The organism is Marinobacter persicus, from assembly GCF_002934325.1.
GTDB lineage: Bacteria > Pseudomonadota > Gammaproteobacteria > Pseudomonadales > Oleiphilaceae > Marinobacter > Marinobacter persicus_A.
Genome location: NZ_PTIV01000009.1, coordinates 1 through 57,671, shown reverse-complemented (window position 1 = coordinate 57,671; position 57,671 = coordinate 1). Strand labels below are relative to the sequence as shown.

Here is a 57,671-nt window from a genome sequence, read left to right as displayed (position 1 = left end):
ACATCACTGACCGCAAGGAGCTGGAGCAGCGCCTGCAGCAAGCTGCTACCCACGACCCACTGACCGGGGCGCTCAACCGCGCGGGTATAGAGCCCCACCTGGAAAGCAGCCTGGCCGGAGCCCAGCGCCGGAGTCAGCCCATGTCCATTGTCTTGCTGGACATCGATTACTTTAAAAACGTGAACGACAGCTTTGGCCATGCCTTGGGCGACAGTGTCCTGGTTCAACTGGTGAACACACTCAAGCGAAGGTTGCGCAAGGCAGACAGTCTGGCTCGATGGGGGGGTGAGGAATTCCTTGTTCTGCTGCCTGATACGGACCCCAAAGGTGCCTTTCAGCTTGCTGATGCGTTGCGGCAGGCGGTCGAGCAGGCAACGTTCGAGCACCGGCAGTCGCTGACCATCAGCCTGGGTACTGCCACGGCCAACGCCGGCGATTCGTTGAAAAGCCTGGTTCGCAGGGCCGATGACAATCTTTATGCAGCCAAGCATGCAGGCAGAAATCAGGTGATGGGGCTGATTGAAAAGCCGGAAAGCATGGAATCCTGATTCGTAAGATCGCGCCATCGTTTTATTGTTGGCAGGGCGCGGTTTGGGTCAGCAGAGAGGTTACCGCCAGTGCCTCCAGCGGGCGAGACAGCAAAAAGCCCTGAACGCTGTCGCATCCCAGCTTACGCAATTCAGTCAGCTGGGCGTCGGTTTCTATGCCTTCGGCCACCACCGACAAGCGCAGGCTCTTGGCCAGGCTGATGATGGCGTTGGTGACCAGCTCCCCGGAGCTGTTGGTGCCGATTTCGTTAACGAAACTGCGATCCACTTTCAGGGCGTCCAGGGGTAGGCGGTGTAGCTGGCTGAGAGAAGAGTAGCCGGTACCGAAATCATCAATGTGTACGGACAGCCCCAGTGCCTTGGCCTCGCGAATATGCTCGGCGGCCAGTTCAACATTGTCCACCAGACTGCCTTCGGTGATTTCCAGCACCAGGGCGCTGGCGGGGGTGCCGGTGTGATCCAGCAATGCTCTCAGCCATTGCAGAAAGTTCGGGCGCAGCAAGTCCTCGGCGCTCAGGTTCACGGCAATGGTGATGCCCCGGTCCATGCCCTGGGCGGTCCATTGGGCGTATTGGTGGCAAACCGCAGCGAGCACCCAGTCGGTCAGGTCCCGGATGATGTCGGAGCGCTCGGCAATGGGAACAAAGTCGGCGGGAGAAATTTCGCCCAGGTCCGGGTCGTGCCAGCGCACCAGAGCCTCCAGACCGGACACTTTGCCTGAGGCCAGATCGAACTTGGGTTGGTAGTTCATCCGTAACCGGTTTTCGGCAATGGCTTGGCGCAGGCGGGTTTCGATCAGCACCGAGCGTTGCAGCTGCGCTTCTTTGTCAAAACTGTAAAAACCGATGGCGCGGATGGCGCTGGTCATCTTCCCGGGGCGGGCCAGCTCCGCTTGAACCAGAAGCTGGTCGACGGATTGGGCGTTGTCAGGGAACAGGCTCACTCCAACGGTTGGATAAACGCGCCGGTTGGCCACCTGGATCGGCCGTGCAAACTCCGCCTGCAGGGCCTTTGCGGCCAAGTAACGCCGATGACGGTTGCTGGCGGACTTTAGCAAGAGGTTGTGGTCGAGGACGAAAAGCGCCGCATAGCGCCCGTTGCCCAGGGTGCCAATGTGATCGGCCAGACGAAACACCGAGGCGACCCGTTCGGCCAGTTCCCGGTTCAGCAATGCCTGTTGTTCGCTGGACAGCTCCAGGATCGACAGGGCGTATTCATTCACACCCAGTACCACCATGGCCGCTTCCGAGCTCCGGGTCAGCGTCTGCTGGCTCTGCTCGCTAAACAGCTTTTCGCCAGGCAGGCCGTCGGCCTGGTAGAGGGTTCGGTGCACCAGAGTCTGGCGCCAGAGGTCCAGACGATGGCCCTCGTTGAGTTCCCGTTCAACCATCGCCCCCAAATCCCGCAGCAACGCCAGCTGGTTGTTGTCCAAGGCCGAGCGGGGCTCGTTATCCATGATGCAAAGGGTGCCCACCGGGCGCCCCTCGACGCTTTTAAGGACCACCCCGGCGTAGAAGCGGAAATGGGGCGGCTCGGTGACCAGCGGGTTGTGAGCAAAGCGCGGGTCCCGGGTCAGGTCGGGCACCATCAAGTGAGAGGTCTCCCGAATGGCATGATCGCAGATGGCGATATTGCGGGGCGTTTGTGTGATTTCGAGCCCCTGGCGCGATTTGAACCATTGCCGGTCCCGGTCAACCAGGCTAACCAGGGCGTAGGGTACGTCAAAAATCCGCCGGGCGAGCCGAGTAATGCGATCAAAACGCTCCTCGGGGGGCGTATCCAGAACATCCAGTGCGTAGAGGTCCTCAAGGCGCCGAACTTCCCTTTCTGCTGGCATAACCGTGCTCTCTGTCAAAAGTGTCGTCTCTGTGGTCATACAAGTGGCTGTTATTACGCCGTAATCAACCAGCAGGATTACTTCCGGTCACGAAAAACCCGCATTCCGTTTTCCGGTTTCAAGGTCGACATCTTAATTTCTCAATGGTTCTAACACCTTATGGCATGAAAACTGCTCAACAATTGATCTGGCTCACTTTAAAACTGGGCAACACGTCGGTAGGGTGCGGCAGGTTTAATCTGTACAGGATGGCCACACGTAAAACGATCGTCGATTCTTTCCATAGGCCTGTTCCGAGGAACGCTTGATGCGCATAAACGAACCAGTTACCCATCGCGAGGTTACCGTAGGTAACGGCGCAAACATTCTTTCCACCACCAATCCGAAAGGGCAAATCACACACATCAATAATGAGTTTGTGAAGATTAGTGGTTATTCCAGGGAAGAGTTGTTGGGCCAACCCCATAACATCATCCGTCACCCGGACATGCCCCGGGCAGCGTTTGAAGAAATGTGGCAGCGCCTGAAAAAAGGCGAGCCCTGGCTGGGTGCGGTAAAGAACCGGTGTAAGAATGGGGATCATTACTGGGTTCGCGCTTACGCCATTCCCATTACTGATAAAAACGGCAATCTGGTGGAGCTGCAGTCGGTGCGTACCCGCCTGGAGCCTGAAGCCAAGGCTCGAGCGGAAAAGCTCTATGCCCAAGTAAGTGGCAAGCAGCCCAAAAAGGGGCCGGTGGAGCCAGCCAGGCTGTCCCGAGGCCTGCCGTTGCATTTGAAACTGGTGCTGACCATGGCGCTGGTTCTGGCCGCCAGTACTGCTGCACAGTGGTTCATGGGCTCCGTCCTGGCGTCTGCGTTTGTCTGGCTGTTGTCGGTGGCTGTGGCCGCTGGTGCCATCATGGGTCTGACGGCTTCGTTCCGAAAGTGTGTGGCGCGCGCCCGGGCCGTCATTGACGATACCGTGACGGAACGGATTTTTGCGGGCGGCAACGACGAGATCGCCAGCGTTAACCTGGCAATGACTGCCCGGGAAGCGGAACTGGATGCGGTGGTCAAGCGCATGGACGACCTGATTCGCGACCTGAAAGCGGATATGAAAGCCACCATCGCCCGCAGTTCCGAAGCCAGTGCCGCGGTACGGGAACAGTCCGATGCTACCGATACCATTGCCTCGGCCAGTGAGGAAATGTCTGCCACTTCCCAGGAAGTGTCCAGCAATGCCGCTGACATGCTGGAGCAGGTGCGGCTGGCCCACGACGGGGTCTCCAATGGCCAGGCCATTACCCGGGAAACACGGCATAGCATGGGCGCTCTTTCCCACGAATTGGCAGAAGCATCTGATCGCGTGGGCGAGCTGACGGAAGCGAGCAAGGGCGTGACCGATGCCCTTAATACCATTGGCGAGATCACCGAACAGACCAACCTGCTGGCACTGAACGCGTCCATCGAGGCGGCCAGGGCGGGTGAGGCCGGCCGGGGCTTTGCGGTGGTGGCCGATGAGGTGCGCAGCCTGGCGTTGAGAACGCGGAGTACCACTGAACAGATCAACGAGACCCTGGGCCGGTTCCGTGATGTGGTAAGCAGTGCCACTGACTCCATGGCCCAGTGCGACACCTATGCCCGGAAAACCGAAGAGGATGCGAGTAATTCCGAGGCCACCCTGAACGAGCTGGTGACCTATATCGAGAGAATTTCACACGCATGTGACAGCACCTCTTCGGCTGCTGAACAGCAGCACCAGGCGGCCGCCGAGATTTCCCGTCGCATTGTCAGTATCAATGACCTGGGCGACAGCGCCACAGGTTTGATGGCAGAGGCGCAGGGGTCGATTGATGTCCTGGAAGGGGAACTGAACGAAGTGGCCAAGCTGATTACCCGCTTGAAGCGGCGTGGCGAGGAGTAAATCCACACTCAATGCAGGGAATTTGATTCAGGTCTTCAAGGATAGGGTAGGGGTGCCGTTATCATAGACATATATCAAGAACCGTCTGTGATAACGAAACCCGCGTTTGACGCGGTAATGAGTGACCCTTATGTTCCTGTCTGAAAATAAAGCCAAACAGATGATCCAGGATGTCCTGGATGGCAAGCGCCGGAAGAATACCCCGGACTGGCTGGCGCCCCTGGCCCAATACCTCGACGATTGGGCAGACGAAGAGCTGGCCATCGCCAATGGTGCGGTGGATGTGTCCCGCCATATTTCCGATCTGGGGCAGAACGCCCTGGAATTTGATGAGCGCATCCACCACCTGGTGGCCAATATTCAGACCCTGTCTGCCGCCATTGAGGAGATGTCGGCCAGCGCCTCGGAAGTAGGCGGTCTGGGCCAGGACGTGTTGCGCCAGGCTTCCAACGTCAACGATTACACCCACGAATCCAGCACGGCCCTGGATGAGATGGAAGCGCGACTGGCCGAGGTGGACATCGCGCTCACCCAGGCCAACGAGGAAATGCGTTCACTGGCGGAACAGACCAAACGCATTGAATCGCTCACCAATACCGTCAATGAAATCTCGGACCAGACCAACCTGCTGGCTTTGAACGCCGCCATTGAAGCGGCCCGGGCGGGTGAGGCCGGTCGTGGCTTTGCTGTGGTGGCCGACGAGGTGCGCCAGTTGGCCGCCCGCAGCGCCGGTGCCGCCCAGGAAATCAATGGCATCGTGACCGAGATTATTGGTGGTTCGGAAAGCGTGCAGCAGCGGCTGGGCAGATCCGTGGCTGCCGTCCAGGCCTCCGGTGAGAGCCGGGAGCGGGTAGCGGATGTCATCCACAAATCCCGGGATTCGGCCAACCAGAACTTTGATCAGGCCACCTCCATTGCTTCAGCTGCGGAGCAGCAAAGCCAGGTGTCCCACGACATGGCGCAACAAGTGAACTCCAACTCTGAGGATTCAAACGCCCTGGCTGAAATCTTCAAGGGCCTGATGAACGCCCTGGCACCCCTGCGCGAAGACACCAACAACATCTTCTCCAATGTGCGGGTGATCTCCCCCTGTCTGGCCCTGGCCAGTGCCAAGCGTGACCACGTGGTGTGGGTGGACAAGCTGATTCGATTTGCCATCTTCAATGAAGATTCGATCACCGAAGAGGAAGTGAAGGACCACACCCAGTGCCGGCTGGGCAAATTCCTGGCCAGTGACAAGGCCCGGGGGCTGGATCAGCTGAAAAACTCTGATCGCCTGATTAACCAGGTACACCCGAGGGTGCACCAGGCAGGCAAGGAGCTGTTCAAGCTGGCGCAGGATTATCACCACAAGCGCATCGACCCCGAGCGCTATAATGCCCGCTCCCAGGAGCTGGTGGATACGCTTAAGTCATCCTCGGCGGAAGTGATCGACCTGCTGGACGCACTGATTGCCGAGGTGGAAGCCCACCCCGACATGACCTGTTAGGCAGCTTCCTCCTGCCAGCGGTTCTTGATATCCAGGATTGCGGGCAGGCACTGGAAGAACGCCTCGACCAGATCCGGATCGAAGTGCTTGCCACTTTGCTCCCGGATCAGGTTGGTGGCCTGTTCCACCGGCCAGGCCTTCTTGTAGGGGCGTTCGCTGGTCAGCGCATCGAACACATCCGCCAGTGCCACAATGCGGGCTGCCAGCGGAATCTCCCTGCCTTTCAGGCCGCGCGGGTAACCGCTGCCATCCCACTTTTCATGATGGCTGCGGGCCACTTCCCGGGCCATGTCCAGAAGCTCGGAACCATCTTCGCCAATGATTTCCGCGCCAATTTCCGTATGGCTTTGCATAATGGCCCATTCCTCGGCATCCAGTTTGCCCGGCTTTTGTAGCACGGCGTCCGGGATGCCGATCTTGCCCACATCGTGCATCGGGGCCGCGTGCAGAAGTGTTTCACACCAGTCTGCACTGAGCCCGGCCTTCAGGGCGATCAACTGGGAGTAATGGCTCATTCGAATAACGTGCAGGCCGGTTTCATTGTCTTTGTACTCGGCTGCCCGCCCCAACCGTTGAACCACCGCCAGACGGGTGGCCGCCAGTTCATCCACCCTTACCAGAGAAAGATGATTGCGCACACGGGCCCGCACGATTGCGGCGCTGACCGGTTTGGTCAAATAGTCCACCGCTCCCAGCTCAAAGCCCCGGGCTTCATCCTCCACGTCGGAGAGGGCCGTGACAAAAATGACCGGGATGGCCGAAGTGCTGATGTTGCGTTTTAGTGCTTCACACACCTGGTAACCGGATTTGCCGGGCATCATCACATCCAGCAGAATCAGATCCGGCTTTTCGGCCTCGGCCAGCTCCAGGGCCCGGTCACCGTCACGGGCGAAGAGTAATCGGTATTGCTCACTCAGGATATTGCGCAGAACCTGAAGATTCGCCGGTTCGTCGTCTACCAACAGCAGGGTTTTCGGTGCAGTCAGCATGATGCCTCCTTGATAGTGTCCCGATGGGCCTTCAGCAGTTGAGCGGCGCGCTGCGGGTCAAAGTTGTCCAGGGCCTCGGCGGCGGCTTCGGCACAGTCGGTGGGTAACGACGGACGAATTCGGTTGAAGATGTCTTCTGGTACTTCGCCGTGTTGCAATCTTTCGAGCAGGTCATCCAGTGCTGAAAGATCGAGCGGTTTGAAGGATTGGGGCGTCTCATGTAGCGGCGCAGTCTCGTTATGCTGGCGGTCATGCCAGTCCTTCGCTGCCTGGAATTGCTCATCGAGCTGATGCCACAGTCCCTCGCTGACGGTGAGTTGCTTTTTGAGCGTTACCTCAATTTCAGCCAGTGTGGCCGCGAGTGGCGCAAATCCCAGGTTGCCTGCCACACCCCGTAACCGGTGGGCAATGGGTGCGACATCAGTTTGATGCCTGAGCGTTTCCGGTTGATTCTGGGATGCTTGCAGAAACTGCCTTGCTGCCTTGAGGTGTGCCTGGGAGTCGGGCCAGAGCTGCTTGATCAGTGATGTGTTAACCGCCTCTGCTGATGATCTGGCCTTGTGCCGCATTTTCTGCGCCTTGTTAAGATGCAGCAGCCCCAGAACACGGCTGATTTCTGTCGTCAGCTCTGCCAGATCGATGGGTTTTATGGCAAAACCATCCATGCCGGCCGCACTGGCTTCCCTTCGGTCCTGTTCGAGCACACTGGCGGTCAGGGCGATCACCGGCGTCGGCGGTTGTTGGCGTTCAGTTTCCAGCTGCCGGATGCGACGGGTCGCCTCATGGCCGTTCATCTCCGGCATCTGCACATCCATCAGCACGACATCAAAGGGCTGGGCGGCAAAAATGTTGAGAGCTTGTTCGCCATTTTGAGCCGTTTCGACCTTGTGGCCCCGCTCCTTCAGCAGAATGCTTAACAATTCGAGATTCTGCTTTACGTCATCAGCCACCAGGAATGAAAGGCGTGGCAGTGTGACTTCCTGTTCTGTTTTAGGGTTGCTATCCACCGCCGTTCCGGGAGGCAGCGGCAAGCTCACGCGGAAAGTGCTGCCCTGTCCCGGCTTGCTGCTGACACGGATCTCACCGCCCATGAGTTCGGTTAACTGGCGGGCAATGGTGGTGCCGAGGCCGGTTCCGCCAAATCGGCGGGTCATGCTGGAGTCGGCTTGGGTGAAGGGCTCGAAAATGTGGTCGATCCGGTCGGCAGGAATGCCAATGCCGGTATCCTCGACCAGGATCAGTAGCTTGCCTGATTTTCCCTGTTGTACCTGAAGTTTGACGCCGCCTTCATGGGTGAACTTCACCGCATTGGTCACCAGGTTCAGCAGTATTTGCTGGACCCGTAACGGGTCGCCCCGGAAATGGTCTTCGGCCCGGTAGTCCAGTGTGAGGTAGAGGTTCTTTCGTCCCGCTTGAAGCGACTGGCTGGCAACAATCTGCTCGCAGACCGCACGCAGGGAGAAGTCACGACATTCCAGTTCGGTATGCCCGCCATCCAGTTTGGCCGTGTCCAGAATATCGTTCAGTAGCGCCAGCAGTGAACGGGCGGAAGTTTTCACCACACTCAGGTGCTTGGTCTGGGTATCGGTCAAGGGCGAACCCAGCACCAGATCGGTAAAGCCAATGATGCTGTTCATGGGGGTGCGAATTTCATGGCTCATGTTCGCCAGAAAGGCACTCTTGGCTTCCGCAGCCTGTTCCGCTTCCTCCTTGGCGCGGAGCAAATCGGTTTCCATCTGGTGGCGCAGGGATATGTCGGTAATGAAGCCGACAAACGTACTGCTGCCATTTAGCCGTGCTTCACCAATTGCCAGACGGATTGGGAACTCATGCCCATCTTTATGCAGTGCCCAGACCTCCCGGCCGGTGCCGATGATTTTTTGTTCGCCGGTGCGCAGGTAATTGTCCAGATAGCCGTCGTGAGCTGATTGGTGGGGCTCTGGCATCAGCATCTTGACGTTTTTGCCCAGGACTTCTTCGGCCTCATAACCAAAGATACGCTCTGCCGAGTCATTGAATGACAGGATCGTGCCTGTTTCCGAGATTTTGATAATGCCGTCAACCGCAGCATCCACAACGGTTTTCAACTCGCCGGCGGTCTGCTGACTTCGTTGCATCAACGCCCGGTAGCGGGCAACGGCATTGACGCCTGCGGCCATCAGACTCAGGGAGACAGTGACAAAGGCGATGGACAAAGCCAGTAGTAAGTGGCGATTACTTCCGGGCAGAAAATCGGGACTGGGTTCGCCAATGAATCGAGCGGCTTCCATCGCCGTGTAATGCATGGCGGCAATCGCCAAGCCCATCACCGTGCCGGCCAGTAAGCGCCGTTTGTAACCGGTCAGCAGCTGGCGGCGACGCAGGCCAAAACTGATCCACAGCGCCACAGTGCCTAGCAACACTGCCACCAGAATGGAAACGGCAAACAAAGCCGGGTCGTAGCGGAGGGTCGGGCCCATTTGCATAGCCGCCATGCCGAGATAATGCATGGCTCCAATGCCAGCCCCCACCGTTATTCCACCCAGTGCCAGCCGGGTCGGGGTTATGTCATTGTGGGCCAGCAGACTCAGGGCGACCCAGGATGCTAGCAGGCTGGGTGCCACGGAAAACAAGGTAATGGTGGGGTCGTAGTCCACCGGAATAGGCATTTCAAAGGCCAGCATGCCGATAAAATGCATGGACCAGATGCCAAACCCCAGAGAGGCCGAGCCGCTGACCAGGTGCAACCTCTCCATCAGGCGGGATGTGCTTCGCCGGGCGGCGGCTGCGAGCACCAATGCCATATACGAGGCACCCACCGCGATGATCAGGGACAGGACAACCAGCGAGGGTGTGTATTGACCACTCACCAGTTTTGCCGGCGAAGGGCCAATCACGAAGAAATCATTCAGCGATAACAATTGGGCGGGCCTCAGTCGATAACGACGCGGTTTTTACCGGATTTTTTGGCGGCATAAAGGCGCTGGTCCACCCGGCCAAGAATACTGGCGGGGTTGTCATTGTCGATGAATTCGGTAACCCCGACCGATAGGGTGACCTGGCCGATGCCGTCGAAGTTGTTCTCCGCCATCATGGCGCGAATTTTCTCGGCAATGGCTGAGGCCTTGTCCTGGTCACAGCCAGGCAGGATGACAATAAATTCTTCCCCGCCCCAGCGAATGCACTTGTCGGTTTTCCGGGTCTGCTCCATCAGGGTTTCTGCGACTTTTTTGATGACATCGTCGCCCCGGGGGTGGCCATGGCTGTCGTTGATGCTCTTGAAGTCATCAATGTCCAGCATCAGCAGGCTGAAAGAGGCATCCTGCTCCTGGGCCTGAATCAGGACCACATCCAGTTCAATTTCCCCGGCACGGCGGTTCAGCAGGCCCGTCAACGAATCATGGGAGGCCTGCTCACGGAGTTTGAGTTCGGCAAACACCCGGTCGGTCAGATCCTTGATGATGCTGATGAAGTGCGAGATCTCGCCATTGGCGTTCTTGACCGGCGTGATGGTCTGTTGGCAATGGATCTCATGGCCGTGTTTGTGTCGATTGATCACCATGGCGCGGAAGGGTAGGCCTTCGTTGAGGTGGCGCCAGAGCCCTTTGTAGAAGGTCTTGTCGTGCCGGCCGGATTTGAGAATTGATGGATCACGTCCGATGACTTCGGTGGGAGTATAGCCGGTAATGATCTCAAAGCCCTGGTTGGCAAACTCGATCGTACCCTCGGCGTTGGTGATGAAAATACCGTCGTAGGCCGCATCGATGGCTTTGGCAAACAGATTGCCGGTGGATTCAGCAGCGTGCAGCTGGGTGATGTCTTTCTGGATGGAAACGTAGAACCGTGGGTTACCGGCCTCGTCGTTGATCGGAGTGATGTTCCATTCCACCAGGTAAGGCTTGCCATTCTTCCGGTAATTGATGGTTGAGCCGGAGAAATAGCCGTCGTTGTTCAGGTCCCGCCTTAACTGATCAATAACCACAGCCTCGGTCATTGGCCCTTGCAGGATCTTTGGGTTTTGCCCGACCAGCTCGTCTGAGGAATAACCGGTCATGCTGCAGAATGCGGGATTGGCATAGACAATGGCCTGCTTGGCGTCCGTGACGACGATAGAGTTGAACGACAGCTCGGCACTCACGCGAAACAGGGTCAGGGAGTCATCTTTCGGAAGATTTTGCAGCGTTTCGGAGAATGCCTGGGTCAAAGTCTGGCCTGCGGATTTGTGCGGTTCAAAAAGTGTGTCAACTTTAAAGACACGAGTGAGTGTGTCAACGAGGAATTGTCCTTACCCCTGAGTTATCGGCTATTCATGATACGAATAGAGGGCATAAATGGTTTGGAGTTGAAGTCTGGCTATTCGATGCAATAGTTAAAGGAGGTTTCACCATCAGAGGAGGCACCGCATGTCGAGTACCCCATTGAGTAAAGACAGCCTGAGTACCCTCTCCACCCTGGAAGCCGCCGGCAAGACCTATCACTATTACAGCTTGCCGAAAGCTTCAGACACTCTGGGCGACCTGGATCGCCTGCCATATTCCCTGAAAGTTCTGACTGAAAACCTGCTGCGCAACGAAGACGACAGCACGGTGGACCGCTCCCACATTGATGCCATGGCCCAGTGGCTGAAAGACCGCCGTTCCGATACCGAGATCCAGTATCGCCCGGCCCGGGTGCTGATGCAGGACTTCACCGGGGTGCCGGGCGTGGTCGATCTGGCCGCCATGCGGGAGGCTGTTAAGGCCGCCGGAAAGGACCCGGCCATGATCAACCCGCTGTCACCGGTAGACCTGATCATCGACCACTCGGTGATGGTGGATGAATATGGCACACCCAAGTCCTTCAAGGACAACGTGGCCATCGAGATGGAGCGCAATGAAGAGCGCTATGAGTTCCTGCGTTGGGGCCAGCAGGCCTTCGACAACTTCCGCGTGGTGCCGCCTGGTACCGGTATCTGCCACCAGGTCAACCTGGAGTATCTGGGCCAGACTGTGTGGCAGAAAGAGGTGGATGGCAAGACCATCGCCTACCCGGACACGCTGGTGGGTACCGATTCCCACACCACCATGATCAACGGGTTGGGCATCCTCGGCTGGGGCGTGGGTGGCATCGAAGCGGAAGCCGCCATGCTGGGCCAGCCGGTGTCCATGCTGATTCCCGAGGTCATCGGCTTCAAGATCACCGGTAAACTGCGTGAAGGCATCACCGCCACCGACCTGGTGCTGACCGTTACCGAAATGCTGCGCAAGAAAGGCGTGGTGGGTAAGTTTGTGGAGTTCTACGGCGACGGCCTCAAAGACATGCCGGTGGCCGACCGGGCCACCATTTCCAACATGTCGCCGGAGTTTGGTGCGACCTGCGCGTTCTTCCCGGTGGATGAGCAGACCATCACCTACATGCGCCTGACCGGCCGCGAGGAAGAGCAGCTGGAACTGGTGGAAGCCTATGCCAAGGCTCAGGGTCTGTGGCGCGAACCGGGTCATGAGCCGGTTTACAGCGACACCCTGGAGCTGGACATGGGCGATGTGGAAGCCAGTCTTGCGGGCCCCAAACGTCCGCAGGACCGTGTTGCCCTGAAAAACATGAAGCGCTCGTTTGAGTTGTTGATGGAAACCGCCGAAGGCTCGCCATCCAACGGAACCGAGAAGCTGGAATCGGAAGGTGGTGGCACGGCCGTTGGTGCCGAAGATGCGTATTTCGAGCATCCGGCCAGCCAGCCATTGCACATGAAAGGGGAGCAGACCCGTCTGGACCCCGGCGCTGTGGTGATTGCCGCTATTACCTCCTGTACCAACACCTCCAACCCAAGTGTGATGATGGCCGCCGGCCTGATGGCCAAGAAAGCGGTGGAAAAAGGCCTGGGCACCAAACCCTGGGTGAAAACCTCCCTGGCGCCGGGCTCCAAGGTGGTCACCGACTACCTGAAAGTTGCCGGTTTGCAGGAGGACCTGGACAAGCTCGGTTTCAATCTCGTGGGTTACGGCTGCACTACCTGCATTGGTAACTCTGGCCCTTTGCCGGATGCGGTGGAAAAGGCCATCAACGACGGTGACCTGACCGTGGCCTCGGTGCTGTCCGGCAACCGCAACTTTGAGGGCCGTGTGCATCCGCTGGTGAAAACCAACTGGCTGGCGTCCCCGCCCCTGGTAGTGGCTTACGCGCTGGCTGGCAACGTTCGGGTGGACCTGACCCAGGACTCCCTGGGCGAAGACAAGGACGGCAACCCGGTCTACCTGAGCGACATCTGGCCCAGCCAGGCGGAAATTGCCGAGGCGGTGGAGCAGGTGAAAACCGACATGTTCCGTAAGGAATACGCCGAAGTGTTCGAAGGCGATGACACCTGGAAGTCCCTCAAGGTGCCGGAGAGCAAGGTATACGAGTGGAGCGACAAATCCACCTACATCCAGCATCCGCCGTTTTTCGAGGGCCTGAAGGAAGAGCCTGAACCGCTGGAAGACATCAAGGATGCCCATATCCTGGCCATGCTGGGGGATTCGGTGACCACCGACCACATTTCCCCGGCCGGCTCGTTCAAGCCCGACACCCCGGCGGGTAAGTACCTGCAGGCGCAGGGCGTGGAGCCCAAAGACTTCAACTCCTACGGCTCGCGCCGGGGTAACCACGAAGTGATGATGCGCGGCACCTTCGCCAACGTACGCATCAAGAACGAGATGCTGGACGATGTGGAAGGTGGCTTCACCAAGTACGTGCCCGACGGTGAGCAAATGCCCATCTACGACGCCGCCATGAAGTATCAGGAGCAGGGCACGCCGCTGGTGGTCATTGCCGGCAAGGAATACGGCACCGGCTCCAGCAGGGACTGGGCCGCCAAGGGCACCCGCCTATTGGGCGTGAAAGCCGTGGTGGCGGAATCCTACGAGCGGATTCACCGCTCCAACCTGATCGGCATGGGCGTGATGCCCCTGCAGTTCCCGGAAGGCACGGACCGCAAGAGCCTGAAGCTGACCGGTGAAGAAACCATCAGCATCGAGGGGCTGTCTGGCGAGATCACGCCGGGCCAGACCCTGACCATGACCGTGACCTACAAGGATGGGTCCACCGAAAGCTGCGAGCTGAAATCACGGATCGATACGGCGAATGAGGCTACTTACTTCAAGCATGGCGGTATCCTGCACTATGTGGTGCGGGAAATGCTGAAAAAGGCCTGATTGTTAACTTGCTGCAGCGAACCAACAAAGCCGGCGTTTTCGCCGGCTTTGTTGTGTCTGCCCGAGCGCTTTAGTCATCTTTTACGCAGGGCAGTGCCACCCAGAAATGGGCACCGTTGCGGTAGTAATACCCCACCTCGCCACCCATCAGGTGGGCGAGCTCCTGGCAAATGGCCAGCCCCAATCCGGTGCCGGACTTGGCCCGGCTGGAATGCGACTCCGCCTGGGCGAAGCGCTGGAACAATCGGGCGAGGAAGTGCTCGGGCACGCCTGCTCCCTGATCGGCCACGATCAGGCGGATCCGCTCGTTCTCTTCCCGTTCGGCTGAAAGGGTAACGGTCGTTCCCGCAGGAGCGAATTTGCAGGCGTTACTGATGAAATTATCCAGTATCTGTCGAACCCGGTGAGGGTCGGCCAGAACCTGGCCCTCCGGTATTGAGCCCATCTCAATGCGGACGCTGTGGGCCTCGGCGTAGGAAGCCGTGGCGCTGCCCGCTTCCTTGAGCACGTCCGCTACTGTCAGTGGTTCGGGATGCACGGTCAGTTCTCCGGCCACCACCTTGTTGAAATCCAGTAGATCGGAGATCAGGCGTTGCAGCTGCTCACTGTTGCGCAGCGCCACATGAACCATATTGTTGGCTTTATCCGTCAGGTCGCCGGTCTTGCCCGAGGCCAACAATTTCAAGGAGCCATTTATGGAGGTCAGTGGCGTTCTCAGTTCGTGGCTGACATTCGAGACAAAGTGGCTTTTCAGCTTATCCAGAGCCTCCCGCTCGTCCATCAGTTGATTGAAGGCCCGGGCCACACTGCGGATTTCCGGGGCGCCCTGTTCTCTCAGGCGGCCGGGTTTATCCATGTGGTCGGTCATGCGTCGCATTTTGGCCGCCATCTGCTCCAGCGGTTTTGAGACAGTGCGTGACAGGCCCAGAACCAGCATTGCCATGGCCAGCAGTACAATCACACTGATGGTCACGAACTGGGTGAACGAGGCCCGGGCAGGTGCCAGCGCCTGATCGTAGGGCACGGCGCGCAGGAACAGCCAGCCGACCCGTTCCAGGTGTCGGGTCGCGTAGATCCAGCGTTGGCCGGATTGATCTTTCACGACACCGGTGGTTATGCCGGAGAGAGCAGCATCGACCAGGGCGGAGTCCCCGGGCGGCGGCAGCTCGGGGGTCAGGTTGTCGTGGGAAACCGAATCGACCCGGGTAAAGTGCTTGGTATCCAGTACCTGGAAGACCGCATGCTCAAGCAGATCGCCGGGCTCGGGTAGTAGCTGGGTGTGGTTCAGGTCAATGATCCCGCCAGCAAAACCCAGAAGCTCGCCCTCATTGCTGTGAATGGGGTAAAGGAAGGATATCAGCAGTGTGTCGGTGGTACGGCCGACGATCGGGCGGCTGATGTAGGGGATCTCATCCTTCAGCGCTGCCTTGAAGTGTGGGCGGTCGGCGTAGGAGGTGCCCAGCCGGTTTTCCACATAGCGGTCTTCGGCAATCGCCACGGCGTTTTTATCGAACACCATCAGCCCCAGGTCAAAATAGTCCTTGAGTACGGTCTGGCGGTCGAGCAACTTTTCCAGGGTGTCGATGGGCAGCAGTTGTTTGCCATCGGTCATCTGCGAGGCCAGCGCGCCCAGGGCGCTCAGCCGAACCTGCAGCCGCTGGTTGACGCGCCGGGCGTAAGTTTCTGTTTCCAGTTGCTGGCGCTGGGTCAGCACCGCTTCAAAATCGGCCACCAATTGTTGGTAGGCGGTGGTGGCCAGCAGGGCCACGGTAAGTATCGTGCTGCAGACAGCAATAAGCGCAAAGCGACTGCCGAAAGACAGGTTTTTCAATCGTACCCCCAAGTGGTAATGGCACCAGCGGTTCAAACATGTTTTTATGAATCGCAGAGTAGAGGATTTTTCAACCAACCTGAATCGATATTGGGTAGAAAAGTTACGATGGTATCAGCAGCCTCCGGTGATGTGTCATCGCGACTGGCGGAATTGCGCAAGCGCTTCGCAGAGCGCGCCACCGACGATCTGAAAGCCCTGGAGCAACGGGCACAACTGCTTGAAGGCGAAGGGGCGGACGGCGCCGTGCTGGCCGATGTCTGTTCCCGCCTGCACCGGTTGGCCGGCTCGGCGGGCACCTTTGGTTTTCCGGAGTTGGGGCAGGCGGCCCGGAGCCTGGAAAACATGCTGGAAGCAAGGGCCGATGATGGAAGCCTTCAGGAGGCCTCCAGTCTGGCGGTGGAGAGGATTCTGGCCCTCCGAACCATGCTGGAAAGCCCACCATTACCAGCGCAAGTTACGAACGATGAGAGCGCGCAAGGAGCCGTCGAACGGCCGGAAGGCAGTCATGGGGTGCGGGTCCGAGTGCTGATCGTGCCTGCGGGGAAGACCGATCCCCAATGGCTTGACAAGGCTCTGGCTGCTTACGGCTTTGATTGTCAGGTTCGTCATGAAACAGACCCGGAACTCATTGCCGTCCTGGCTGGGGAGCTCCAGACCGCCACCGTCATTTTATGCGCGTCCGTACGAATTGAAGGCGTTATTCGTGCCCGTGACGCCAGCCCTTCGGATCAGGTACGTCGCCTGCCTGTCGTGTGCCTTAGTGAAGACCTTTCTTTTGGCAGTCGTTACAGGGTAGCCGCCTTGGGAGCGGATGGTTTCTTTGGTCGGTCACCTGATCTCTCGGAATTGGCCGAGCGTATTGAGTACCTGGCGCTTGAGCGGAGCACCCGTGTGCACGGGCGAGTCGTTCTTGTCGAGGATGATCTCGAGCTGGCCGAACATTATGCCCTGGTTTTACGTGCAGCTGGCGTTGATGTGCTGTGGGTAAATGATCCGATGCAACTAATGTCAGAGTTGTCATCGTTCCAGCCGGATATCCTGCTGATGGACGTGCAGTTGGGGCAGTATTCCGGTGTGACCCTGGCAAGAATGGTACGTTTCGATCCTCAATGGCTGAGCTTGCCGATCATCTATCTGTCATCGGAAGATGATCCCGATAGCCAATTGGAGGCCTTGTCTCGGGGAGCCGATGAATTTCTGATGAAACCGGTGTCGGACAGCTACCTGGTACGGGCGGTGTTGATCCGGTGTTTCCGGGCCCGGCAGCTGTCCCGGCTGATGAACCGGGACAGCCTGACCGGCCTGCTGAAACACTCACTGATCAAGCAGGAAGTGGAAAAGGAGCTGGCCCGTTGTCGCCGGGATGGTCACGCCGCCAGCGCGGTGATGGTGGATCTGGACCACTTCAAGAAGATTAACGATACCTATGGTCACCGGTGTGGTGATGTGGTGATCAAGGCCCTGGCCAATACCCTGCGTAACCGCCTGCGTGAAACCGATATGATTGGCCGATACGGTGGCGAGGAATTTCTCGTGGTGCTACCGCACTGTGATACCGAAGCCGCCCGCCGCCTGTTCACCGAGATTGCCGAGGCGTTTGGGCAACTGACGTTCAACTGCAATCAGGAAACGTTTGGTGTCACCCTGTCGGCCGGGGTGGCGGCCATTAACGATCACAGTGTGGGAGATGATGCCGTCGATGCGGCTGACCAGGCACTGTATCAACGTAAACGTGCCGGGCGTAATGGCGTCACCGTGGCTGGTGATGAGTGACGTATTTCTGCTGGACCCCCATGTATGAACGTATTGGTACTTGAAGACGATGAGCTGGTAGCGGAGTTGCTGGAGACTGTGATCGCCAGTGCCTATCCCGGTGCACTGGTGAAAAAGTTTCTCCTTCTGGAAGAGGCCATCGCGGAAACAGGCCGACAGCACCTGGACCTGGTGATTACCGACTGGAATCTGCCTGACGGCTCGGGCCTGGAGCTGGTTCGCCATCTGCGGGAGCGTGACAGTGAACTGCCGATTGTCATGGTGTCGGGCCGGTCAGACCGGGATTCGGTATTGAAAGCGGCCCATTACGGCATCAATGGCTACATCACCAAGCCGTTCAGTGTCGAAATGGTTCATGAGCGCCTGGCGGCGCTGATCGAACCGGGTCCGGTGTCGGCAGAGGATTTGGACCTGCAGGCGATGCTCACGGAATCGCTGGAGCACGTCATCCAGCTGCCGGGGGAACAGGACCCGGCCGAGATCCTGGCCCTGATCGAGCGTGCCAATGAGCTGTCGCCGGCCCAGTTGTCCGAGCGCTGGCGCGAGCAACCGGCGCTGGTGACACGACTGCTGGATGTGGCGAACGGCAGCTCGTTTCGACGCACCGGCAAACCCGTGGAAACCCTGAAAGACGCCATCAACCTGATGGGTGTTTCCATGGCCCTGAATCAGGCTCTGGCGCTGTCGCTGGATGTGGGGCGTCAACTGAAGTCGCCGGAGTTGGTTGAGCTGGCGGCAAAGTATCAGGAGCAGGCGCTGAAAGTCGGGCGTGAGGCCCAGCGGATTGCCATTTCCATGAAAAAGCCGCCGGTGATGTTCCAGAAAGCCGGACTGTTGAGCCGGGTGGGGGAGCTGGCGGTCATTTCCGTGATCAACCAGTACATTGCCAAAGGTGGTCAGCTGGAAGAAGGCCTAGCTGATCAGTGTCTTAGAGACTGGGCTCAGCCTTATGGTAACCGCCTGAAAGTCCAGTGGCGGCTGTCTCTGGATTTGCGGGAGCTGATTGGCTCCGTGCATTTCCTGCAAAAAGACGCGGTTCGTAATGATCGGCTGATCATGCGGGCGGCTGCCCTGATTGCCGAAGGCCGTCAGGAAGAGGAAGCCTGCCAGATCCTGTTGGATCGATTGGGCGTTCATGTCGCCACCAAGGCCGAGGAGTGAAGGGAATGCCCCGTCAATCGGTTGATCGTGTGTTGTATGTCGAAGATGACCCGGATATCCGGGCGGTGGCGGAACTGGCCCTGGTGGATGTTGCCGGGTTCGAGGCGCGCCTGTGCGAGTCCGGTCAGCAGGCGCTGGAACAGGTGGATGATTTTCATCCGGACCTGGTACTGCTGGATGTCATGATGCCAGGCATGGACGGTCCGGAGACTTTGCGTGCCTTGCAGGAACGCCCGGGTGGTCTGCCGGTACCGGCGGTGTTCATGACCGCTCGCCTGCAGCCGGAGGAAATTGAGGAATATCGGGCGATGGGCGCGATTGGGGTGATACCCAAACCCTTTGACCCCATGACCCTGGGTGACCAGATCCGGGAGTTGTTGGCCGGTCGTGAGGGTGCGTAACGAGGCGATTTCGGTTAGTCTGGCGCGCTTCCAATACTGGTTACTGTTAACCCTGGTTTATCGAGGTCGTCATGTCATCCCCCGAGTCCCCGGAAGAACTCAAAGCCAAACTTAATCTGGAAACCTCCCGTATCCACTGGCACGAGCTGCAGACCTACTACGCCCGTGGCCAGGTGGTACGGGTGGCGCCGGAGCTGGATCTGCTGAACGTGGCCACGCAACTGTCGGCTGACAACAAAGCTCAGTTTGAACACTGGCTGGGCAATGGCCAGGTGGGCGAGGTGTCGCCGGACCTGGCCCGTGCCTGGTATGAGCGCAACGCCGAACTCTGGGCCGTGGTGATCGCGCCCTGGGTGCTGGTACAGGATCGCTCCAGCCAGAATCTGCACTGATCCGGCAACTCCCCCCCACCCGCTGCGGACACCGTTATGTTGACTGGTGCATTGCTGATCCTGGCGCCCTTGTTTCTTGGCTTTGCCTTCGCCCTGTCCAATCGCCGGTTGATGACGGTGATTCATTACACCGTTGAAGGTCTGGTGTATTTCATTCTGGCTCTACTGGGCCTCGGGCTGGGGCAAATGGACGGCCTTCTGGATCAGCTAACCGCCATGGCCGGTCAGGTTCTGGGGCTTGTCTTTGTTCTTTTGCTGGCCAATGTCGCTGGCTTGTGGCTGTTTCACCGCTGGCAACCCATGACGCTGCCACCGTCCGAGTCCGACGTTCGTCCGGGTTATCGCCGGCTGTTCCTGGCCGGGCTCAAGCCATTGCTGGCGGTGTTGGCAGGTGCCCTGCTGGGCTATTTCCTGTTTGCAAAACTCCCCATGGTGGATGATGTCGCCACCGGGGCACTGATGCTGTTGCTGTTCCTGATCGGCCTGCAACTGCGCAACGCCGGTTTGTCATTGCGCAAGCTTTTGATGAACCGCCAGGGGCTGGGGATTGCCTTGGTATTGATGTTCAGTTCCCTGCTGGCGGGGCTGGTGCTCATTCCCTGGCTGGAGGTGCCCTGGTACCAGGCGCTGGCCCTGGCTTCCGGTTTTGGCTGGTATTCGTTGTCCGGTATTGTGATTGGGGATGCGCTGGGCCCGGCCTGGGGCGGGGTGGCGTTTCTTAACGATGTGATCCGCGAGATCATTGCCCTGGCCCTGATCCCGCTGGTCATCACTGCCCGCCCTGCGGTTGCCATTGGCTACGGTGGGGCCACGGCGATGGATTTCACCCTGCCGGTAATACGCAGCTCTGGCGGCCTGGCCTGTGTGCCGGTGGCCATTGCGTCGGGTTTCCTGCTGTCATTTTTGTCGCCGGTATTAATGGGTGTATTTCTGTCCCTGGGTTGATCGTGGGGAAACCTCGGATTAATTGACTCAATGCACCGCCCCGACCCCATAGTGCGGTATAGTGGCAAGGCGCTGTTATCTTCACGATTGCCTTTGTCACGCCGCCGGGAGCAAATGAATGCACCGCCGTCACTTTCTGCAGCTGTCGCTTGCTGTCGCCGCATCGGCCAGCCTGACTGGTTGTTTTAAAAAACCGCCACTGCGCACAGGTGTTCATCCATGGATTGGGTATGAAACGCTGTATCTGGCCAACGAATTCGATTGGCTGCCTGCCAACGTACAACTGGTTAAAGGCCAGAGTTCCCGGGATTCCCTGAATGGTATGCTGGCCGGAGAGCTGGATGCCGCCGCCCTGACACTCGACGAAGCCCTGAGGCTCCAGGCCGGTGGCATGCCGGTTCGGGCGGTGGCTGTTGCGGATGTGTCGGTGGGAGCAGACGTGGTCATGGCCCGCCCTGAAATCAACAACCTGTCGGATCTGGCTGGTCGGTCCATTGCCGTCGAGCTGAGCAGTGTCTCTGGCGTCATGCTGTTTGCCATGCTTGAAGAGGCCGGATTACGCAGCGATCAGGTGTCGGTGATCGACCTGCCGGCCAACCAGCACCTGGAGGCCTGGAACCAAGGCAAAATCGATGCCTCGGTGTGTTATCAGCCGGTGGCTTCCCGCCTCGCCCAGGCCGGTGCCGTGGCTCTGTTCGACAGCAGCGAAATACCGGACACCATTTTCGATCTGCTGGTGGTGACGCGTAAGGCCGAAGAGCAGCAACCGGAGGCTGTTGCCGCCCTGGTGAAGGCGCATTTCCGTGGACTCCAGCACCTGGTGCGCAACCGTCACGATGCGGTGTACCGGATTGCCACCCGCCACGATGTCCCCCCCGAATCGGTCCGTCAGGCTATGGCTACTGTCATGCTGCCCGAAGTGTCTGCAAACCGTCGTTACCTTGCACCGGGAGGTCGGGTGGAAACCATTGCCCGGCGCCTTGGCAAGATCCTGGCCCGGGAGGGGCTGATTCAGCGAATGCCTGACCTGGAAAACCTGCCCAGCCGTGACTACCTGCCGGAGGACTTCTCATGAAAGCCGGTCGATGCCTTCAGCGTCTTGCGATATCCCTCCTGAGTCTGACGCTGACACTCGGGGCGGCCGGTGTGCAGGCCCAGACCCAGTCGCAGGAAGATGCCATTGTTCTCTCGGTACTGGCGTACCGGCCACAGTCGGCTATGCAACAGCAATACCGGCCGCTCACGGAATACTTGAGTGACAGGACGGGCCTTCGGTTCAGACTGGTTGTCCAGGACCAGGAGTCCATGAGCCGTGCGATTGCGGCCAACCAGGTTGATTTTTTCCTGACCAATCCCAGCCATTTCCTGTTGATTCGCAGTGAGCGCAGTTTGACCGGCGTGCTGGCCACGCTCCTTCGGGACTGGCATGGCCAGACGACAGGTAGCATCGGTGGTGTCATCATCACCCGTGCGGATCGGGCCGATATCAACCGCCTGGAGGATCTGAAAAATGCCACCATTGCCGCTCCAGGTACGCATTTTCTGGGCGGCTACCAGGCGCCGGCCCTGGAACTGGAATCGGCGGGTGTCAAAGTGCGCCGTAGCAGCAAGGTTATTTACCTCGGTAATCATGACCGGGTCATTCGCGCGGTGGTCAGTGGCGACACCGATGTGGGATTCATCCGTACCGGGGTTCTCGAGGACCGTCTTGTGGACAACCCGGATCTGGCGGAGATCCTGAAAGTGATCAATCCCCAGGACCTTCGAGGTTATCCGTTCCAGGTCTCAACCCGGCTGTATCCCGAATGGCCGTTGGTGGCCCTGCCCCATGTGGATTCCCGTGTGGTTCGGCGGGTGGCATCTGCGCTGTATGCGTTGGAGCCTGGCGATCCCGCCGCCAGGGCGGCCGGATTGGCGGGTTTTGCGCCACCGGCGGACTACCAGTCCGTGGAGGATCTGGCCCGGGCCCTGCGCGTGGCGCCCTATGACCAGAGCCCGCGGGTAACCTGGCTGGATGTACTGAATCAGTACCGAGGCTGGGTTCTGACGGTCGGCATCTTGCTGGCATTGCTGGTGTTTACCACTGTGTGGTTGGGGCGGCAGCGTCGCCAACTGGCGCAGGAAGAGCGACGCCAGCGGGAGCTGATTGCCGGCTGGCCGCAGCCCATGCTGATGCTGGATGGCTCGGAGCTGGTCGACTGTAACCGGGCCGCCGTGGACCTGCTGCGTTATACCTCGGAAGCCTCGTTTCTGGGCAAGGGCCTGGCGGCATTCTCCCAGTCCATCCAGCCGGATGGCGAGATCGCCTCCCAGAAGCTTGATGCGTTGTTACGACGGGTTCAGTTGGGAGACATGGTGACCACCGAATGGGTCTACCTTCGCTCGGACAACTCGGAGGTCTGGGTGGATATGACCCTGGCGCCGGTCTACGTCCATGGCTTCGATACCCCCGCCGTGCTGTGCTCCTGGTACGACATTACCCGCCGCAAGGAAGCCGAGGAGCGCATGCGTCTGGCCGTTCGGGTGTTTGAGAATGCCCGGGAGGCCATTTTCATCACCGACAGTCATGGTGTGGTGATTGATGTTAACGATGCCTACCAGCAGATCACGGGACGGGACCGCCAGGAATGTATTGGCAGCTTGCCGCCAATGCCCATCGACGAGGGCAGCGCCATATTGATTGCCGCGCGCAAGCACGGTGTCTGGACCGGTGAGTTCCGTAGCCGTAGCCGGGAAGGGCGCCGCCTGATACTGAACCTGACATTGAGCAGTGTCTTCGACGAGCACAAAGACCTGACTCATTTTGTGGGGGTCTTCAGCGATATCACCCGTCTCAAGGAGTCGGAAAAGAAACTGCGCACCATGGCTCACTATGACGCCCTCACCGGGTTGCCCAATCGCGTACTCTTTGCCGAGCGTTTGCATCAGTCGATGGCCCAGGCCCGTCGCCACGGCTACCAGTTGGGCGTGATCTACATCGATCTTGATGAATTCAAGCCGGTTAATGATGCCTTTGGCCACGATGCGGGTGATGAGCTTCTGATCGAAATGGGGCGTCGTATGCGCACGGTACTGCGTGAGGAGGATACCCTGGCGCGCCTGGGTGGTGATGAATTCGCCGCCATTGCCGTCAATGTGGATGGTGATGAAGCTCTGGAGGCCCTACTGGACCGCCTGCTGGCCGTCGTGGTGGAGCCAGTCTGGGTGGCCGACCACAGCGTGGCGGTGTCGGTCAGTGTCGGCTACACCCTGTATCCGCAACTGGAGGAGCTGGATGCGGACCAGCTGCTCCGTCAGGCCGACCAGGCCATGTATCAGGCCAAGCGGGAAGGGCGTAACCGCTACTGTGGGTTCTCCGAGAACCTGTCGTGATCGTGGTCGTGCCCGTGCTCTTTGTTCAGGTAATCGGTGGCTGAACGCCAGTGCAGAGACTTACCCCATTGGTCGCTCATTCGGCGAATGCCACTCAGGGCATCAAGCATTTCCCCGCCCGGGCCGGCGGCACTGGTATGACGCACCATCAGTTGCAGGGTCTGTGCTTTCAGATCCTGGTAGGCCTGTTCGGCCCGCCCCACCAGCTCCGGTGACGGTTCTTCCGCGACCACCAACTCCCGCAGAATATCCAGGTACTGGTGATGCAGCGATGCCAGGCCGGCGAACTCGGTCCGGTCGCAAAGCCGTCGCATCGCCAGTAGCTGGGGAGCGAGCATGGTGGCTTCTGAGAGGTAGCGACAGGTGCGCAGGCTGATGGCCAGGGCTTCAACAATCGATATCTGCATTTTCTCGGCATTCAAGCGCCCGATGTAATCCGTGATCGCGCTGTTGAGGCTGCGAATAGCGTCCGCCTTCGGGCCGATCTGCGCCTCGTTGAGCCCCTCCCGGTCCAGGCAGACCCGCAGCAGCCCCCGGGTGTGGCGAATCAGCCGTTTCATTTCCTGATCCACCGCGCCGATGGCCAGTTCCGGCGTGGTGATGAGTGTGTCGTCCAGATATCGGGGTTCGGCGTTGTCTTCTTCCTTGCTTCGGAACAGGCGTCCGAGAAAGCGCGCAAAGGGCGCGGTGAAGGGCAGCATGACAGCCGCGCCCAACACGTTGAACAGGGTGTGGAAGATAGCCAGTGAGACTGCCGGGTTGGAGGCCAGGTCCAGCAGGTCAGTGACTTGGGCCACCGTCCACAACATCAGCGGCATGATCAGCAGCGCGATGGCGCCGGTGACCAGATTAAACAGGATGTGGCCCACCGCCAGGCGGCGCGCGTTGGCTGTTGCTTTAATGGCGGAGAGAGCCGCGGTGGACGTGGAGCCCAGATTGGCGCCGATCACGGCGGCGGCGGCATCGTGCAGTGAAATCAGACCACCGGCGGCGGCGGTCAGCACAATCGCCAGGGAGGCGCTGGAAGACTGTGTCAGGATGGTGGCGACCAGGCCAATCAGCAGGAACATAGGCAGCCCGTAGTCGCTGCTGATCATGCCGCCACCGGTAAACCCGCCGGCAGCAGCCTCCAGGGCGGTCTTGAGAATCGAGAGGCCCAGGAAGAACAGGGCAAAACCCGCCAGAGCTTCCCCCAGGAACTGGTTGCGGGGAACCCGGCTGATCATGCGAAGGCCCACGCCAGCGGCCAGCAACGGCAGCGCCATGGCTTCGATCTTGAAGCCGAACCCCACCAGGCTTACCAGCCAACCGGTCATGGTAGTGCCGATATTCGAGCCAAAAATCACGCCCAGGGAATGTTTGAGGGTCAGTAGCCCGGCGTTCACAAAGCCAATGGTGGCGACGGTCACGGCACCAGAATGTTGCACGATGCCGGTGATGATGGCCCCGGCCGCCAGTCCCCGCAGCGGGGTTTTGGTCCAGTGGCCCAGCAGGTGACGCAACTGGGAGCCGGCGGCGTTCTTCAGGCCGTTGGTCATCATTTCCATGGCCAGCATGAACAGCGCCAGGCCGCCGAGGATCTGGAAAATCGATGAAATCATCTGTTGTTACCTGTTACCGGGTTGCTCGTCCGTAAGCCTGACAGGAAACAGTGCCTTGTGGGGTCAGGCCAGGAATTTTCGGATGTCCAGCTTGTAGTCTGCCGGATCAACCGCCTTTACGATTCGATCCTGATTACCGGGCCGCGAGAGGTCAAGGGTTTGCACGGTAATGGGCTGGCGGAACCGGGTGTGGTACATCACCCGGACCACCGGCAGGCGTTGATCGTCTTCATTGGTTTCGACCACCACGCCCAGTCGGCCGCTTTCCAGCAGCACCAGTGAGCCGATCGGGTAAAGGCCAATGCAGCGAATGAACTCCTTGACCAGCATGGGGTCCAGGTGATCGCCGCTCCATTCCAGCAGCTTCTTCAGGCCCTGTACCGGGGTTATCCCCTTATGGTAGACGCGGTCGGCCGTGATGGCGTCGTAGACATCGGTGATCGCCACCATGCGCCCATATTCACTGATTTCCTGGCCCTTAAGTCCCTCGGGATAGCCCGTGCCGTCCAGCTTTTCGTGGTGTTGGGCCGCCGTGAGCAGGGCGATTTCGCCGATGCCTTCCGTGCTGGCAAGAATGTCCCGGGAATAGCGGGCGTGCATCTTCATGACCTCGAATTCCTCGGTGGTCAGGCGCCCGGGTTTGTGCAGGATTTCGTCCGGGGTCAGTATTTTGCCGATGTCGTGCAGCAGTGCGCCGACAATGGTCTGGTGCAGCACGTCCCGGGACAGTTCCCGGTGGCTGCCAAACAGCGACATGAGCACACTCAGGTTGACCGAGTGCTCCAACAGGTAGTTGTCCTTTTCCCGGATTCGCCCCAGGCAGCTGAGGGCATTGGCGTTTCTGAGCACCGAGCATTGAAGCTCGTCGGCGAGCTGGTGGATGGGGGCCACTTCAATGGCGGTCCCCATCTTCATGTGATGCATGAACTCGCTGACCAGGCCCTGGGCCTGGGCGTGCACCCGTTGGGCCTTGACCATTTCATCCGCCAGGTCGATCTGGGACCGCAAGGCAGGCGTCAGCTCGCCGGCCCGCTCCAGAGCGGCTTCGTTGCGCTGGTCCACCTCTACTGCCGGTTCGGCGTCCTGGCAATCGAGGCCCTTGCTGGCGTCGATGTAGACGTGTTTCACCCCCATTAACCGGATCTTCTCGATGGTTTCCTCGCGCCGGATCACGCCTTTCTTGCGCGTCTGGTTGTGAGGGATCCAGTCGTTGTTAAGGTCGGTGATGTACATGCCAACCTTCAACGCAGAAACGGGGATGCGCTTGATCATGCCATGGTTCTACGCGAAGAAGGTTTTCAGGCTGTTTTCATAGGTCTGGCTGATGACTTTTTCCAACGGTAGCTCCTTTACCTCGGCAATTTTTTCCGCCACGAAGGGCAGATAGAAAGGCGCATTCTCACGGCCACGGTAGGGTACCGGGGTGAGGAATGGCGAGTCGGTTTCCAGCAGGATTTGCTCAATAGGCGCCATGCGGACAATGTCCCGCACGTTCTCCGCCTTGTTGAACGAGGTGATGCCATTAAAGCCCAGGCACCAACCATTATCCAGTGCGTATTGCGCCAGTTCGGGGCCGGAGGTGAAGCTGTGGATCACGCCCCGGCGCTTGAGGGTGTCCTCGAATTCGCCGAGGATGCGGATGGTGTCTTCATCGGCTTCGCGGCTGTGGATCACCACTGGTTGGTCCAGTTCGCTGGCGATCTGAAGCTGGCGGCGGAACACGGATTTTTGCACGTCACGGTCGGCGTTGTCGTAGAAATAATCCAGGCCGATTTCACCGATGGCGACGATCTTCTCATCCCGGCCGTGGGCGCGGATCTCTTCTTCCACCGTGTCCGAATAACTCTCTGCGTCGTGCGGGTGAATGCCTTGAGTGCCATAGATCCAGGGTTCCAGCTGGCTGAGTTCGCGCACGGTGGCCAGGTTTTCCGGGGACACGGCAATGGTAATGACCCTTTCAATGTTAACTTGCCGGGTGCGCTCCAGGGTTTCCGCCAGTGGCCGGTCTTTCAGATAGTCCAGATGGCAGTGGGTCTCGATGATCGGGTGATCGAATACAGGGATCTCGCGACGTTTTTTACTCATGTACAAATGCTCGGGTCAAAAAATTCAGCGTCTGGAATGTTATTGTGTACGTTTTCAGGGCGCATTGTATCAGTTTGGCCCAAGCCTCATTCTAAAGATAGCGATAGGGAGTTTCCTTGATGAAATATTCGGCATTTGCGAAATCCTGGTTTCTGGACCCCACCAAACCCGGATTCGACAACTATCCCACCCTGCTGGATGACGACCGGAAAGTGCCGAAACTTGAAGCCAGCCTGGAGGATATTGGCGAGTACCAGCGCCGGCTCTGGGCCAATCAGAAGCAGGGACTCCTGCTGGTGATTCACGGCCCTGATACCAGTGGCAAGGACAGCCTGATTCGTACCCTGGCCACCTATGCCGACCCGGGCGGGTTTCACGCCTGGTCGTTCAGCCGGCCCAACTCGGTGGAAGGCGCTCACGATTTTCTCTGGCGGGTGACGCCGTACCTGCCCGCCTATGGCCAGATGGTGGCGTTCAATCGCAGTCATCATGAGGCGGTGATTGGTGAACGGGTCTGGCCGGTGCGGGATGTGGAAACCTACGACTGGGAAGCCCGGTACCGCGCCATCCGGGAATTTGAACATCACCTGGCCAGTGAGGGCACCTGTGTGATGAAAGTCTGGCTGAACATGTCGAAAGACGAGCACAAGCGCCGGCTTCTCAAGCGTCTGGACAAACCGCGCAAGCGCTGGAAATTCGATCCATCCGACATCGAAGGCTGGAAAAAGCGCGAGGTTTACCAGGCCTACGCAGAAGAGGCGCTGGCCGCTACCCATACCGAGGAGAATCCCTGGTACATGATTCCAGGCGACCGCAAACCCCAGGCCCGGGCGATCATTGCCGCCCTGGTGGCTGCCAAGCTGAAGACGCTGGCGCCGGAGTACCCGAAGGAAAGCCCGGAAGTGCTGGCCGAGTACCGTGAACTGTTGGCGAAAAACGGAGTCAGCTAAGCTTGGAAGTAACTACCCGCAACGGGTGTCGTTAACGGAGGCAGGCTATGCATATTGTGGTTGTGGGCGGCGGTGTGGTCGGCGTGACCACCGCTCGCGAACTGGTGCGCCGTGGGCATCGTGTCACGGTGCTGGAGCGTCATGCGCTAGCTGGCAATGAAACCAGCAAGGGCAATGCCGCCCAGCGCTCCTATGGTGTGGTGTATCCCTGGGCTGATCCGCACATCATGTTCAAGGCCCTGCCCTGGCTGGTGAAAACCGACGGCCCACTGAAACTGCGGATGCCGCCGTCACTGGCGGCCCTGCGCTTCATGTTCGCCACCTTCCGCTACGCCACGGCACCGGGATTGTTTGGCCTGAACAAACGAGCCATGCTGCGCCTGGGCATTCACAGCCGGGAGCGATTCCTGGCGCTGGAGCAGGAGCATGACCTGCAGTTTGACGGAGCCCATAAGGGCTTGCTGCATCTGGCCAGCACGCCCGAGGCGATAGAAGATTATCGCGCGCTGCACCAGTTGCTGACCGAGATGGGCATCAAGGCCCGCCTGCTGACTCCCGAGCAGGTCCGGGAAGCCGAGCCGGGCATGACCGGCAATGGCCCGCTCTATGGCGCGCTCAGCTACGACACCGATGGCACCGGTGATTGTCACCTGTTCTCCCGGGAACTGGCCCGGGTGTGTGAGGCTCTGGGCGTGACCTTCCGGTACCAGGTGGAGGTGAAAAGCCTGGTGGCGGACCATCGTCGGGTGCATGGGGTTTACCTGAAAAATGCCGGCGGTCAGTCTGAAACCCTGGACGCCGATGCGGTGGTGGTTTGTGCCGGTTGTTGGTCGCCAGAGCTGGTACGCCCGCTGGGGGTGGATATTTCCATCTACCCGGTGAAGGGTTACAGCATTACGGCCACACTGAGCGACCCCGAAAAGGCACCAGCGAGCACCATTCACGACGACCACTACAAGGTGGTCTCCACGCGCCTGGGCAACCGCCTGCGCGCCACGGGCTTTGTCGAGCTGGCCGATTTCAACCGGGATATCCCCGAAGCCCGGCTGGCGACTATTCGAAAATCCGTGCAATCTCGCTATCCCGGCTGTGCGGATCTGACTGATGTGGAAAGCTGGACCGGTTTCCGCCCCATGACCCCGGACGGTCCGCCGATTATTGGTCGGGCGGGGCGGGACAACCTGTACCTGAACACCGGCCACGGCACCTTCGGTTGGACCCTGTCCGCCGGCAGCGCAGCGGTGATTGCCCAGGTGATTGATGGCGAGGACCCAGCGGTGCCGATCGATCCGTTCCGGGCGGATCGTTTTTGAGCATGCCGTCACCCGTCACCGAAGGCCATGAGTCGGACCTGGCTCACCGCTGGCAGCAGTTGGATGGCTGGTTAAAACAGCACGAAACCTTATGGCGACCGGTGCCCTTCAGCCAGCCCAATCCCGAGTGGCTGACTGAGGCTCCGGAGCTGGCGGAATGGTTGCTGGGCTTGCCGGAAGAGGACTGCGAGTACTGGCAGGACCGCCCGGCGACATTCGCCACGCAAGCCTCCCGCTACCTGCCCGAACTGGCCTCGTGGCCGGAACTGGTGCAGTTGCCCTCCCTGGCCGGCGAGCAGCCCGCCGACCAAACCACCTTGCCCGAGATCCGGGCCGTGGACATGCCGGGGCGTAAACGGCTGCAGGCCGGCGCCTTCACCGCCGCGGCCAGCCCGTTGAACGGGCCGGTGCTGGACTGGTGCTGTGGCAAGGGCCATCTGGCCAGAACACTGGCCGGGCAGGGCGCAACGCCGGTGACCGGGTTTGAATGGGATCCGGCACTGGTGGCCGATGGCAACCGGCTGGCGGATCACTACCGGGACCCGGTCACGATCCGGCAACAGGATGTGATGGCTTCAGACCTCCACTGGCCAGATGGTTACCAGGGTGTGGCCCTGCACGCCTGTGGCGATTTGCACCGGCAATGGCTGGTGCGGGGTACTGAGGCCGGTGCGCCCCGGCTGGTGCTCTCGCCGTGTTGTTATCAGCGGACTCGCGCGTCGGTTCATCAACCCCTGTCCCGCTTTGTCGGGCACCGGGAAAACCGGCTGGTTATCGACACGGGTGCGCTGAAACTGGCGGTTCAGGAGACGGTGACGGCTCCGGCACGGGAGCGGCGGCAGTCGGCAAAGATTCGTGCCTGGCGCCTGGGCTTTGACGCCCTGCAGCGAGAGCTGGGTGGTGTGGACGAGTATTTGCCTGTGCCGTCGCACCCGGGATGGCTGAACAGGGAAGATTTTGAAGCCTTTTGCCGCTGGGCAGCCGATAAGAAGGGACTGGCGTTGCCGGCCTCGGTGGACTGGGCGCATTGGCTGGCCGAGGGCGAACGCCTATGGCAACAGGTGCGACGGCTGGAGCTGCTACGCCATGTGTTCCGTCGGCCACTGGAACTCTGGCTGGTGTTGGATTACGCGCTGTTTCTGGAAGAGCAGGGCTATACCGTGCGGCTGGGCACCTTTTGTGAACGTGCCCTGACGCCTCGGAACCTGTTGCTGGACGCGGTCAAGCGCAAGCGCTGACGCCGGTGTGGCTTGGGGTGTTACTCATCGGCCGGGATGTCCGGCAGAGAGAAATACAGGTGCGCACTTTTCTTGCTGAAATTCAGCGTGTCGCCCTGATCAAACTGCACTTCGAATGATATCTGATCCTCCCCCAGTACCTTGCCGGCACCGAAGACCGCGTGTTGCACCCGTTTGTGCTGCCAAACTGGCGTTTGGGGTGAGACATCGGGCTGGTGCTGACCGTCCAGGGCGACGCCCTCGCGCTCGGCATAACGTTGGCTGACAGGCGTGATAGCGGCTTGCAGGGGCAAGGCTTGCGAATCCGACGAGGCCCGATTTTCAAGGTGTGTGCCAAGCTCCTGGCACAACTCGAAGCAGATTTCCGGCACAAACCGGCTGGGGCCTTGCTCGCCGTCCAGATGTGGCCGGGTACTGTCCGGGCGGGTGATCAGGTGCAGGGCGTGTTTTACCCGGGTCATCCCCACGTACAGCAGGCGCCGTTCGCTCTCCAGAATGGCCTGGGTGTTTTCGGTGGGGCGCGGGCTGTAGGGCAGGTATTTTTCCTGCAGGCCGGGAATGATCACCACTGGCCATTCCAGGCCCTTGGTTCGGTGGATGGTGGACAGTAGTACCCCGTGGTCACGCTTCTCGCCGGCCTGCTGCTTCAGTGTGCGCAGGTGTTCGATGGCGCCGCCGGCGTCCACGTCGAGGCTTTTCAGGTAGTCCCGGAAGCCCTGGACGGTATCGATGCGCTCCTCGGCAGCGTCATGGGTGAGGGCCAGGCTGCGGATGCCCTCGTACAGCTCCGTGTGCTCGGCGTAGACGCTGATCAATCCCGCCACCGGGCCCTTGTAGCTGCGAAGCTGGCCCAATACCTCGCCGAGTTTGCGCAGTTTGCGGGCGGCCATGGGCGCCAGGGCGTCGAAATCCATGGCCAGCAGGCGCTCGTGCCAGTTGCCGTCGAAGCTGGCGAGGAACTGCGCCAGGTTTTCCAGCTCCGGTTCTTTCAGGCCTACGTGGGGAAAGCGCAGGATCTGCCGGGCCAGTTCCAGTCGGTCCAGGTCCGGCAGCTGTTTCAGGCGATCGGTGACGATCAGCAAGAGTGCCGTGATGGCCTGCACTTCCCGGCTGAACAGCGCACCCTTGCCGGCATCAATCCGGTAGGGAATCTGCCGGGCCAGCAGTTTCAGTTCAATCGGCACGCTCTGGCTCCAGACCCGGAACAGGATGGCGCTCTGGTTGTTCTGTTCATCCGTTTGATTTTGCAGGACCTTTAGCACCTGATCGGCATCGCTGTCGCTGCGATGCAGGCTGATGGCCGTGCCTGGCGTGGTCGGGTGGGAATGGCAGAGCACGTCCTTGCGGCCGGTGTTGTGGTGAATCAGGTGATTGGCGAGCAGGGCCACCCGGTGGCCGTAGCGGAAGGTGTAGCTCAGGGTCTGCTCCAGCGGGCTTTCGAACTCGTCGATGAAGCGGCGCAGGATGAATTCGGGTTTGGCGCCCCGGAATTCGTAGATGGTCTGGTCCGGGTCGCCCACCACGGTCACCCGGGCCCGGTCGCCGGCTACGTAACGCAGCAGCAGGTGCTGGATTTCGTTGGTGTCCTGGTATTCGTCCACCAGGATCAAATCCATTTTGTTGCCCACCAGTCGCTGCAGTGGCGGGTTCTGGTGGATGGCCATGACCGGCTCGTAGAGCATGTCGGCGTAGCTGATGCGGCCCTGGCGTTTGCGCCATTGCTCGAAGCTGTGGAACAGGTCCACCAGGTACTTGTGCTTGTCGGAGTAGCCCAATTCCTCGAACACCACGTCCGCCGGGGAGAGGGTGGTTTTCACCCGGTCGATGAACCCGGTGGCGGTTTCCACGAATTCTTTCTTGTTGCGGCGGATTTCGTCTGCCAGGTCTTCGGGTGCGAGGCGGCGAGTCAGCAGCCAGGCTTGGTAGCTGATTTCCTGTTCGGTGAGAATTTTCTCGGAGAAACCCGGCAGGTAGCCTTCGCGCACGAAGCGTTTGTACAGGCGCAGGCCCATGGCGTGGTAGGTGCGGATTTCCGGGATGGCCAGGCCGGACTGGTGGCAGACTGACTGCAATTTGCGCTCGAAATCCACCCGGGCGCTGCGGTTGAACATGAGCACCAGCATGCGGTCCGGGTCGTGGCCCTGGGCGAGCAGGTAGCGGATGCGCCAGGCCAGGGTGGAGGTTTTGCCGCTGCCGGCGACGGCGGTGATCACCGCGTGTTCGTAGCCGGCGGTGATGATGGCGCGCTGTTCGTCGGTGAGGTAGTCCGGGAGGAAGTCGGTGTCTGGCATGGCGGTATTGTACTTGGCTGGTGGCAGTGGGAGTAGCGGTGCTCCATAATAGTTTTTTATTCATGCCGCACCTCCGCCTAGGGTGGCTTCCGGCTTGGTTCATCTATGCCCGTATTGCGCCGGGGAGGATCTTCAAAAAAGCGCTCCTTTGGCACATCCCTGTGGCGCTTATGCTCCGGCATCCCTGCCTCCGCAAATTTTTTGAAGATCCTCCCCGGCGCAATGCTCTTTCGGAGTTGACTGCATCTCTATGCAACCTTCCCAGCAAGAAGATTGGCAGAATTTCGTTGAAAAACTTGCCCGACTTGGTCAGCGCCGCCTCATCCTGGTGGAGGGTGAGCCGCAGTGGTGTCGTGACTGGGTGATGACCCAGCTGGAAGGCCTGCACGCCACCCGTGGCTTATGGGTGGGGCAGCCCGAAGACGCCGCGCGGGGTGGGTTGCCCGGGATGGCTGCCAAGCAGTACAAACGCTGGCTGGGCCAGGAGCTGGATGTTCTGGTGTGGGACGGCTGGCAGGGGAATCCGCCGGATGGTCTGGCGGCGCTGGCGGGAACCTTGAAAGCTGGCGGCCTGCTGTTCTGGCTGATGCCGACGCTGGCGCAGTGGCCGGAGTTTGAGGATCCGGATTATGCCCGCACCGGGCTGGATGGGGCACCGGAACATGCGTTTGCGGCGCGTCAGGTACGGTTGCTGGCCCAGGCCCCGGAAGTGATTCGGGTAAACGCCGGGGCGGCTGCTTTGCCCGAGCTGTCGGTCCCGGACGAGTCCGAGGCCTTCCAGGTGGGTGCCACCAATGAGCAAAACGAGCTGGTCGAGGCTTTGGTGCGTTTTGGTCAGGGCCGGAGGCGCCGGCCATTGGTGGTCACTGCTGACCGGGGGCGTGGTAAATCCGCTGCTCTTGGGTTGGCGGCGGCGGAGTTGCTGCTGGCGGGGCGCGAACAGGTGGTGGTGACGGCGCCGGCGTTTGAGAATGTGCGTACGTTGTTCCGACACGCAGGAAGCCGGCTGGGTGATGCGCTGGCGGAGCAGGATGAGGGACGGTTGGTGACCCGTAATGGCCACCGGCTGTGTTTCTGGCCGGTCGAACGGTTGCTGGAAGAGCAGCCATCGGCCGAGGTGGTGATGGTGGACGAGGCGGCGGCAATTCCGGCGCATCGGTTGCGGAGTCTGTTGTTGGGTTGGCCCCGGGTGGCGTTTGCCAGCACGGTGCATGGCTATGAGGGCACAGGTCGGGGCTTTGCGCTGCGTTTCCGGGAAGTGCTGGATCGGGAAACGCCGCAGTGGCAGGAGATCAAGCTCAACCAGCCCATTCGGTGGGCCAAGGGTGACCCGCTGGAGGCGTTGGTGTTCCGGTTGTTCCTGCTGGATGCGGGGGCTCAGCCGACAGACCAGGCGCTGCCAGCCGAGAGTGTGACCATCGAGCCCTGGCAGCCGTCCAAGGCGAGCGAGGCGGAGCTGGCTGAAGCCTTTGGGTTGTTGGTGAATGCCCACTATCGCACGACTCCCTCGGACTTGCGCCAGTGGCTGGATGATCCCGCCGCTTACAGCTGGGTGGCTCGCCGCCAGGGGCGGATCGTAGGCGTGCTCTGGGCAACACTCGAAGGCGGGCTGTCCGAGGCAATGGCCGAGCAGGTGATGCTGGGCAAGCGCCGGCTGCGGGGGCATTTGTTGGCCCAGTCGCTGGCCAGTCATGGCGGATTTGCTGAAGCGGCGAGCCTTGAAGGCCTACGGGTGGTGCGGGTGGCAGTCCTGGAGCAGGCTCGCGGGCAGGGTGTTGGTCGGCGACTGGTGGCGGCAGCCCGGCAAGGGTGTCGCGATCATTGTCTGGATTATCTGGGCACCAGTTTTGGCGGTGAGCCCGGGCTGTTGCGGTTCTGGCGTGAAGCCGGATTGCGGGTGGTGCGACTCGGCCTGCAACAGGAGGCCACCACCGGGGAGTTTCCCCTGCAGATGCTGGAGGGGATTTCCCCGGCTGGAAACGCGCTGGCAGATGGGCTGGCAAACCGTTTCTCGGAACACTGGCAGGTGTTGATGCCCCGGCACTGGTCGGCGTTACCGACGAACCTCCTGATCGGGATGGCCGTCGATTTGCCTGCCCAGGCCGCACTGTCTGATGATGATCACCGGGATTTGCGCAGCTTTTCGGATGGCTTCCGCGGTTTTGAGCTGACTTTGCCGGTACTGCAGCGGTTATCGGCCTCTGCCGGGTTCATGGCATGGCTGGCGGGCCAGGAAGGGCGGGAGCTGTGGTGTCGGGCGGTGCTGCAGGGTTGGAGCTGGACATCACTGCGCAAACACGGCTGGTGTGCGGGCCAGAAAGCCGGGGAAGCCCGTTTGCGCCAGTTGGTGGCAAGTTACCTATCCGCCGGATAGGTTTCGGACCGGCCCGGGCGGGCCGGTCACGCGGTGGTCAGTCCAGTCTCATGGGATCGGTGGTGTCGTCCCAGACTGGCTGGAAGTGGCGTTCGATGATGCCTTCCGGCACGTCGCCAACGGACGTGAATGACCACACCGGTGAACGATCCTTGTCGACCATCAGTGCCCGAATGCCTTCTGCAAAATCGCGCCGGCGGGTGCATTCCATCGCGATGGCCAGCTCCATCCGGAACATGTCTTTGAGCGACATTTGCTGGCCTTTACCCAGCTGGTGCCAGAGCAGCCAGGGAGTGATCGGGCAGCCATTGGCCAGGTTTTCCACGCAGTTTTGCCACCATGGGTCGTTACTTTCGTGCCCCAGCAGGTTGTTGACGATGGCGGGCAGGTCATCGCCGGTGGCCAGTTTTGCAATGGTTTGCTCGTGTTTTTCCAGGTGGCCCTCCGGCAAGCTGCGGTAGTCAACGGCTTCCTGGTCGGTCAGCATCCGGAAGAGCTGGTTGTCGTCCGCCACGGCTTCACCGCTCCAGCGCTGGCTTTGCAGATCGTCCAGCAGGGTGTTCAGTTGCTCTGGCTGCAGGATGATGTCCGCCAGCCCCACACGCATGGCGTCGCTGACGTTGAGTCGAGCGCCGGTCAGGCCCATGAATAGTCCAATCCGGCCCGGCAGGCGGTTCAGGAACCAGCTGGAGCCTGCGTCCGGAAACAGGCCGATGGTGATTTCCGGCATGGCGAGGGTGGCGTCCGGTGTCACCACGCGATAACGGCAACCAGCCAACAGGCCCATGCCGCCGCCCATGATCACCCCATGACCAAGAGCCAGCACGGGCTTGGGGTAACGATGGAGGGTGTAGTCCAGGCGGTATTCCGATGTGAAAAAGCGGCCCGGTGCCTCAGTGTCTCCGCTGCCGGTCAGGCCATCGTAGAGCGCCCGGAGGTTGGCGCCGGCGCAGAAGGCCCGGTCGCCGCTGCCGCGCAGGACCACCAGGCAGATGCGGCTGTCCTCGGCCCATCCATCCAGGGCGGCTTGTGCCTTATTGACCATCTCTTCGGTCAGGGCGTTCAGGGTTTTCGGGGAATCGAGGGTAAGCAGGCCAATGTGGCCTTCCTGGCAGGGCAGTTCCTGAACATCTATCGACATGGACTTCGGCTCCAGAGCGTTTTGCGGTTTATCCTTACTGTGATTTACACCTTTCGAGAGTAAAAGGGGACTAAGGTCCAACGAATATCCTTGATAAATCACATTTGAGTCAATGGGCTGCTGTGCTATAAGTGAGAACCACAGTTGCTGTTTGCACTTGTACCAAGATCAATAATGAAAATTATGAGAGGGTGATCTCTATGAATATCAAGCATTATGCAGTTGCAGGTCTGTTTGCACTGGGCGCCGTTGCTCCGGCTGCCTCCATGGCTGCAGACGCGGAAGCCGGTAAGGCTCTTTCCAGCGTTTGCGCCGCCTGCCATGGCCAGAACGGTATCTCTCAGGTTCCGGTTTACCCGAATCTGGCTGGCCAGAAAGAGCAGTACCTGGTTTCTGCCCTGAAAGCGTACAAGAATGGCAACCGTTCCGGTGGTCAGTCTGCGCTGATGATTCCGCAGGCCAAGAACCTGAGCGATGCAGACATTGCCAACGTGGCGGCCTACTACTCCAGCCTGCCGGCTGGCGGTAAGTAAGCCTCCAGGCGACTCAGCAGTGCGGCTCAGGCCGCACTGCTGACGATCCGGTAACTCGGCCGGTAGGCCGAGGAGCCGGGCAGCTTCATCCGGTTCTGGGCAACGAACTGCTCCAGCATGGCTTCCAGCGGTTTGATCAGGGTCGGATCGCCGGCAATCTCAAACGGCCCCTTCTCCTGAACCTGGCGAATGCCATTCTCCTTCACATTCCCCGCCACAATGCCACTGAATGCCTTGCGCAGATTGGCCGCAATCATGTGCTTGGGCTGATCGCGGTGTAGCTCCAGTGCCCGCATGTTTGTGTGGTTCGGCTCAAACGGCATCTGGAATACCGGGTCAATCTTCAGCATCCAGTTGAAGTAGTAGGCGTCCTGCATGGCCCTACGGAAGGTTTCCACGTCTTTGATGCCATCGCGCATCACCTGGGCGACCCGGACCGGATCGTCGATAATGATCTCGTACTTGTTGGCCGCTTCGTCGCCCAAGGCATTTCGGATGAACTTGTCGATCATGTCGAAGTATTCGGCGTTTTCCTTGGTGCCGGTAAACACAACCGGGAACGGTAGGTCCGAATTGTCCGGGTGCAGCAGGATACCCAGCAGGTACAGGATCTCCTCGGCAGTGCCCACGCCACCAGGGAATACGATCACACCATGGCCGCAACGCACAAAGGCCTCCAGGCGCTTTTCAATGTCCGGCAGGATCACCAGCTCGTTCACGATCGGGTTGGGCGCTTCGGCACCAATGATTGCCGGCTCGGTAATGCCCACATAACGGCCGTTCTTGACCCGTTGCTTGGCGTGACCAATGGTGGCGCCTTTCATCGGACCTTTCATGGCGCCGGGACCACAGCCGGTGATGATGCTCAGGCCGCGCAGGCCCAGCTGGTGGCCCACTTCCTTGCTGTACTGGTATTCATCCTGGCCGATGGAGTGGCCGCCCCAGCATACCGCCATGTCTGGCTGCCGGCCGGGCTCCAGCACGCGCGCATTGCGCAGGATATGGAACACCAGGTTGGTGATGTCTTCCGGGTTATCCCGGCGGAAGCCTGCAATGGTCTGGGGGATGGAGTGGGTATAAACGATGTCCCTCAGAACTGAAAACAGGTGTTCGCGAATGGCGCGCAACAACTGGCCGTCCACAAAGGCGTGAGCCGGGGCGTTGATCAGCTCCAGCTTCAGGCCGCGGGGTTGGGGTACAAGCCGTACATCAAAATCGGAGTGGGCTTCCATCAGCGATTTACAGTCATCGGTTTCCACGCCGGTATTGAGCACCGCCAGGGCGCATTGGCGGAACAGGCGATACAAACCACCCTCGCTTCGGTCCTTGAGTCGGCCCACTTCATGGGCAGACAGGATTTCCAGAGACCCTTCGGGGGATACGAGAGCGTTGATCTTCGATTCTGTCATGGAACAGGCAAACTCCTGATGATTTCGGTAAGGCCCGATTTTGAGGCCATCTGACAAAAAGGTACACTAGTGGTTTTCCATTCCATACGCCATCCGACAAAACGCCGATCCATGAAACTCCTGATTCGCCCCGCCGCGGAAGTGGCCATTAAAAGTAAACCGGTTCGCCAGCAGCAGATGCGTCAGCTGCGCCAGAATATCCGCAAACTGCTGAAGCGTGTTGATGAAGACGTTCGGGTAGAGGGTAGTTGGGATCGCGTGGATATCGACGTGCCCGACGGCCGGGGATTGTACAGCCCGGTGCTCGATGAGTTGCTGCGCATTCCCGGCATTTCCACGATCCAGGAAGTCAACGTTTACCCCCTGCAATCCCTGGAGGATATCGGCGAGAAGGCGGTGGCCGCCTATGCTGGCAGACTGGAAGGCAAAACGCTGGCGGTCCGGGCAAAGCGCGTGGGCAAGCACGATTTCCGGTCACTGGATATTGAGCGCAGTGTGGGCGCGGCGCTGCTTCGGGCCTATGACACCGCTGGCGTGGACCTGAAATCCCCCGACGTGGAAGTGCGGGTGGAAGTGAACAACGACAGCTTCCATATCGCCACCCGCAAACACCAGGGCATGGGCGGTTATCCGGTGGGTACGGTGGATACGGTGATGACCCTGATCTCCGGTGGCTATGATTCCTCAGTGGCCGCCTACTTGATGATGCGCCGGGGGCTACGCAACCACTACCTGTTCTTCAACCTTGGCGGTACCGCCCACGAGGTTGGGGTGCGGCAGGTCGCCCATTACCTGTGGCAGCGCTACGGTGCCTCCCACAGCGTGAAGTTCATCTCCGTGCCGTTCGACGGCGTGGTGGCGGAGATCATGCGCTCGGTGAACAACCGTCACTGGGGCGTGGTGCTCAAACGCCAGATGCTGAAGGCGGCCAGTGAAATCGCGGAAACCCTGAACGTGTCCGGGCTGGTGATGGGCGATGCCGTGGCCCAGGTGTCCAGCCAGACCCTGCAGAACCTGAACGTGGTGGACCGGGCCTGCGAGCAGGTGGTGCTGCGACCGCTGATCGCCATGGACAAGCAGGAAATTATCCGCATTGCCCACGACATCGGCACTGAGTCCTTTGCCCGTAACATGCCGGAGTATTGCGGGGTGATATCCCAGCGTCCGGCCACCCGCGCCAAGCTGCATCGGGTGGAGGAAGATGAGGCCAAGATGGACCCGCAGGCGCTCGCCAAAGCGATCGAGAACCGTGAGGAAACCGGGATCAATCGCCTACTGGACACGACCGTGACCCCGGAAGAGGTGGAACTGGTGCAAACCCCGGCGGTGGATGACGTCGTCATCGACGTGCGTCACCCGTCCGAGGAAGAGCGAGCGCCGTTGACGCTCACCAACAACGAGATCCTGAAAATTCCCTTCTACGAGCTGAACCAGCAGTTTGAAGGCCTGGCGCCGGACCGCCAGTACCTGCTGTACTGCGATCGGGGCACCATGAGCCAGATGCACGCCGGCCACCTGAAGGCTGAAGGGCATGGCAACGTGAAGGTCTACGCCCCGGCTGGCTGACCGGAGCGAAGGCAGGGGGTCGGGCTTATCCGTCCAGTCCCTTGAAGAACTGGCCAACGTTGGTGGTCAGTGCCTCCAGGTCATAGCCGCCCTCCTGAATCACCAGGGTGGGCAGGCCGAGCTGGCGCACGTGGGTGCTTAGGCGGCAGAAGCCTTCGGAGGAGACCGACACCTTCGCCTGGGGGTCGTTCTTGTAGATGTCGAAGCCGAGGGTGAGGATCACCGCGTCCGGCTGGTACAAACGGATGGCCGCCAGGGATTCGTCCAGCTTGTCGAAGAAGTCCTCCTCACTGGAACCGTGGGGCATGGGCAGGTTGATGTTGTAACCGTAGCCTTCCCCTTCGCCACGCTCGTTTTCAAAACCGCTGACCACCGGGTAGAAATTGGTGGGATCGCCGTGAATCGAGATATACAGCACATCACTGCGATCGTAGAAAATCTCCTGGATGCCCTGGCCGTGATGCATGTCGGTATCCAGAATTGCGATGCGCGGAAACCGACTTTGCAGATGCTCGGCAGCAATCGCCGCGTTGTTCAGGTAGCAGAAACCGCCGGCGGCATCCTTGCGGGCATGATGCCCGGGCGGACGACATACCGCGTAGGCGCTGCGTTCACCGGCCATCAGGGCGTCGGCTGCTCCCAGTGCGGTCTGTGCGGACCAGTAAGCCGCCTCCCACGTACCCTTGCCAATCGGGCAGCTGCCGTCGGCCTGGTAACGGCCGGCCTCGGCCAGAATGCCCTGCAAAGCGTTGGGGGAGCGCACCCAGATGTTTGAGATCACTTCATCGCCCCAATCGCCCATTTCCGACCAGCGTCGGTGCGCGGACTCCAGAAAACGCAGGTAGCCCAGGTCGTGCACCTTGGAAATGGGGGCTGAACCCTGATCCGCCGGCTGCAGAACGGAAATCCCCATACTCCTGAGTCCCTCCAGCATCAGCTCCGTGCGCGCAGGCACCTCTTGCGGCTCACGCATCTGGCCACGGGTGAAATACGTCTTCGGAACATGCAAATCCTGATGCGGGTGGAAATACGCTTTCATGCAGTCTCTCCCCGGAAATTTACCGGTAACGTGTTGATTTCAGATTATTCGAGTATAGGCAGTGTGTTGGCCTGGTCAAAAATCCGAGAGTGACTTTACAGGCCGCCACTCAAGATCCACTATGAAAGACATTATTCACTGACGCAACTGGTGCCCTATGCCGGGGCGCAGACAAATACGGAAGAGGAGCCGAGATGATCGAGTCACCCCTGCTGCATAAGCTTACTGGCTACATCGGCGGTCGCTGGACCGACAGCGCCGACGGCAACACCTTTGATGTTAACAATCCTGCCACGGGCGAGGTGATTGCAAAGGTTCCCTCCATGTCGGAGCAGGATGTTCTGGACGCGGTAGAGGCCGGGAAATCGGCGTTGAAGCTGACCGAGCCGTATTCCATCGAAACCCGCCGCAAGTGGCTGGAAGACATCCGCGATGCGCTCAAGGAAAACCGGGAAGAAATCGGCCGAATCCTCTGCATGGAACACGGAAAGCCCTGGAAAGAAGGGCAGGGTGAAGTGGATTATGCCGCCGGTTTCTTTGATTACGCGGCAAAGCATGTGCAGGCGCTGGATTCCCACACCATCCCGGAGAAACCCAAGGACTGCACCTGGACGGTTCACTATCGCCCAATTGGCGTGACCGGCCTGATTGTGCCCTGGAACTTCCCCATCGGCATGATCGCCAAGAAACTGTCTGGCGCACTGGCGGCGGGTTGCCCGTCCGTGATCAAGCCGGCCAGCGAAACGCCGCTGACCATGGTCGCCTTCTTCAGCATCATGGACAAACTCGACCTGCCGGATGGCATGGTGAACCTGGTGATGGGCAAGGCCAGCATGATCGGCAAGGTTCTGTGTGAACACAAAGACGTGCCCATGCTCAGCTTCACTGGCTCCACGGAAGTGGGCCGCCGGCTCATTCTCGACACCGCCGAGCAGGTGAAAAAGCTGTCGCTGGAACTGGGCGGTAACGCGCCCTACATCGTCTTTGACGACGCGGACCTGGACGCAGCCGCCGACAACCTGATCGCCAACAAATTCCGTGGTGGTGGCCAGACTTGCGTGTGTGCCAACCGCATTTTCGTGCATGAGAAAGTGGCCGATGCCTTCGGCGAGAAGCTGGCCGAGCGGGTCAACAGGATGACCGTGGGCGACGGCATGAAGGAAGACACCGACATCGGCCCGCTGGTGAACCAGCCCGGCTTTGACAAGGTGAAACGCCACCTTGAAGACGCGCTGGAAAAAGGCGGCAAACTGGTGGCCGGCAAGCAGCCGGATGAACTGGGCAATGGCCTGTTCTTCCCGCCGACTGTTGTGCTGGGTGTGAACCGCGAGATGGCCTGCTATCAGGAAGAAACCTTCGGCCCGCTGGTGCCCATGGCGCTGTTCCGCACCGAAGAGGAAGTCATCGAAGCCGGTAACGACACCGAGTTCGGCCTGGCCTCCTACGTGTTTACCGCCGACGCCGAACGCGCCCAGCGCGTGGCCGCTGGCCTGCGTTTCGGCCATGTCGGCTGGAACACCGGCACTGGCCCCACACCGGAAGCGCCATTCGGTGGCATGAAAGCCTCCGGCATTGGCCGCGAAGGTGGCCTGGAAGGCCTGTTCGAATTCGTGGAGCCGCAGACCGTTCCGCGCGGATTTTGAACCCTTAAACAACGCCAGCCTTCACCCTAGGGTGGCTGCGCCCACGGGAGGGGAGGCCTTTTCAGGACACGCCACGAGCCGTCCATGGGGCTTGAATCGGGCCATCCCTGGCCCTCAACAGTCCTGCAAAGGCCTCCCCTCCCGCGGGCTTGGATAGCGCAGAGGCAGGTACCGCTTTCCAGGACTGTCTGTGGCCAGGGAGGGCCACAGTCAAGCGCACAAGGAAGTGCTCGTAGCGTGTCCTGGAAAGCGGTACCTGCCTCTGTGCGTTTACTCCTGATTTAGAGGGCTTGTAAGCCCACCTACACTACACGCCCCAAAGAAATCCCGCTTTTCAGCTGTTATACTCTTTCACCTGTTTATTTAACCAGTAGCGAACGGATTTTTATGGACGTTTCCCACATCATCGATCCCCTGAACGACGCCCAGCGTGAAGCGGTCACCGCCCAGAACGATCACTTGCTGGTACTGGCCGGCGCCGGCAGTGGCAAGACCCGCGTGCTGGTGCACCGGATGGCGTGGTTGATGGGAGTGGACAGGGTGCCACCCACGTCCATCCTGGCGGTGACCTTCACCAACAAGGCCGCCAAGGAAATGCGTTACCGGGTGGAGCAGATGATGAACATTCCCACCCGGGGACTGTGGATTGGCACTTTCCACGGCATAGCCCACCGGTTGCTGCGGGCGCACTGGAAAGACGCCGGGCTGCCGGAGAATTTCCAGGTGCTGGACAGCGACGACCAGCTGCGGCTGATCAAGCGGGTGATGCGGGAAAACCAGATCGATGAGAGCCAGTGGCCGCCCAAGCAGGCCCAGTGGTTCATCAGCGCCCAGAAAGACGAAGGCCTGCGGGCCGATCACATCCAGGAAAACCCGGGCGATCATTTCACCACCACCATGCTGAAAATCTACCGCCAGTACGAAAAGCTCTGCCAGCAGGGCGGCCTGGTGGATTTTGGTGAACTGCTGCTGCGCTCCCACGAACTCTGGCTGCACAAGCCCGAGCTTCTGGCCCATTACCAGCAGCGCTTCCAGCACATCCTGGTGGACGAATTCCAGGACACCAACACCATTCAATACGCCTGGCTGCAGGTGCTGGCGGGTCACCGGGTGCCGTCCACTATCGTCGGCGACGACGACCAGTCCATCTATGGCTGGCGGGGCGCCAAAGTGGAGAACATCCAGCAGTACCAGCGGGATTTTCCCAACGCCCGGCTGGTGCGCCTGGAACAGAACTACCGCTCCACCCAGACCATCCTGAAGGCCGCCAACGCGGTGATCGCCAACAACCAGGGGCGTCTGGGCAAGGAATTGTGGACCGATGGTCCCCAGGGCGAACCCATCAGCCTGTACGCGGCGTTCAACGAGCAGGATGAGGCCAACTACATTGCCGACAGCATCTCGGCCTGGGTCCAGGACGGCAACCTGCGCAGCGAATGTGCCATCCTTTACCGCTCCAATGCCCAGTCGCGGGTGCTGGAGGAGTCCCTGATGCGCCAGGGCATTCCCTACCGGGTCTACGGTGGCCTGCGTTTCTATGACCGCCAGGAAATCCGCAACGCGCTGGCGTACCTGCGCCTGGTGCATTACCACCGGGACGATGCCGCCTTTGAGCGGGTGGTGAACATTCCGGCCCGGGGCATTGGTGCCAAGAGCCTGGCGGAGCTGCGCGCCTACGCCACGGAGCAGGGTATCTCGCTCTGGGAAGCTTCCGAACGCATGCTGGCGGCCGGGCAGGTGAAAGGCCGGGCCAAAACCGGGCTTCAGACCTTCATGGACATCATCAACACCCTGTCGGAGATGGTGGACCACGCCTCGCTTCAGGGCCTGATGAAACAGGCCATCGAATCCAGTGGCCTGAAGGACTACCACGCCAGTGAAAAAGGCGAGAAAGGCCAGGCCCGGGTGGAAAACCTGGAAGAGTTGGTGAACGCGCTGTCGGATTTCGAGGTGGAAGAAGGCGTCGACCCGCTGGCCGAGTTCATCGCCCAGGCGGCGCTGGATGCCGGTGAGTCCCAGGCTGATGCCCACGAAGACAGCGTGCAACTGATGACCCTGCACTCGGCCAAGGGGCTGGAGTTCCCACTGGTGTTCTTGGCCGGTATCGAGGAGGGGTTGTTCCCCCACGGCATGTCACTGGAAGAACCGGGCCGCATGGAGGAAGAGCGTCGTCTGGCCTACGTCGGCATTACCCGCGCCATGAAGCAGTTGGTGCTCACTTACGCCGAATCCCGCCGCTTGTACGGGCAGGAGAAATTCCACGCGGTGTCCCGATTCGTGCGGGAGATCCCGGCTGACTGCCTGCAGGAAGTGCGCCTGCGCAACACCATCACCCGCCCGGCCATGGTGGGGCGCCCGAATGAAAGCCTGTTCAGCCAGGATTCCGCCGAGCAGTCCGGTTTCAGCCTGGGCCAGCGTGTTCGCCATCCCAAGTTTGGTGAGGGCATCGTGATGAACTGTGAGGGCACCGGACACCACACGCGTGTGCAGGTGAACTTTGATGAGGGCGCCAAGTGGCTGGTGCTGGCCTATGCGCCCCTGGAGGCCTGTTAGGGGTAGGCCTTACAGCCACCCCTTCCGCTTGAAGTACCAGTAGGGCGCGAACGCGGCCAGCACCATCAGCCCCAGTGCCATGGGGTAGGCCCAGGGCCAGTCCAGTTCCGGCATATGCTGGAAGTTCATGCCGTAGATGCTGGCAATCAGGGTGGGTGGCAGGAAGACCACCGCCGCAATGGAAAAGATCTTGATGATCTGGTTCTGTTCGATATTGATGAAACCCTGGGTGGAATCCATCAGGAAGTTGATCTTGTCGAACAGGAAAGTGGTATGTGACATCAGGGTTTCTATGTCCCGATTGATTTCCCGCAGCGTTTCACGAATCTCTCCTTCCTTTTGAAGATGGCGCAGCAGGAACGACAGGTTGCGCTGGGTGTCCATCAGGCACAGGCGGGTTTTGCCGTTGCTGTCTTCGAGCTTGGCCAACTGGCTAATGGCGTCATCCAGTTCCGCGTCTTCATCTTCCAGCACCAGGTAACTGACATTTTCCAGCTGCCGGTGCAGGTCTTCCAGGCCGTCGGCGTGGTTCTCCACTTTCTGGTCCAGGATGGTCACCAGCATTTCGGAGGCATCGCGGGCTTCGACCTGTTCACGACGGGCGCGCATGCGCAGCAGGCGGAAATCCGCCAGTTCGGTCTCGCGGATGGTGATCAGGCAGTTTTTTTGCAGGATGAAAGCGACGGATACCGTATTGTGCCGGCCGTCGGCCAGATTCAGGAAAAGTGAGTGAACATGAACGCCGGCGTGATCGACAAAACAGCGGGCCGAGGCCTCGATTTCCTCGACATCATCAAACGCCGGGATGTCGCTTTTCACCAGCGTCTGCAGTAGCTGGCGCTCATCCTCGGTGGGCTCGCAGGCATCAATCCAGTCGGCCTGTTTGAGGTAGGCTCTTTGCTCATCTTCCGGAACGTCCAGCTCCTTGATCAAGCCGTCCTGGATTTTGTAGAACCTCAGCATGAACGGTCTCCCCGTTTTATCGGCGTGTCAGGTAACTCAGTCTATCAGCACAGCGTAGATAACGGCGGCCAGAAGCACGCGATAAATCACGTAAGGCCACATCCCCACTTTATTGAGCCACTTCAGGAAGAAGTGTATCGCGGTGATTGCCATGACGAAGGAGGTCACGCCGCCCAGCAGGAAACCACTCCAGTCCACGGTAACATCCGAGGTGGCCACTTCCAGAAGCTTTACCGCCGATGCCAGCACGATAATGGGAATAGCCAGCAGGAACGAGAAGCGGGAGGCGGTCTGGCGGCCCATGCCCAGGAACAACCCGGCGGTGATGGTGACCCCGGAGCGGGAGGTGCCGGGAACCAGGGCGAAGGCCTGGGCAATGCCGACGATGAGGGCATCTTTCCAGCTCAGGGAGTCCAGGGTGCGCTCGCGCCGGGGCAGCCAGTCCGCGATGCCCAGGAGGATGCCGAACACCAGGGTGGTGATGAAGATAACCCCGGCACCGCGCAGTTCGTTGTCGATCATGTCCAGCAGCGCCAGGCCGGCGAGGCCTGCTGGGATGGTGCCGATCACCAGGTACAGCGCCAGCGCACCCTGGCCAACAAGCCTGCGCTGGCCCATGGACACCAGGCCATCTTTGGCAATGCCGAACACATCCCGACGGAAATACAGCACCACCGCCAGCAGGGTGCCCACGTGTACCGACAGATCAAAGCCCACGCCCTGGTCTTCCCAGCCAAAAAACGCCGGTGTGAGGATCAGGTGGGCGGAGCTGGAGATGGGCAGGAATTCGGTTAGTCCCTGGAGAAGGCCAAGGAACAGGGCCTGATAAAAATCCATTCTGTGGCGGTCCGTTTCAGTCAGGGTTCAGGGCTATAAAAGTCGGTGCGAATAGTAGCAGGGCGACCTCGAGTTGAACAGGCGAGGATGGCGGCGGTCGTTCCGGGTGTATCAGGTGTCTGAGGTGTCATCGCTTCCTGCAAACCGGTAGCCCACACCGGGTTCCGTCTGAATGTAATGTTGCTCGGTCGGGTCGTCCCCCAGCTTTTGTCTCAGTCTCCCAATAAGAATGCGCAGGTAGTGTGTATCCCGGGTGTGGGTCGGCCCCCAGATGTCCTTCAATAGCTGTGACTGGGTCACGATTTTCCCGGTTGCCAGCATCAAAACCTTTAAAACGGAAAATTCCTTCGGGGTAAGCCGGACGTGCTCCCCTTTCACCATGACTTTTCGTGTGGAAAGGTCAATGTACAGGGCGCCGTCATCAAACAGCACCGGGGTGTCTTGGGTGGACGCATTTTGTTGCTGCCAACTGCGCAACTGGGTTCGGACTCGCGCCAGTAACTCATCGATGCCGAAGGGTTTGGTGACATAATCGTTGGCCCCCAGATCCAGGGCTTTCACTTTTTCCAGCTCCCTGTCCCGCACTGACAGAATGATGACCGGTGCGGACGACCACTCCCTCAGGCCAGCCAGTACCTCCGAACCATCCATGTCCGGAAGCCCCAGGTCCAGAATCACAAGGTCCGGTGAGTGCCGCGCGCATAACCCCAAACCCGTTTCACCGTCCTCTGCTTCGATGAGCTCATAGCCCTCGGTTCTCAGGCTGATGCGCAGGAAATGCCGGATTTGCGGCTCGTCATCGATAATCAGAATACAGGGCGTGTCGCGGTTTTGTGCTGGAACTGTCATTCACTGGCTCCCCGGCTGGGCTCTTGTTCAGGGGATTCTATCAAAGGCAGCGCCATTTCGATGGTGGCTCCCTGGCCATCTGGACCGGCCAATGCCCGAATTCGACCGCCATGAGCTGCGATCATGCCATGGCAAATGGCCAAGCCTAACCCGCTACCGTGCGGTCCCCGGTCACCCTCACCACCTGTGAAGAACATATCAAATACCTGATCACGTTGACCTTCCGGGATGCCCGGGCCTTCGTCCGAAATGGCGAGAATCAGTTCATCACCGCTTTGGCGGGCCTGTATGCTCAAGGTTGAGCCATCGGGTGCGAACTTGGCGGCATTTTCCAGAACGTTCACCAAGGCCTGTTCAATGAGTGCGGGATGCACGAAGAGCAACGGCAGGTTTTCTTGTACCTCACGTTCCACCCGCACTTTTGACATGAGATTACGGGTACGTCGGAGCGCCGAGGACAGGATGTCGGTGAGGGCGATCCAGTCGCGTTCGATTTTGAGAGTGCCGTGGCCCAGTTTGGTCATGTCCAGCAGGTTCCGAATGTATCGGTCCAGACGCTCCCCCTCGCCGAGGACGGAATCCAGAAGGCTGTCCCGATCCTCATCCGACAGTCTGTCGGACATGGATTTCAGGGTGCTGGCTGAGCCAATCATCGAAGAAAGCGGTGTGCGAAGGTCATGGGAGATAGACGAAAGCAAAGCGGAGCGCAGCCGTTCGGTTTCTTCGGCCACCCTTGATTCGGATAGATTCGCGGCCAGACGGGTCCGGAACCACGCGAGGCCCAACTGATGCACGTAAACGCTGATGGCGAGGCCCCGGTAATACTCCGGATTTATACCGTCGACCCGTAGGCCGAGCACGCCGTAGACTTCTCCGTCTGCTTCGATGGGTTCAAATCGCCATGGAAGGCTGTTCAGTGTGTCGGAAAAGGCACCGCTGGGCTTGCCGTTTTTGATGGCCCAGTCAATGGCGGATCGGTCTGCATTGTTTAACGAGTGCGAATCGCCACCCTGAGCCATAACTTCAAGGGCCCCGTTCTCAGGGCTCCGTTGCGCAATGATCAAGGGTATTTTGAGTTGTTTATAAAGCACCTCCACCGCCTCGGTCTGGACCGAGGTAATGTCGGGGGCGGAGGCGAGGCGGCGGGTAAACTCCAGGTGTGCGTCGGAGAGATCGTTAGAGGCACGCAGCATCCGGACCTGATCCCGCAAGCGGCCGGCAAGGTTGCCTCCGGTGACGGCAATAACCAGGAAGAACACCACCGTCAGGAGCTCGTCGGTATCCGCCATGTGGAAAGTCAGGCGAGGTTCTGTGAAGAAGAAGTTATAAGTCAGAAAGCTTAATGCCGCCGTGAACAGTGCGGGCCGGATGCCGGTGCGGGCCGCCACCCAGAGTACGGATGTCAGGAAAATGAGCGAAAGGTTGCCCAGCGGCAGTACGTTCTGAAGCCCCATTGATATGACGGTGGCAGCGCCAACGCTGCCCACGGCCCAGGCGTAGTCGCTCCACTGAAACGGCTGGCTGGACAGCTGGACAAGCCGGCGACGTTGCTTTCTGGGCACAGGGATAAATGTGACTTCAAAGGCTTCCGCCTGTTCCAGCAGGACACGGCTGGTGGACTTTTTGAAGTGCCACCAACGATTGTGGGAGCGCCCGAGAATCAGCGTTGTAACGTTCTGATCCCTGGCAAACGCGAGGATTTCTTCGGCCACGTTGTGTCCCCGAAGGGTTTTGACTTCAGCGCCCAACCGGGAAGCAAGATCAAACGCTTTTCCCAATCGTTGCCGCTCGTCCGCGCCGGCCCGGCCATTGTCCACGGTAACCACCGTCCAGGGTGCTTTGCGCCTTTCAGCGAGACGCCGCGCTGCGCGCACCAGTGTCTCACCCTGACCGGAGCCGTCCACTGCAACCAGCATCCTGGATCGAATGTGCCAGGGGCCTTCGATACCCCGGGATTGCATCGTATCCCGCACATCGGAATCGAGCCGCTCGGCAATGGTTTGAACTGCGAGCTCTCGCAGTGCCGACAGGTTCGATGGTGAGAAATACCCGTCCATGGCTGCACGGGCCTGTTCCGGGACATAGACCTTCCCCTGCTTCAAACGCTCCAGAAGCTCCGAGGGGGCGAGATCCACCAGCACAATATCCCGGGCCCGCTCCAGGAGGGAGTCAGGGACGGTTTCGCGCATCCGCACACCCGTGATGCTGGCAACTACATCCGACAGGCTTTCCAGATGTTGAATGTTGATTGCCGTCCAGACGGTGATGCCCTGATCCAGCAGTTCCTCTATGTCCTGGTAACGTCTGGGGTGGCGGGTTCCCGGGATATTTCGATGAGCCAGCTCATCCAGTAACAGCACGTCTGGTTTTCGTGCCAGGGCGGCATCGAGATCGAATTCCCGAAACCGATTGCCAGCGTACTCGATCTCTTTTGTCGGAAGCTGCTCAAGCCCCTCGCACAGGGCCAGAGTGTCGGCCCGACCATGGGTTTCGGCGACACCGACCACAACATCGACGCCTTGCCGCTTCAATTCATGGGCTGCTTGAAGCATCTGATAGGTCTTGCCGACCCCGGGGGCGGCTCCCAAAAAGACTTTCAGCCCCCCGGCCGATTCACGCTCCTGAGTCTTCAGGAGCGCATCGGGGTTGGGGCGATGACAATCGCCTTGGTTCAATTGAGAGACTCCTTGCCATCCAGTGCCAGGTTAATCCTGAGAACATTAACCCGACGCTGGCCCAAAATACCCAGTGTGGGGCCTTCAGTGTATCGTTCTATGAATTTATTGACCCGGGAAACGGGAATACTCCGCGCTCTTGCCACTCGTTCAGCCTGAACAATCGCCGATTCCGGTGAGATGTGCGGGTCTATGCCGGAGCCTGAGGCCGCAAGCAGATCCACCGGGATAGAATCAGGATTAACACCCTCTCTCTGGGCAATACCTGCTGAGTGCTCGGCAACACGAGCCCGCAGGTCAGGATTGCTGGGCGCATAGTTGGAACCGCCGACGGAAAACGGATCGTAGCCCGCAGCTGAAGGCCGGCCATGGAAGTATTTCGGGGCTTTAAAGGGTTGTCCAACCAATTCTGACCCCACCACGGTATCATCAACGATAATCATGCTCCCAAAGGCTTGATGTGGAAACATGACCTTACCCGCCGTTGTGACCAGCAGAGGATATAATCCACCGCATAGCAAGATGAAAACAATGGCCGCCCTGGCAGCGGAAAGCCAGGATGCAGACCGCGTTACGGTTACGGAGTTCGATTCAGTCATGATATTGGTCTCCTCAGATGACCACGGTAAGCATCAGGTCCAGCGCCTTGATCGCCGCAAACGGCAGCAACAGCCCGCCGAGGCCAAAAATCAGAAGGTTACGGCGCAGCAGTTGGGTCGCACTGGCTGGTTTGAACTGGATACCCTTCAGCGCGAACGGGATCAGAGCCGGTATGATCAAGGCATTGAAAATGGTCGCCGCCAGCACCGCACTGACCGGGTTGGCCAGATCAAGCACGTTGAGGGCATCCAGCGCAGGCAGGCTGGTGACGAACAATGCAGGCAGGATGGCGAAGTACTTGGCCACATCATTGGCCAGGGAGAAAGTGGTCAGCGAGCCGCGTGTGATCAGCAGCTGTTTCCCAATTTCGACCACCTCTAACAATTTGCCGGGGTCCGAATCAAGATCCACCATATTGCCGGCTTCGCGAGCCGCCTGAGTGCCGGAATTCATGGCAAGTCCCAGGTCGGCCTGGGCCAGGGCAGGGGCATCGTTGGTGCCGTCACCCATCATCGCCACCATGCGGCCTTCATCCTGCTCTTTCCGGATGATGTCCAGCTTCTGCTCAGGGGTGGCTTCGGCAACAAAATCGTCAACGCCGGCCTCGGCGGCAATCGCGGCTGCCGTCACCGGGTTGTCGCCGGTGATCATCACCGTTTTGACACCCATTTCCCGTAACTTGGCGAACCGCTCTTTGATGCCAGATTTGATGACGTCCGACAGGGCGATAACGCCAAGTACGCGATTGCCTTCAGACACCACCAGCGGGGTTGCACCGTTCTTGGCGACCCGGTCTACCAGGCGGTCGGTTTCCTGAGGGTAGTTCCCGCCATTTTCGGTGACGAATTTGCGAATCGCATCCGTTGCACCTTTGCGAAGAATCCGACCATCGGGTAAATCCACGCCGGACATGCGGGTGTTGGCAGAGAACTCGATGAACTCTGTGCCCTCGGAAGCCTCGGCATCCGAGCCTTTATCTCTGGCCAGGGCAACCACGGATTTGCCCTCTGGGGTAGGGTCCGCCAGGGACGTCAATAATGCTGCGTCTCGCAATGTGCCGGGCGCGACGCCCTGAACGGCTTCAAAGGCGGTGGCTTTGCGATCACCCAGAGTGATGGTGCCGGTTTTGTCCAGCAGTAAAGTATCGATGGAACCTGCCACCTCTACGGCCTTGCCCGATTTTGCAATCACATTCGCACGCATGGCCCGGTCCATACCGGCAATGCCGATGGCCGGGAGCAGCCCGCCAATGGTGGTCGGAATCAGGCAAACGAGCAGTGCAACCAACACCGAGAAGGAGGGTGTGGCACCGACAAATCCCCCAAAGGGCACCAGGGTAACCACCACAATCAGGAACACCAGGGTCATGGCAGCCAGCAAAACCGAGAGCGCCAGCTCGCTCGGAGTTTTCTGCCGTTTAGCCCCTTCAACCAGGGCAATCATACGATCCAGCAGTGAATTACCGGGATCGACCGTCACCTCAACCACAATCTCATCGGAGAGTACTTTGGTACCGGCACTGACACCGCTGTTATCCGTGCGTGCTTCTCGGAGCACGGGCGCCGATTCACCGGTCACTGCCGATTCGTTGATGGTTGCGGCACCGGTGACGATTTCACCGTCGGCGGGGATCAGCTCGTTGGGTTTGACCAGCACGCGGTCGCCCCGGCGCAAGTCTGTCGCCGCTACTTCCTTGTACTGTTCGCCATCGAGTTTGCGGGCTTTCAGATCCTTCCTTGTTGCCCTGAGTGCTCCGGCCTGGGCCTTGCCCCGAGCTTCGGCGACGGATTCGGCGCCGTTGGCGAACAACACCGTGAATAAAAGAATCGCGCAGATGGCGAAATCCAGGCCGGCAGGCTTACCCTGGGCAAGATTGCTGAGGCCCAGCAGGAAGGTGATCAGGGTTCCAGTACCAACAACCATCATGACCGGGTTGCGGGCCAGATCTTTCGGAGACAGGCGCCTGATTGACTGGCCGAACACACTGCCCGGATCAAGTGAGTCAGTCATTTTGGGGGTTCTTTTGGACATCATCATTCTCCACTCAGGACATCAGAGCCAGGGCTTCAGCGATCGGGCCGAGAATCAGCACCGGCATAAAGCTCAGCAGGGTAAACATCACAATCACCGCCAGGGTCATCAGCCCGAAGGTGGGCGTGTCGATGCTCAGGCTGCCGCGACCTTCAGGAGCGGAACGCTTGGCCGCGAGCGAGGCCGCAATGGCCAGGGGCGCCAGGATTGGAATGAAACGACCGAGGGCGAGGTTGACTGCACAGGTCACGTTCCACCACACGCTGTCGTCGCCGAGGCCTTCAAAGCCGGAGCCATTGTTGGCAAAGGCTGAGGTGTACTCGTATATCGCCTGGCTGATGCCGTGGAAGCCCGGATTGGAGTTGCCGGTCAACGCCGGGAAGGCAACGGTGATGGCGCTGAAACCCAGAATCAGCAGCGGCTGGATCAACAGCGCAATACACACCAGCTTCATTTCCCGGGTTTCCAGCGACTTGCCGGCGATTTCCGGGGCACGACCGATCATCAGGGAGCCGAGGAAGGCGGCCAGCAGCAGAAACAGCAGGTAACCGATCAGACCCACGCCGATACCACCGAAGGTGACGTTGATGAACATGTCGATCATCGGAACCATGCCGCCAATGGGGTTGAAGCTGTCGTGCATGCCGTTGACCGACCCGTTCGAGGTCTGGGTGGTCCAGCTGCCCCAGAGTGCGGTTGCGGTGGCACCAAACCGGACTTCCTTGCCTTCCAGGTTCTCACCGTCTGCGGCAAGCCCGGAGAAGGCGACGTTCGGCTGGTTTTCGGACCATATCGCCACCGACGTCAGTGACACCGACATCACCACCATCACTCCCATCACCACCATGGCCAGGCGGCGACGGCCGGTCATAAAGCCCAGGGCGAACACCAGGGCCGCCGGAATGAGAACGATGGATACGGTTTGCACGAAGTTGCTCAGTGGCGTCGGGTTTTCCAGGGGGACGCTGGAGTTGGGGCCGTACCAGCCACCGCCATTGGTGCCTATCTGCTTGATGGCCACCATGGGTGCCACCGGGCCGATCGGAATGTTCTGTTCTTCCATGCCGGCGGTCTGGTCCAGTGGAATGGCGGTGCGGGCACCTTCATAGCTGTTCGGCACGCCCTGGGAGGCAATGATCAGTGCCACCACCGCAGCGACCGGCAACATGACGCGAACAATGGCCCGGGTGATGTCTTCGTAGAAGTTACCCACGGAGACAACACCATCGACGGCCGGTTGTTTCTTCTTGTCTGAACGACCCAGAAGTGTACGAACAATCGCCACCAGCGCTGCCATGCCAGCTGCCGGCGTTACCACCTGGAGTGTGACAATCCCAAAGGTATGGGCCAGGTAGCTCAGCTGTGCCTGCCCCGAATAGTGCTGCTGGTTGGTATTGGTCAGGAACGAGACAGCCGTATGAAGCGCCAGGTCCCAGCTGATGCCGTCGATCCCGTCCGGGTTCAGGAACAGAAAGCCCTGGGCCATCAGCAGGCCGAAGACGATCAGAACCAGAGCAAGGTGGAGTTTGAGCAGCGCGTTGCCATAACCCTGCCAGTTCATGGGCTGGAAAGGGTCCACGCGAAACAGTCGGTACAGGCCGTTTTCCACCGGCAGAAAGACAGCGCCCGCCGTCCCCTTGGCGCCGTCGAAAACGCCTGCAATATATTTGCCCAAGGGCCACGCCAACAGAAGCGTGACCGCGTAAATTACGATGACCTCGTTCACAGCCGCTCCTCCAGATCAATAAACATAAAACACAGGCCAAACAGTCCCAGAATGATGCCAATGCCGATCAGTGCCATGGTCAGAACCTCTCGGGCCATAGCAGGGCGGCGACCAGGTAGGCGCCGACTGCTACGGAAACAATGAACAGGAAAGTAGACACGCTCGGTCTCCTTCAGTGAGTGTGTCTTTATGGTGCTGGGGAGGGGCGTAAAAATTCGATGACCAAATCCGGGGCTGGTCGTAAAAAGTTCGTTAAAAAGTGAGGGCTATGGTTCGACCGTTGGGATCAGCCAACAGGAAACTCGGTTTTCGCATATCGAACGCGGGATTTACGGCGCACTGTCAGGGTATAACCCAAAGTGAGTGGGCCAAGGCGTCCGATCAGCATGATTGCCATGATGACCAGCTGGCCTGCTGTGCCCAGCTCGCCGGTGGTTCCTCGGGACAGACCAACGGTGCCGAACGCGGAAACCACCTCAAACGCGATGTCCAGAAACTCATCCTCAACCAGGATGCTCAGTGAAATTACGCCCAGGAAGACCACCGCCATCCCGATGGTGGCTGTGGCGAGGGCCTTGAGTACCGTCTCGCTGCTGAGAGAGCGTTTGAAGAAACTCACATTCAGATTGCCTCGCAAAAACGAACGGGTTGCGGCGAGCATAATGACGAAAGTCGATATTTTGATACCACTGGCCGTGGAGTTCGGGGCACCCCCTACGAACATTAGAAGCAGCATCAGTACGCTGGTGCCAGCCGTTAACGCGCCAATATCGAGAGTGTTGAAGCCAGCTGTGCGTGGCGTAACGCCCTGAAACCAGGCGGCGAGGAGTTTGTCCCAGAAACTGTCCAGCGCTCCAAGGGTGGCGGGGTTGCCAAATTCCAGTAGCAGAATGGCGCCGGTGGCAGACAGGTTCAGCAGCAGGGTAGCCAACAGAATGACTTTGACGTAAACCGACAGCCGCGACCAGCAGCGCTTGTCGAAGAGTTCCATGACGACGATATAGCCCAGGCCGCCAGTGATAAACAGAGCCGTCACGGACAGACTGATGCCAGGATGGTCAACGTAGGCAGAAAGGCTTTCTGGCGACAGAGCAAAACCAGCATTGTTAAACGCTGAGATTGTGTAGAAAAAGGCCTGGTAAAGACCCTCGGTCCATCCCAGTTCCGGGACGAAAAACAGGCCGAGCAACACAATACCGATGGCTTCGGCGGTCACTGCAAACAGCGCAATGGAGCCACCGGCCCTTCGGGCGGTCTGAAGGGAAATCTCGTTGAAGGCTTCCTGTGCGACCAGTTGGTGTTCCAGACGCAGCTTGAAACCCAGAGCGAGGGCGGTGAGTACCGCGAATGTCATTAACCCAAGCCCGCCCAGTTGTATCAGGGCCAGTATCACCAATTGCCCAAACAAGGTGTATTGACTCCCGGTATCCACAACCACGAGGCCGGTCACGGTGATTGCCGAGGTAGCGGTGAAGGCCGCTTCCATCCAGGAAACCGGCTCAACGGTCGCGAAAGGTAACTTGAGAAGGCACGCCCCAAGAGCAATGAGAAACAAAAACGATTCAAGCAGAAGCCGGGGAGGGTTGATGCTCCCTTTCCCTGGTGTCTCGCCGTTTGTGTGATGGGAAACAAGATCCAGAAAATGGACTTTCATAGGCGGCTGACGAGGTCTCTCAGGTCGTCCAGTTTTCCCCCAAGGACAATTCGATCTCCATTACGGATTTTCCAGGTATGGTCCGGGTGAGGGTGAGCTTCCTTCATCCGCTTCACAACCAGGGCTTCCACTGGCTCATCATTAATGACATCGCCGATTGTTTTGTCGATGAGATCGTCTGTGGTGTGAAAGTCCACGATGAAATAGTCATCGTCGAGACCCAGGTAATCGTGCACCATCGGGTAATTCAGTTCCTGTGAAATTCGGACTCCCATTTCAAACTCCGGGGCAATAACTCGCGTTGCACCGAGCCTCTCCAGAATCCGGTGGTGTTGGTTTGTCAGGGCTTTGGTCCAGACTTTCTTGACCCCCAGTTCCCTGAGTTGAAGAGTGGCCAGCATGGTAGCCTCAACATTTCGACCAATGGCAACCACCGCTGCGTCATAGCTGCCCGCGTTCAACTCGATCAGGGAGTTTTCATCGGCGACATCAGCAATAACCGCATGGGTAATTTCTTCCGCCAGCCGGTCGACACAATGTTCGTCTGAATCGATACCCAGCACCTCATGTCCCAGTCTAGTGAGTTCCCGAGCGATTGTTGCGCCAAAAACGCCGAGACCGATAACAATAAACTGCTGCTTTTTGATCATTGATACAGTCCCATTGATTGTTCGTTTTTCAACAAATGAGTGTAGCTGTAAATGTCCGCACTGCGTAAGCGTTCATTCCACGACGTAGTGGACTTATTTCACATCGCGTAGCGGCCTGAGCAACCCGGGCGAGACCTTATATTGTTTGGTGCCATCCT

General features: G+C 59.5%; 41 protein-coding genes (1 of these 41 running past the window's edge). 19 read left to right on the top strand and 22 right to left on the bottom strand.

The window, feature by feature from the left end; all coding sequences use genetic code 11:
- Positions 1-548, top strand: the 3' portion of a protein-coding gene (locus BY454_RS06920; RefSeq protein WP_181049642.1) for a sensor domain-containing diguanylate cyclase. 1,051 nt of this gene lie to the left of the window's left edge; the window shows 548 of its 1,599 coding nt (coding positions 1,052-1,599); its start codon lies beyond the left edge, outside the window; it ends in the stop codon at positions 546-548.
- Between the two features lie 22 nt (positions 549-570).
- Here the strand turns inward: BY454_RS06920 and BY454_RS06915 are convergent, their stop codons facing one another.
- The gene (locus BY454_RS06915) at positions 571-2,385 is read right to left on the bottom strand and encodes a sensor domain-containing phosphodiesterase (RefSeq protein WP_181049643.1); all 1,815 of its coding nucleotides are present in this window, start codon (positions 2,383-2,385) and stop codon (positions 571-573) included.
- A gap of 307 nt (positions 2,386-2,692) precedes the next feature.
- Here BY454_RS06915 and BY454_RS06910 point away from each other — a divergent pair, with 307 nt between their 5' ends.
- Positions 2,693-4,291, top strand: coding sequence for a methyl-accepting chemotaxis protein (locus tag BY454_RS06910; RefSeq protein WP_104415481.1), 1,599 nt, complete (start codon positions 2,693-2,695; stop codon positions 4,289-4,291).
- A gap of 130 nt (positions 4,292-4,421) precedes the next feature.
- A complete protein-coding gene (locus BY454_RS06905; RefSeq protein ID WP_104415482.1) occupies positions 4,422-5,780 on the top strand; it encodes a methyl-accepting chemotaxis protein in 1,359 nt (452 codons plus the stop codon).
- Here BY454_RS06905 and BY454_RS06900 read toward each other — a convergent pair.
- From BY454_RS06900 to BY454_RS06890, 3 genes are read right to left on the bottom strand one after another with little or no spacing between them, the layout of a single operon-like run.
- Positions 5,777-6,769: an HD-GYP domain-containing protein gene (locus BY454_RS06900; protein ID WP_104415483.1), complete on the bottom strand. Its 993-nt coding sequence runs from the start codon at positions 6,767-6,769 to the stop codon at positions 5,777-5,779. The genes BY454_RS06905 and BY454_RS06900 overlap by 4 nt on opposite strands.
- Positions 6,763-9,669 (bottom strand): MHYT domain-containing protein, encoded by a 2,907-nt coding sequence (locus BY454_RS06895; protein ID WP_104415484.1) that lies wholly within the window; start codon positions 9,667-9,669, stop codon positions 6,763-6,765. The genes BY454_RS06900 and BY454_RS06895 overlap by 7 nt, the downstream gene beginning before the upstream one ends.
- 11 nt (positions 9,670-9,680) lie before the next feature.
- Positions 9,681-10,952 (bottom strand): sensor domain-containing diguanylate cyclase, encoded by a 1,272-nt coding sequence (locus tag BY454_RS06890; RefSeq protein WP_104415485.1) that lies wholly within the window; start codon positions 10,950-10,952, stop codon positions 9,681-9,683.
- Positions 10,953-11,151: 199 nt separating this feature from the next.
- Between BY454_RS06890 and acnA the strand changes: the two genes are divergently transcribed.
- Positions 11,152-13,914, top strand: a complete 2,763-nt coding sequence (gene acnA, locus BY454_RS06885) for an aconitate hydratase AcnA (protein WP_104415486.1) — start codon at positions 11,152-11,154, stop codon at positions 13,912-13,914.
- Between the two features lie 70 nt (positions 13,915-13,984).
- Here the strand turns inward: acnA and BY454_RS06880 are convergent, their stop codons facing one another.
- Positions 13,985-15,745 (bottom strand): sensor histidine kinase, encoded by a 1,761-nt coding sequence (locus tag BY454_RS06880; protein WP_104415487.1) that lies wholly within the window; start codon positions 15,743-15,745, stop codon positions 13,985-13,987.
- Between the two features lie 108 nt (positions 15,746-15,853).
- Between BY454_RS06880 and BY454_RS06875 the strand changes: the two genes are divergently transcribed.
- The 7 genes from BY454_RS06875 (at position 15,854) to BY454_RS06845 (ending at position 23,792) form a co-directional block, all read left to right on the top strand.
- The gene (locus BY454_RS06875) at positions 15,854-17,521 is read left to right on the top strand and encodes a diguanylate cyclase (RefSeq protein ID WP_104415488.1); all 1,668 of its coding nucleotides are present in this window, start codon (positions 15,854-15,856) and stop codon (positions 17,519-17,521) included.
- A gap of 24 nt (positions 17,522-17,545) precedes the next feature.
- The gene (locus BY454_RS06870) at positions 17,546-18,682 is read left to right on the top strand and encodes a response regulator (RefSeq protein WP_104415489.1); all 1,137 of its coding nucleotides are present in this window, start codon (positions 17,546-17,548) and stop codon (positions 18,680-18,682) included.
- A gap of 5 nt (positions 18,683-18,687) precedes the next feature.
- Positions 18,688-19,083 carry a response regulator gene (locus BY454_RS06865; RefSeq protein ID WP_104415490.1) on the top strand — a complete coding sequence of 132 codons (396 nt, stop codon included), beginning with the start codon at positions 18,688-18,690 and terminating at the stop codon, positions 19,081-19,083.
- Between the two features lie 71 nt (positions 19,084-19,154).
- A complete protein-coding gene (locus BY454_RS06860) occupies positions 19,155-19,475 on the top strand; it encodes a DUF2288 domain-containing protein (protein WP_104415491.1) in 321 nt (106 codons plus the stop codon).
- A 36-nt stretch (positions 19,476-19,511) separates the two neighbouring features.
- Positions 19,512-20,420, top strand: a complete 909-nt coding sequence (locus tag BY454_RS06855) for a lysine exporter LysO family protein (protein WP_104415492.1) — start codon at positions 19,512-19,514, stop codon at positions 20,418-20,420.
- Between the two features lie 118 nt (positions 20,421-20,538).
- Positions 20,539-21,495: an ABC transporter substrate-binding protein gene (locus BY454_RS06850; RefSeq protein WP_104415493.1), complete on the top strand. Its 957-nt coding sequence runs from the start codon at positions 20,539-20,541 to the stop codon at positions 21,493-21,495.
- Positions 21,492-23,792 carry a diguanylate cyclase domain-containing protein gene (locus BY454_RS06845; protein WP_104415494.1) on the top strand — a complete coding sequence of 767 codons (2,301 nt, stop codon included), beginning with the start codon at positions 21,492-21,494 and terminating at the stop codon, positions 23,790-23,792. The genes BY454_RS06850 and BY454_RS06845 overlap by 4 nt, the downstream gene beginning before the upstream one ends.
- Here BY454_RS06845 and BY454_RS06840 read toward each other — a convergent pair.
- From BY454_RS06840 to BY454_RS06830, 3 genes are all read right to left on the bottom strand, one after another.
- A complete protein-coding gene (locus tag BY454_RS06840; protein ID WP_104415495.1) occupies positions 23,762-25,393 on the bottom strand; it encodes a Na/Pi cotransporter family protein in 1,632 nt (543 codons plus the stop codon). The genes BY454_RS06845 and BY454_RS06840 overlap by 31 nt on opposite strands.
- 63 nt (positions 25,394-25,456) lie before the next feature.
- Complete coding sequence (locus BY454_RS06835) at positions 25,457-26,665, bottom strand: HD-GYP domain-containing protein (RefSeq protein WP_104415496.1); 1,209 nt, start codon at positions 26,663-26,665, stop codon at positions 25,457-25,459.
- Positions 26,666-26,674: 9 nt separating this feature from the next.
- Positions 26,675-27,478, bottom strand: coding sequence for a TatD family hydrolase (locus tag BY454_RS06830; RefSeq protein ID WP_104415497.1), 804 nt, complete (start codon positions 27,476-27,478; stop codon positions 26,675-26,677).
- 119 nt (positions 27,479-27,597) lie between these two features.
- On the opposite strand from BY454_RS06830, the gene BY454_RS06825 reads away from it, so the two are divergent.
- Genes BY454_RS06825 through BY454_RS06815 form a run of 3 tightly spaced genes read left to right on the top strand, consistent with a single transcriptional unit; the run spans position 27,598 to position 30,979 of the window.
- Complete coding sequence (locus BY454_RS06825) at positions 27,598-28,428, top strand: polyphosphate kinase 2 family protein (protein ID WP_104415498.1); 831 nt, start codon at positions 27,598-27,600, stop codon at positions 28,426-28,428.
- Between the two features lie 47 nt (positions 28,429-28,475).
- A complete protein-coding gene (locus tag BY454_RS06820; protein WP_104415499.1) occupies positions 28,476-29,741 on the top strand; it encodes a D-amino acid dehydrogenase in 1,266 nt (421 codons plus the stop codon).
- 2 nt (positions 29,742-29,743) lie between these two features.
- On the top strand, positions 29,744-30,979 hold the full coding sequence (locus BY454_RS06815) for a methyltransferase (RefSeq protein ID WP_181049644.1): 1,236 nt from the start codon (positions 29,744-29,746) through the stop codon (positions 30,977-30,979).
- Positions 30,980-30,999: 20 nt separating this feature from the next.
- Here the strand turns inward: BY454_RS06815 and BY454_RS06810 are convergent, their stop codons facing one another.
- Entirely contained in the window at positions 31,000-33,270 is a 2,271-nt protein-coding gene (locus BY454_RS06810; RefSeq protein WP_104415501.1) for an ATP-dependent helicase, read from the bottom strand.
- Positions 33,271-33,520: 250 nt separating this feature from the next.
- Here BY454_RS06810 and BY454_RS06805 point away from each other — a divergent pair, with 250 nt between their 5' ends.
- Complete coding sequence (locus BY454_RS06805; RefSeq protein WP_104415502.1) at positions 33,521-35,644, top strand: tRNA(Met) cytidine acetyltransferase TmcA; 2,124 nt, start codon at positions 33,521-33,523, stop codon at positions 35,642-35,644.
- A gap of 37 nt (positions 35,645-35,681) precedes the next feature.
- Here the strand turns inward: BY454_RS06805 and BY454_RS06800 are convergent, their stop codons facing one another.
- Positions 35,682-36,785, bottom strand: coding sequence for an enoyl-CoA hydratase/isomerase family protein (locus BY454_RS06800; RefSeq protein ID WP_104415503.1), 1,104 nt, complete (start codon positions 36,783-36,785; stop codon positions 35,682-35,684).
- Between the two features lie 200 nt (positions 36,786-36,985).
- Between BY454_RS06800 and BY454_RS06795 the strand changes: the two genes are divergently transcribed.
- Positions 36,986-37,318 carry a c-type cytochrome gene (locus BY454_RS06795; RefSeq protein ID WP_104415504.1) on the top strand — a complete coding sequence of 111 codons (333 nt, stop codon included), beginning with the start codon at positions 36,986-36,988 and terminating at the stop codon, positions 37,316-37,318.
- A 26-nt stretch (positions 37,319-37,344) separates the two neighbouring features.
- Here BY454_RS06795 and ppnN read toward each other — a convergent pair whose 3' ends face one another.
- Positions 37,345-38,727, bottom strand: a complete 1,383-nt coding sequence (gene ppnN, locus BY454_RS06790) for a nucleotide 5'-monophosphate nucleosidase PpnN (protein WP_104415505.1) — start codon at positions 38,725-38,727, stop codon at positions 37,345-37,347.
- A 111-nt stretch (positions 38,728-38,838) separates the two neighbouring features.
- Between ppnN and thiI the strand changes: the two genes are divergently transcribed.
- Positions 38,839-40,293: a tRNA uracil 4-sulfurtransferase ThiI gene (gene thiI, locus BY454_RS06785; protein ID WP_104415506.1), complete on the top strand. Its 1,455-nt coding sequence runs from the start codon at positions 38,839-38,841 to the stop codon at positions 40,291-40,293.
- A 25-nt stretch (positions 40,294-40,318) separates the two neighbouring features.
- Here thiI and BY454_RS06780 read toward each other — a convergent pair whose 3' ends face one another.
- Complete coding sequence (locus BY454_RS06780) at positions 40,319-41,332, bottom strand: histone deacetylase family protein (RefSeq protein ID WP_104415507.1); 1,014 nt, start codon at positions 41,330-41,332, stop codon at positions 40,319-40,321.
- A 194-nt stretch (positions 41,333-41,526) separates the two neighbouring features.
- On the opposite strand from BY454_RS06780, the gene BY454_RS06775 reads away from it, so the two are divergent.
- Entirely contained in the window at positions 41,527-42,975 is a 1,449-nt protein-coding gene (locus tag BY454_RS06775) for an NAD-dependent succinate-semialdehyde dehydrogenase (protein WP_104415508.1), read from the top strand.
- A gap of 387 nt (positions 42,976-43,362) precedes the next feature.
- Entirely contained in the window at positions 43,363-45,528 is a 2,166-nt protein-coding gene (gene uvrD, locus BY454_RS06770) for a DNA helicase II (RefSeq protein ID WP_104425548.1), read from the top strand.
- 9 nt (positions 45,529-45,537) lie between these two features.
- On the opposite strand, the gene corA is transcribed toward uvrD, so the two are convergent.
- From corA to BY454_RS06720, 10 genes are all read right to left on the bottom strand, one after another.
- The gene (gene corA / locus BY454_RS06765; RefSeq protein ID WP_104415510.1) at positions 45,538-46,491 is read right to left on the bottom strand and encodes a magnesium/cobalt transporter CorA; all 954 of its coding nucleotides are present in this window, start codon (positions 46,489-46,491) and stop codon (positions 45,538-45,540) included.
- A gap of 36 nt (positions 46,492-46,527) precedes the next feature.
- Complete coding sequence (locus BY454_RS06760; protein WP_104415511.1) at positions 46,528-47,328, bottom strand: undecaprenyl-diphosphate phosphatase; 801 nt, start codon at positions 47,326-47,328, stop codon at positions 46,528-46,530.
- Between the two features lie 111 nt (positions 47,329-47,439).
- Positions 47,440-48,177, bottom strand: coding sequence for a response regulator (locus BY454_RS06755; RefSeq protein ID WP_104415512.1), 738 nt, complete (start codon positions 48,175-48,177; stop codon positions 47,440-47,442).
- A complete protein-coding gene (locus BY454_RS06750; RefSeq protein ID WP_104415513.1) occupies positions 48,174-50,852 on the bottom strand; it encodes a sensor histidine kinase in 2,679 nt (892 codons plus the stop codon). The genes BY454_RS06755 and BY454_RS06750 overlap by 4 nt, the downstream gene beginning before the upstream one ends.
- A complete protein-coding gene (gene kdpC / locus BY454_RS06745; RefSeq protein WP_104415514.1) occupies positions 50,849-51,451 on the bottom strand; it encodes a potassium-transporting ATPase subunit KdpC in 603 nt (200 codons plus the stop codon). Before kdpC ends, BY454_RS06750 begins: the two co-directional genes overlap by 4 nt.
- Before the next feature lie 13 nt (positions 51,452-51,464).
- Positions 51,465-53,462 (bottom strand): potassium-transporting ATPase subunit KdpB, encoded by a 1,998-nt coding sequence (gene kdpB / locus BY454_RS06740; protein WP_258075587.1) that lies wholly within the window; start codon positions 53,460-53,462, stop codon positions 51,465-51,467.
- Between the two features lie 34 nt (positions 53,463-53,496).
- Entirely contained in the window at positions 53,497-55,209 is a 1,713-nt protein-coding gene (gene kdpA / locus BY454_RS06735; protein WP_104415515.1) for a potassium-transporting ATPase subunit KdpA, read from the bottom strand.
- A gap of 79 nt (positions 55,210-55,288) precedes the next feature.
- On the bottom strand, positions 55,289-55,369 hold the full coding sequence (kdpF, locus tag BY454_RS17170; protein WP_104415516.1) for a K(+)-transporting ATPase subunit F: 81 nt from the start codon (positions 55,367-55,369) through the stop codon (positions 55,289-55,291).
- A 126-nt stretch (positions 55,370-55,495) separates the two neighbouring features.
- Entirely contained in the window at positions 55,496-56,695 is a 1,200-nt protein-coding gene (locus BY454_RS06725) for a TrkH family potassium uptake protein (RefSeq protein ID WP_258075586.1), read from the bottom strand.
- A 164-nt stretch (positions 56,696-56,859) separates the two neighbouring features.
- Positions 56,860-57,513, bottom strand: coding sequence for a potassium channel family protein (locus BY454_RS06720; protein ID WP_104415518.1), 654 nt, complete (start codon positions 57,511-57,513; stop codon positions 56,860-56,862).
- Between the last annotated feature and the right edge of the window lie 158 nt (positions 57,514-57,671).

What these genes read in the sequence shown, in the direction of transcription:
- BY454_RS06915 (WP_181049643.1), bottom strand. Translation starts at nt 2,385, where the DNA reads ATGCCAGCAGAAAGGGAAGTTCGGCGCCTTGAGGACCTCTACGCACTG.
- BY454_RS06910 (WP_104415481.1), top strand. Translation starts at nt 2,693, where the DNA reads ATGCGCATAAACGAACCAGTTACCCATCGCGAGGTTACCGTAGGTAAC.
- BY454_RS06905 (WP_104415482.1), top strand. Translation starts at nt 4,422, where the DNA reads ATGTTCCTGTCTGAAAATAAAGCCAAACAGATGATCCAGGATGTCCTG.
- BY454_RS06900 (WP_104415483.1), bottom strand. Translation starts at nt 6,769, where the DNA reads ATGCTGACTGCACCGAAAACCCTGCTGTTGGTAGACGACGAACCGGCG.
- acnA (WP_104415486.1), top strand. Translation starts at nt 11,152, where the DNA reads ATGTCGAGTACCCCATTGAGTAAAGACAGCCTGAGTACCCTCTCCACC.
- BY454_RS06875 (WP_104415488.1), top strand. Translation starts at nt 15,854, where the DNA reads ATGGTATCAGCAGCCTCCGGTGATGTGTCATCGCGACTGGCGGAATTG.
- BY454_RS06870 (WP_104415489.1), top strand. Translation starts at nt 17,546, where the DNA reads ATGAACGTATTGGTACTTGAAGACGATGAGCTGGTAGCGGAGTTGCTG.
- BY454_RS06865 (WP_104415490.1), top strand. Translation starts at nt 18,688, where the DNA reads ATGCCCCGTCAATCGGTTGATCGTGTGTTGTATGTCGAAGATGACCCG.
- BY454_RS06860 (WP_104415491.1), top strand. Translation starts at nt 19,155, where the DNA reads ATGTCATCCCCCGAGTCCCCGGAAGAACTCAAAGCCAAACTTAATCTG.
- BY454_RS06855 (WP_104415492.1), top strand. Translation starts at nt 19,512, where the DNA reads ATGTTGACTGGTGCATTGCTGATCCTGGCGCCCTTGTTTCTTGGCTTT.
- BY454_RS06850 (WP_104415493.1), top strand. Translation starts at nt 20,539, where the DNA reads ATGCACCGCCGTCACTTTCTGCAGCTGTCGCTTGCTGTCGCCGCATCG.
- BY454_RS06845 (WP_104415494.1), top strand. Translation starts at nt 21,492, where the DNA reads ATGAAAGCCGGTCGATGCCTTCAGCGTCTTGCGATATCCCTCCTGAGT.
- BY454_RS06840 (WP_104415495.1), bottom strand. Translation starts at nt 25,393, where the DNA reads ATGATTTCATCGATTTTCCAGATCCTCGGCGGCCTGGCGCTGTTCATG.
- BY454_RS06835 (WP_104415496.1), bottom strand. Translation starts at nt 26,665, where the DNA reads ATGATCAAGCGCATCCCCGTTTCTGCGTTGAAGGTTGGCATGTACATC.
- BY454_RS06830 (WP_104415497.1), bottom strand. Translation starts at nt 27,478, where the DNA reads ATGAGTAAAAAACGTCGCGAGATCCCTGTATTCGATCACCCGATCATC.
- BY454_RS06825 (WP_104415498.1), top strand. Translation starts at nt 27,598, where the DNA reads ATGAAATATTCGGCATTTGCGAAATCCTGGTTTCTGGACCCCACCAAA.
- BY454_RS06820 (WP_104415499.1), top strand. Translation starts at nt 28,476, where the DNA reads ATGCATATTGTGGTTGTGGGCGGCGGTGTGGTCGGCGTGACCACCGCT.
- BY454_RS06815 (WP_181049644.1), top strand. Translation starts at nt 29,744, where the DNA reads ATGCCGTCACCCGTCACCGAAGGCCATGAGTCGGACCTGGCTCACCGC.
- BY454_RS06810 (WP_104415501.1), bottom strand. Translation starts at nt 33,270, where the DNA reads ATGCCAGACACCGACTTCCTCCCGGACTACCTCACCGACGAACAGCGC.
- BY454_RS06805 (WP_104415502.1), top strand. Translation starts at nt 33,521, where the DNA reads ATGCAACCTTCCCAGCAAGAAGATTGGCAGAATTTCGTTGAAAAACTT.
- BY454_RS06800 (WP_104415503.1), bottom strand. Translation starts at nt 36,785, where the DNA reads ATGTCGATAGATGTTCAGGAACTGCCCTGCCAGGAAGGCCACATTGGC.
- BY454_RS06795 (WP_104415504.1), top strand. Translation starts at nt 36,986, where the DNA reads ATGAATATCAAGCATTATGCAGTTGCAGGTCTGTTTGCACTGGGCGCC.
- ppnN (WP_104415505.1), bottom strand. Translation starts at nt 38,727, where the DNA reads ATGACAGAATCGAAGATCAACGCTCTCGTATCCCCCGAAGGGTCTCTG.
- thiI (WP_104415506.1), top strand. Translation starts at nt 38,839, where the DNA reads ATGAAACTCCTGATTCGCCCCGCCGCGGAAGTGGCCATTAAAAGTAAA.
- BY454_RS06780 (WP_104415507.1), bottom strand. Translation starts at nt 41,332, where the DNA reads ATGAAAGCGTATTTCCACCCGCATCAGGATTTGCATGTTCCGAAGACG.
- BY454_RS06775 (WP_104415508.1), top strand. Translation starts at nt 41,527, where the DNA reads ATGATCGAGTCACCCCTGCTGCATAAGCTTACTGGCTACATCGGCGGT.
- uvrD (WP_104425548.1), top strand. Translation starts at nt 43,363, where the DNA reads ATGGACGTTTCCCACATCATCGATCCCCTGAACGACGCCCAGCGTGAA.
- corA (WP_104415510.1), bottom strand. Translation starts at nt 46,491, where the DNA reads ATGCTGAGGTTCTACAAAATCCAGGACGGCTTGATCAAGGAGCTGGAC.
- BY454_RS06760 (WP_104415511.1), bottom strand. Translation starts at nt 47,328, where the DNA reads ATGGATTTTTATCAGGCCCTGTTCCTTGGCCTTCTCCAGGGACTAACC.
- BY454_RS06755 (WP_104415512.1), bottom strand. Translation starts at nt 48,177, where the DNA reads ATGACAGTTCCAGCACAAAACCGCGACACGCCCTGTATTCTGATTATC.
- kdpC (WP_104415514.1), bottom strand. Translation starts at nt 51,451, where the DNA reads ATGACTGAATCGAACTCCGTAACCGTAACGCGGTCTGCATCCTGGCTT.
- kdpB (WP_258075587.1), bottom strand. Translation starts at nt 53,462, where the DNA reads ATGACTGACTCACTTGATCCGGGCAGTGTGTTCGGCCAGTCAATCAGG.
- BY454_RS06725 (WP_258075586.1), bottom strand. Translation starts at nt 56,695, where the DNA reads ATGGAAGCGGCCTTCACCGCTACCTCGGCAATCACCGTGACCGGCCTC.
- BY454_RS06720 (WP_104415518.1), bottom strand. Translation starts at nt 57,513, where the DNA reads ATGATCAAAAAGCAGCAGTTTATTGTTATCGGTCTCGGCGTTTTTGGC.